The organism is Pseudomonas abyssi (assembly GCF_002307495.1).
GTDB classification, from domain to species: Bacteria; Pseudomonadota; Gammaproteobacteria; order Pseudomonadales; family Pseudomonadaceae; genus Halopseudomonas; species Halopseudomonas abyssi.
In genome coordinates, this window is the sequence record NZ_NTMR01000011.1 from 112,663 (window position 1) to 169,019 (window position 56,357).

The window sequence follows — 56,357 nt, forward strand, 5'->3', positions numbered from 1 at the left end:
CCGGCGAGCATAAAGCGTTTCTTGATCCTTTCCAGCCAGAGAAGCCGGAGGAGAAGGCGTTCTGGCAGCAGGTGCTCAATACCACCCATCAGCAATTCATTGATAGCGTGAAGGCGGGGCGTGGTGATCGCCTGAAGGAAAATCCGGATCTGTTCAGTGGTCTGGTGTGGTCGGGTGAGCAGGCGCTGGAGCTTGGCCTGATTGACGGGTTGTCCAGCACCTCTGCGGTTGCGCGTGACGTGATTGGTGCAGAGGAGTTGGTGGACTTTACCCGTCAGGAGTCGCCGCTGCAGCGTTTCACTCGTCAGCTGGGCGCCAGTATGGGGGCTGAATTGGCTACCCGTGCCGGTCTGGGTGGTCCGCAGCTGCGCTGATCAGGGGAGCTGAACGCCTTCTTTTGCCAGCATGGCGCGCAGGCGGATAAGCGGCAGGCCGATCAGGCTGTTGGGGTCGTCGCCCTGCATGCGTTCGATCAGGGTGATGCCCAGGCCTTCGGACTTGAAGCTGCCGGCGCAGTCGTAGGGCTGCTCACTGCGCAGGTAGCGTTCGATTTCGTCGCCGGTCAGTGAGCGAAAGGTGACATGGTAGGGCTCGACGGTGCCCTGGCCTTGTTTGCTGGCGCTGTTGTAGAGATACAGTGCAGTAGAAAAGGTCAGGGTGCATCCGCTGCTGCGGTTGAGCTGATCAACTGCGCCGGCGTGGTCGAGTGGCTTGCTGACGGGCTCTCCGTCCAGCAGGACAACCTGGTCGGAGCCTATGATCAGATGGGCGGGGTAACGCTCGGCCAGGGCTTGTGCCTTGCTGCGGGCCAGGCGCTCGGTCAGGCTGGCTACGCATTCGAAGGGGTGTGCTGTCTCGTCAATGTCCGGCGCTGCGCACTCGAAGGGGAGTTGCAGGCGTTCGAGCAGGGCTCTGCGGTAGACTGAGCTCGAGGCGAGGACAAGTGGCAGCATGGTGACTCTCCGGTGGGTTGGGCGCTCATGGTGGCGGCATCTGTGGGCGGTTTGCGAGCCGCCGAACGGCACGACGATCGAGTCTAAATAGTTTTGACAGGCGGGGCATGTGCCCCTAGAATTGCGCGCTTATGTCTGGAACCATACCCCCGCACATCGAGCCGCTCCGGCTGGTAGACCGCAGAATCACGCTGAAAGGCGTGGTGAAGACGTCCAGCCTTGGGCGTTTGGCTGCGCTGCTGGATGCACCGACGGGCGATGTACAGGTCGAACTGTACTTCTCTCGCGACGAACAGGGTATCGCCACCATGCATGGCCGTTATCAGGTAGATGCACCGCTGGTGTGTCAGCGTTGCCTGGAGCAGGTCGTGGTGCCGATTGACAGTGAATGTGATGTGGGGTTTGTAAAAAGCGACGAGGCCGCCAAGCAGCTGCCGCGTCGGTATGAACCGGTTTTTGTGGGTGAGGAGCCTCTCGATCTGTTTGCGCTGATCGAAGACGAGCTGCTGTTGGCGCTGCCAGCAGTGCCGATGCATCCGCCACAAACATGTCAGCATCCGCCAGGGTATCGCCCTGAGACGGCGGAGCTGGAGGAAAAGTCTGAGAAGCCTAATCCTTTCAGCGTGCTGGCCAATTTAAAACGCGATACCTGAGCTTAGGAGCTTATTAGTCATGGCTGTTCAGCAGAACAAAAAGTCCCGTTCCGCACGCGGCATGCGTCGTTCCCACGATGCGCTGTCCTCCGCTGCCTTGTCTGTCGACAAGACCACTGGTGAAACTCATCTTCGTCACCACGTTTCTCCTGACGGTTTCTACCGTGGTCGTCAGGTAGTGAACAAGGACAACGACGAATAAGTTTTGTCCGCGTCAATCCGCATAGCGATTGATGTGATGGGCGGGGACCGCGGTCCCCGCTGCATTGTCTCCGCTGCCCGGCGCAGCCTCTCTCTGTATCCCTCCCTGCATATCACTCTGGTTGGCGCTGCTGATTGCGTTGAACCGTTGCTGACACCTGCCGATCTCGCCTCCGGGCGGATTGTCTTGCGGCCTGCCCGTGAACAGATTCTTGCTGATGATCCGCCTGCCAGCGTACTGCGTGGCAAGCGTGATGCGTCCATGCGTGTCGCCTTGCAGCTGGTGCGCGATGCCGAGGTGGACGGCTGTCTGAGCGCCGGTAATACCGGGGCGCTGATGGTACTGGCGCGCTCGGTGCTGGGTACACTCGATGGTGTGCGGCGGCCGGCAATCATGGCGGCCCTGCCGGTGTCCGGTAAGCTCTGCCACGTACTGGATCTGGGCGCTAATGTCGACTGTCCGGCCGAGCAACTATTCGAGTTTGCGCTTATGGGCTCGGCTGCCGCTGCGCAGTTGAGCGGTAATCCGGCGCCGCGGGTGGCCTTGCTCAATATCGGCAGTGAAACCCACAAGGGCAACCGTCAGGTGCGTGATGCTGCCGCCTTGCTGGCGTCCTGTGCCCAGCTGAATTACATCGGGCACATAGAGGGTGACGGGCTGTTTCGGGGTGAGGCTGATGTGGTGGTGTGTGACGGTTTTGTCGGTAATGTGCTGCTGAAGGCCAGCGAGGGTCTGGCTGGCTATCTGCAGGCCGAGTTGCGCGCGGCAGTGGCGGGTAGTCGTCTGCTACGCTGGCTGGCACCGCTGGTATTGCATGCGACGCGTGCCGTGCGCGAGCGCCACGATCCGGCGCGCTACAACGGGGCCAGCTTGCTCGGGTTGCGCGGTGTTGTGATGAAGAGCCATGGCGCGGCAGACGAGGCGGCCATGGTGGCGGCCATTGGACACACCATGCGCGCCTGCGAGGTGCGGCTGCCGGAGCGCATTGCCGGGTGTGTGCAGGAATATCGGGCTGGGCTGTGACCTTGGTCGGGAGCGGCGCATCCAAAAAAACAGTTGGGGTCTGTTGCTGTTTTGTGCACCTGCTTGTTGCAGTCTGCAAGATCGCCCGTCAGGCGACAAAAAAACGCAGCGTGGTCCAGCCCCTTAGCTCTGCAATCTTTTGATAACAGGATGATGATATGACGTATTCCCTCGGCTTTGTTTTTCCCGGTCAGGGGTCGCAGTCGGTTGGCATGCTTGGTGAGCTGGCTGAACAGCACGCCGTCATCAAGGATACCTTTGCCGAAGCCTCTGATGCATTGGGCTATGATCTGTGGGCGCTGAGCCAGAATGGTCCCGAAGCTGATTTGAATCGCACTGACCGCACGCAGCCGGCTATCCTGAGTGCATCGGTAGCGCTCTGGCGCCTATGGTGTGAGCAGTCTGCTGCACGCCCTGACTTTGTTGCGGGCCACAGCCTGGGTGAGTATTCGGCGCTGGTTGCCGCCGGTGTACTGCCGTTTGCCGAGGCTGTTCGCCTGGTTGAGCGTCGTGGCCAGCTGATGCAGCAGGCCGTCCCCGAAGGGCAGGGCAGCATGGCGGCGATTCTGGGCCTGGAAGATCAGCAGATCATTGATCTCTGCGCTGCAGCCTCTCAGGGTGAGGTGGTTAGCGCGGTGAACTTTAATGCGCCGGGGCAGGTCGTTATTGCCGGCCAGGTGGCGGCGGTTGAGCGTGCCATTGAAGGTTGCAAGGCCGCTGGTGCCAAGCGCGCGCTGCCACTGCCGGTCAGTGTGCCCTCGCACTGCGCACTGATGCAGCCAGCCGCCGAGCAGTTGGCGGACGACTTTGCTGCGCTGACCTGGCAGGCACCTGAAATTACCCTGGTGCAGAACGTGACGGCGCGTCCGGCGGCCGATCAGGCGGCGCTGCGTCAACTGCTGGTTGAGCAGCTCTACAGCCCGGTGCGCTGGGTTGAATCGGTGGTATATATGGCTGATCAGGGTGTGACTGATCTGGTCGAATGCGGTCCGGGCAAGGTGCTCGGTGGGCTGAACAAGCGTTGCGCCAAAGGCGTCAACAATCACAGCCTGGAAAGTGCTGCGGGTTTTGAGGCCTGTCGCGCACGGTTTGCTTGAGGAGCAGGACATGAGTCTGGAAGGAAAGGTAGCGCTGGTCACCGGCGCGAGCAGAGGCATTGGGCAGGCGATTGCTCACGCGCTGGCAGCGCAGGGTGCCGTCGTTGTAGGGACAGCAACCAGTGATCAGGGCGCCCAGGCAATTGGCGAAAAGCTGGCGGCTGCAGGCTACAAGGGCACCGGCATGAAGCTGGATGTACGTGACCCTGAGTCGATTGCAGCCGTGCTGGCTGCGATCACGGAGAGCTACGGTGCGCCGGCGATCCTGGTCAACAACGCGGGTATTACTGCCGATAACCTGTTGATGCGCATGAAAGATGATGAGTGGGATGACGTCATCGGCACCAACCTGAGCTCGGTCTACCGTTTGTCCAAGGCTGTCCTGCGGGGCATGACCAAGGGCCGCTGGGGGCGTATCATCAACATCAGTTCGGTAGTCGGTGGCATGGGTAATGCCGGTCAGTCCAACTACGCGGCAGCCAAGGCGGGTATGGAAGGTTTTACCCGTGCACTGGCCCGTGAAGTCGGATCCCGCGCCATTACTGTGAACGCGGTTGCGCCTGGCTTTATTGACACCGACATGACGCGTGCGCTTAATGACAGCCAGCGTTCGGTCATGCTGGAGCAGATTCCACTGGCGCGCCTGGGGCAGGCTGAGGAAATCGCAGCAGCAGTTGCTTTCCTGGCGAGCGAAAGTGCGGGCTACATTACCGGTGCTACACTGCCGGTCAACGGTGGCATGTATATGTAACTGGCTGCCGCCGGTGGCACAGCTGTCGGCGGTGACGAGTTTCAATAGGTGGAAGCCGCAGGCTTTGACCTCATTTGCGTCAGATACGATTCACGCTTGAAACCAAGAGAATTGTTTCTATAAACTACCCGCAGTCCGGCTTCTCGGAACTGCAAATAGGAGTGAGAACAAGGTATGAGTACCATCGAAGAACGCGTCAAGAAAATCGTTGCCGAGCAGCTCGGTGTCAAAGAAGAAGAAGTCACCAACAGCGCTTCTTTCGTTGAAGATCTTGGCGCTGACTCCCTGGACACCGTTGAGCTGGTGATGGCTCTCGAAGAAGAATTCGAGACCGAGATTCCGGATGAAGAAGCCGAGAAGATCACCACCGTTCAGGAAGCCATCGACTACGTGAATGCTCACCAGAAGTAATCACGTCGCTTGCTGACATAAAAAGCCGCAGTGCCTCACGGACCTGCGGCTTTTTTGTGTCTGCGTGTTTTGGCCGGGCGCAGCAGAGCCGGCCGGCTTGTTGATGGGCGCCGGCCTGTCTTGCCGCTGTCGTCGTTTGCGTCGACAATAGGGCAGTTTCGCGGCCGGTGCCGGCTGTCGTGATGTTCAAGCGTTTAATAAGGAGTGTGCCGTGTCGCGCAGACGCGTGGTAGTAACTGGTCTGGGAATGTTGTCTCCCCTGGGTAATACGGTCGAAAGCAGTTGGCAGGCCGCGCTGGCGGGCAAGAGTGGTATCGGCCCGATCGAGCATATGGATGTCAGTGCCTTTTCTACCCGTATTGGCGGCTCAGTACGCGACTTCGAGGTTGAGCTGTACATGGCGGCCAAGGAAGCGCGTAAGCTGGATCTGTTCATTCAGTACGGTCTGGCGGCCTGTATCCAGGCCATCAAGGATTCCGGTCTGGAAATCTCCGACCAGAACCGTGATCGCATCGGCGTGGTGATGGGCTCGGGTATTGGCGGTTTGACCAATATCGAGAAGAACCACGAGCAGTTGCTGAGCAGCGGCCCGCGCCGGATTTCGCCTTTCTTTGTGCCAGGGTCGATCATCAACATGGTCGCGGGTTACCTCTCCATCCAGTATGGTTTGCAGGGACCCAACTATGCACTGACCACGGCATGCACTACGGGTACGCACAGCATCGGCATGGCTGCGCGCAATATCGCCTACGGCGAAGCCGACATGATGGTCGCTGGCGGTTCTGAAATGGCCACCACCGGCCTGGGTCTGGGCGGCTTCAGCGCGGCGCGTGCCATGTCCACCCGCAATGATGACCCGCAGGGTGCCAGTCGCCCCTGGGATCGTGACCGCGATGGCTTTGTCCTGTCCGACGGTGCCGGCGCCATGCTGCTGGAAGAGTATGAGCACGCCAAGGCGCGCGGTGCGACCATTTACGCCGAGCTGGTCGGCTTCGGCATGAGCGGCGATGCCTATCACATGACCGCACCACCGGAAGACGGTCGTGGCGGCGCCAAGTGTATGGACAACGCTCTCAAGGACGCTGGCCTGAATCCGGACGAGGTGGATTACATCAACGCCCACGGGACGTCGACTCCCGCCGGCGATGTTGCCGAGACGCGTGCAGTCAAGAGCGTATTCGGTGCCCATGCCAGCGAACTGGCGATCAGTTCGACCAAGTCCATGACCGGTCATCTGCTCGGTGCTGCCGGCGCCGTCGAGGCCGTGTTCAGTGTGCTGGCGCTGCGTGATCAGGTTGCTCCGCCGACCATCAACCTGGACAACCCCGACGAGGATTGCGATCTGAACTATGTTCCGCATCAGGCGCAGCAGCGCGAGCTGAATGTGGTGCTGTCCAACTCCTTCGGTTTTGGTGGCACCAACGGCAGCCTGGTATTCCGTCGCTGCGAATGACGGGGGTCGGCAAAGTAGCGGGCTGGACCCAGGTCAATGGCGAGCTGGCTGACAGCTTGCCCCTGAGTGACCGGGGGCTGGCCTACGGTGACGGCCTGTTCGAGACGTTGCGGGTGGTTGGCGGGCGCATGCCGTTGTTGACGCGTCACCTGCAGCGTCTGCAACGTGGCTGCGCGGCCTTGTCGCTGTCTGTTGATCTGGCGTTGATCGAGGCAGAACTGGTGGCTGCGGCCGCAAGGCTGGGTGAGGGCGTGTTGAAGCTGACACTGACACGTGGTTCCGGCCCGCGCGGTTACGCACCGCCAGCGCAGTCGACGCCCAGTCGCATTCTCTCCGCTGCGCCGCTAGCGGCTACCGATCCCCGTCGTCGCGATGGTATCGCACTCTTTCCCTGCCGCACCCGATTGTCCGAGCAGCCGTTGCTGGCGGGGCTCAAACACCTCAATCGGCTGGACCAGGTATTGGCGCGCGGCGAGTGGCAGAGCACGGAGTTTGCCGAAGGGCTGGTCTGTGACCAGCAGGGACGGCCGGTCGAGTGCACCATGAGCAATCTGCTGGTCTGGCGCGATGGCGGCTGGATTACGCCGTCGTTGGACCATTGCGGTGTGCGCGGTGTCATGCGTGACTATCTGCTCGATACGCTGACGGCGCAGGGCGTGCCGGCTGAAGAGCGGGTTATGGATATGGATATGCTGTACAGTGCGCAGGAAGTCTGCTGCTGCAACAGCCTGATTGGAGTCTGGCCGGTGGTGCGGCTGGGCGAGCGGAGCTGGCCGGTAGGGCCACAGACCCGCCTCCTGCAAACCCTGGCAGAACAGGTTTATCAGTGAAAAGTATTGGCAAATTTTTAGTCGTAGCGCTGTTTCTGGGCGTGGTTACAGCGCTGTGTGGTGGTGTCTGGGGGTTTGTCACCCTGCAGCGAGCGCTGCATCAGCCGCTGCAGCTGAGCGATCCCGAAACGCTGGTGGTTCAGCCGGGCAGCAGCCCGGCGCGGGTGTTCAGCGAACTTCAGCAGCAGGGTGTGCTGCATGATGCCGCCTGGTTGCGGCGCTATTGGCAGTGGCAGATGGAAGGCGCGGTGCTGCACGTTGGTGAGTACCAGTTGCAGCCGGAAATGACTGCGGCAGAGTTGCTGCACATGATGGAGCGGGGCGAGGTGTTGCAGCGCTCGGTGACGCTGGTCGAAGGCTGGAATTTCCATCAGGTGCGTGCCGCACTGCGTGCTGCCGACAAGCTGAAGCAGAGCCTTGATGCTGATCTGAGCGATGCCGAGGTGATGGCGTCCCTGGGTTTTGAGGGTGAGCATCCGGAAGGTCGCTTTTTCCCCGACACCTATCAGTACACCCTGGGTATGAGCGATCAGGATATTCTGCGTCGTGCCCATGAGCGCATGGCCTCGGTGCTTGCCGAGGTCTGGGATACGCGCGCCGACAACCTGCCGATCAAGTCCCCCTACGAGGCGCTGATTCTGGCCTCCATTGTTGAAAAGGAAACCGGCGTGCCCTCTGAGCGTGGCCAGATTGCAGGCGTCTTTACTCGTCGTCTGCAGATAGGTATGCGTCTGCAGACCGACCCCACGGTGATCTACGGTATGGGGGCTGACTATCAGGGCAATATCCGTCGCCGTCATCTGCAGCAGGCCACGCCCTATAACACCTACGTCATTGACGGGCTGCCGCCAACGCCGATTGCCATGCCCGGACGCGAGGCGCTGGAAGCTGCGGTCAAGCCGGAGCCCGGAAAGAGCCTCTATTTTGTCGCCAAGGGCGATGGCTCCCATGTGTTCTCCAATTCGCTGAGCGAACACAATCGGGCGGTGCGTGCCTATCAGCTGCAGCGGCGCAGCGACTACCGCTCCAGCCCGGCACCGGAGGCAGCGCCATGACTGGCGTCTTTGTCACCCTGGAAGGCCCTGAAGGCGCCGGCAAGTCGACCAACCTCGCTTATATTGCCGCTGCGCTGCGCGCGGCGGGCTGTGAGCCGTTGCTGACCCGCGAGCCAGGCGGCACGCCTATCGCCGAACAAATACGCGGGCTGTTGCTGGCGCACCATGAAGAGCCGATGGACGATGATGCCGAGCTGCTACTGGTGTTCGCCGCTCGCGCGCAGCATCTGAATCGGGTCATTCGGCCGGCCCTGGCGACTGGTCGAGTGGTCATCAGCGACCGCTTTACCGACGCCACCTATGCCTATCAGGGCGGTGGCCGGGGTATTGACCTGACGCGCATCGCCGCACTGGAGCATTGGACCCAGGGTGACCTGCGACCCGACCTGACCCTGGTGCTGGACGTACCGGTCGAGGTCGGTATGACCAGAGCGCGCGCACGCAGTGCGCTGGACCGCTTCGAAAGTGAGCAGCAGTCGTTCTTCGAGGCGGTGCGCAGTAGCTATTTGAGTCGGGCGGAGCTGGCGCCCGAGCGCTATGTGATCGTCGATGCCAGCGCTGATCTGGATCAGGTCCAGCAGCGTCTGCAGCCGTTCATCGACCAGGTTCTGGAGCGTTGGCGTGGCTGATGTGACCACCGCGATGCCCTGGCACCAGGGGCACTGGCAGGCGCTGGTGGGGCAGCAGCACTTTGCTCACGCCTATCTGTTTACCGGGCCGTCGGGTGCAGGCAAGCGCGCTTTTGCTTCCGCGTTCGCGGCCTGGCTGATGTGCGAGCAGCCAACTGGCGGCCACGCCTGTCAGCAGTGCCGGAGCTGTCTGTTACGTCAGGCCGGCAGCCATCCCGATCTGCTTAGCATCGCGCCCGAAGAGCAGGGCAAGGCGATTCGCGTTGATGCCATTCGCCAGTTGGTCGACTTTATTGCCCAGACTGCCCAGCAGGGAGGCCGCAAGGTGGTGTTGCTGCAACCGGCCGAGGCAATGAACCAGAATGCTGCCAACGCATTGCTCAAATCCTTGGAAGAACCAACGGCTGATACTTATCTGCTATTGATCAGTGATCAGCCCAGCCGCCTGCTGCCGACCATTCGCAGCCGTTGCCGGGTGCAGCCACTGGGCGCTCCGGGTCAGCAGCAGGCGTTGTCCTGGCTCGCCGCTGAGTTGCCTGACAGCACTGCCGAGCAGCAAGGCTTGCTGCTGCAGATGGCGGGTGGGGCACCTTTGCGTGCGCTGGCGCTGCAGCAGATGGACGCCTTGGCCCTGCGTGACAAGGTTGTTGAGGGCGTCAAGGCGCTGCTTAAGGGGCAGATATCGGCGCCGCGCCTGTGCGAGCAGTGGAACGCGGTGCCGGTAGAGCTGTTGCTTGACTGGTTTGCCGACTGGACGCTGGATTTGCTCAAGCTGCAGCAGCGGGCCCAGGAAACGGCCAGCAACGCGGACATGGACAAGGTGCTGGGTTACATGGCGCAACGTGTGCAGCCGCTGGCGCTGCTACACTGGCAAGAGTGGTTGCTGGCACATCGCCGCCAATTCGATAACAAAGCGAACCTTAATCGCCAACTGTTTCTGGAAAAGCTGCTCGCAGAGTGGAAAACGCTGGCTGAAAGGCGTTAACCTTCCAGCCATTGCCTGATACCAAAAAGGAATAACAGATGACCACCCCTGCTGCTCCGGGTCCGCGTAACGGCATTCTGTCGCTGACCATCAAGGACAAGTCTGTGCTGTACGCGGCGTACATGCCGTTCGTCAAGCACGGTGGGTTGTTCATCCCGACCAACAAAAGCTACCGCCTGGGTGATGAAGTCTTCATGTTGCTTAACCTGATGGAAGAGCCAGAGAAGATTCCGGTTGCCGGCAAGGTCATCTGGGTGACCCCCAAGGGCGCTCAAGGTAACCGCGCTGCGGGCATCGGCGTGCAGTTCAGTGACCAGGACAATACCGCCCGCAGCAAGATCGAAACCTATCTGGCCGGCGCGCTGCAGTCGGACCGCCCGACCCACACCATGTAGTTGTTATGCTGATTGACTCGCACTGCCATCTTGATCGCCTTGATCTGACTCCCTACGACGGTTCCCTTGATGCCCTGCTGGATGCTGCCCGTACGCGCGGCGTCGGCAAGTTTCTGTGCATTGGCGTGGACGCCAACAATGCCGCCACCGTTCAGCAACTGGCTGATGCACACGCCGATGTCTTCTGCAGCGTCGGCGTGCATCCGCTCGACCTGAAGGATGGACGAGCAACAGACCTGGCCTGGCTGCTGGACCAGTTAACGCACCCGCGTACCGTGGCCATCGGTGAGACCGGGCTGGATTATCACTATGAGTCGGAGCTGGCTGAACAGCAGAAGGCGTCTTTTGCCATTCATCTGCAGGCGGCTCGGGAAACCGGCAAGCCCGTGGTGATCCACACCCGCGCTGCCCGTCAGGACACCCTGGACATGCTGCGCGAAGCCGATCTGGCCAATGCCGGTGTGTTGCATTGCTTTACCGAAGACTGGCCCATGGCTCGTGCTGCGCTGGATATGGGCTACTACATCTCGCTCTCGGGTATCGTTACCTTCCGCAATGCCGACGCGCTGCGTGAGGTCGCCCGGCAGGTGCCGGCTGACCGCCTGCTGGTCGAAACCGACTCACCTTATCTCGCCCCTGTACCGCATCGTGGCAAGCCCAATGAGCCGCAGTACGTTTGCGAGGTGGCGGCGTTTCTCGCCGAGCTGCGCGGCGAACCCCTGGAGCAGTTGCAGCAGCAGACCACGGATAACTTTCATCGACTGTTTCCGCTGGCTGCTGGTTGATCACAACCGGGTCCATGCTCGTCGCGTTCACCTATCCTTTCGACAGCACAAAAAAAACCCGAATTCTGGGGGATGAATTCGGGCCAAGACCATTAGGAGTGATACAGAGGCAGGACAGAGCCCGCCCGTTCAGGAATGACACTTGGGGGGTATGTCATTCCTGATAGCTTCAGTATTGTCGAAATTGTCCGGCTTTCCACCGCGCTTTGCCGCTTTTATAAACTGATTTGGAATACGCTCGACCCAGCTTATCGTGAAGGGTTGTTATTGCTTGTTTGGTTGATCAATTCGGCCAGTCGTGCCAGTGCGCTTTCCAGTGTCGACTGCGGTGTGTAGAAGTGCGGCGACCAGCGAATGCCGCCACCGCGCAGCGCACAGACAACCCCCCGATCCATCAATGCCTTGTGCAGTGCCTTGTGGTCTTGGCCGGCTACTGAAAAGGTGATGATGCCCGAGCGGCGCCCAGGGCGCATGTCGCTCAGTACCTGGACTCCAGGCAAGGCTTGCAGGCGCTCAGCCAGCAAGCAGATACGCGCGTCCAGCTGTGCGGCAACCCACGGCATGTCGGCTTCGAGCAACAGCGACAGGCTGGCCGACATGGCCTGCTGGGCCAGGGTATTCGGACTGCCAGCCTCGAACCGGCGGGCTGAGCGGGCAGGGTGCCAGTCGCTGCGGTCGTAGTCGCCGATGGCCTCGACCATATGCCAGCCGTGCTGGGTTAGCTGCAACTGGTCGCGGACTCTGGCATGGCAGAAGAACACGCCCAGCCCCTCCGGCGCCAGTAGCCACTTGTGCCCGTCGGCCATAGCGAAATCGCAATCGATCTGCTGAACGTCAAATGGCTGCGCGCCGAGGGTCTGGATGGCATCGACGCAGAACAGCACGCCGCGCGCGCGGCAGGCGGTGCCCAACTGTTGCAGATCCAGCCGCAGGCCGGTGCCGTACTGTACCGAGCTGATGCTCAGTAGCCGGGTGCGAGGCCCCATGGCGTCGATCAGCGCCTGCTCGGGCTCGCTTCCCAGGTCAACGGCAATGACCTCTACTCCCCGACCGGCAAGGGCTTCCCAGGGCAGGCGGTTGGACGGGAATTCCTGATTGCTGATGATGACCTGGTCGCCGGGCTGCCAGTCCACGCCTTGGGCAACGAATGAAAGTGCCTCGGAGGTATTCTTGACCAGGGCAATATCGTCACTGTGCGGTGCATTCAGCAGGGTGCGCAGCTGATCGCGCAGCTGGCGTTCGCCGCGGCTCCAGCGAGGGTAATCCTGCGCGCCCTGTTGCAGGTTCTCGCTGGCGAAGGCGCTGACGGCCTCGGCAGCGCGTTTGGGCCAGGGCGCGACAGCCGCGTGGTTGAGATAGCAGAGGCCGTTTGCCTGCGGAAATTCCGCTTGCCAGCGGTGGTCATCAATCATACGAGGCTCCCGGTGTCATTTCTGCCAATGTCCGGACTCCTGGTACCAAAGGGCTCCCCAGGTCCGCCAAATGGCCTTGCAAAGCCTATTTAGACACAGTTGAACTGGATAGTCAGCTTGTAAGCAAATATGGGCACAGGGTCATCACTTTGGCATAATGATGCACTTTGCCAAATTGAATCCGGGTAGCTTAATGCAGAAAGAGTCACGAAAAGTCCGCGAATTTCGTCGTCGCGAACAGGAAATTCTGGATAGTGCCCTGCGCCTTTTCCTTGAGCAGGGCGAGGACAGCGTCACGGTGGAGATGATCGCCGATGAAGTCGGGATTGGCAAAGGCACCATCTACAAGCACTTCAAGTCCAAGGCCGAGATTTATCTGCGCTTGATGCTTGATTACGAGCGCGACCTTGCCGAAATGATGCATTCCGAAGCGATCGAGCGTGATAACGCTGCCTTGCCGCGGGACTACTTCGAGTTTCGCATGAGCGATCCGGAGCGCTATCGCCTGTTCGACCGGTTGGAAGAGAAGGTGGTCAAGTCCAACCAGCTGCCGTCTATGGTCGAAGAGCTGCATCAGATCCGCACCTCCAACTTCAATCATGTAACCGGCATGATTCAGTCGCGTATTGATGACGGCAAGCTCGAAGATGTTCCGGCGTACTTTCACTATTGTGCCGCCTGGGCGCTGGTGCACGGCGCTATGGCCATGTACCACTCGCCGTTCTGGCAGGATGTGATCAAGGATCAGGAAGGGTATATGCAGTTCCTGATGGATGTGGGTGTGCGCATGGGCAACCGCTTCAAGCGGCGCAAGGAAACCGAGGCGGCTGACCCCTCCTGAACTCCCGGTCCAGGCGACAGTCTGAGCTTTCGGAGCCCACGACAGGAGTCGCCCCGTGCCCTTTATTCGCAGTTTCTTGACCGGCGCTGTTTGCGCCGGTTTGCTGTTCTCGACGTCGCTGTCTGCGCGCGAGTACAGCTACAGTGACGCCCATCTGCATTTTGTTGATTTCTTCCAGGAGAGTGCCGGGCTGGACAGCCTGATCGAGGCCATGGATGAGGCCAACGTCGAGCATGTGATGTTGTCCGGTATTCCGGTGGCCAAGCAATGGCATGAGAACGAGCCCAAGCGGCCGCGTTACTATGCCGGTGATGACGGCAGTGCCTACTGGTTCAGCGCCACTGATCTGCTGATTGCCAAGGCGCTGGAGCAGGTGCCGGCTGATCAGCGCCACCGGTTCCATCCTTTTCTTTCCGGCTTCAACCCAAACGACAAGAATGCCGATGCGCACATACGCCGTATGCTGGAGTTGTATCCGGGCGTGTGGCAGGGGCTGGGGGAGGTCTTTACGCGCCATGACACCTTGACCGCGCTGATCCACGGCGAGGCGCCGCGTGCCAATAGCGAAGCGATGAACCGGGTATATGATCTGGCCGAGGAGTTTGATCTGCCGGTGATGGTGCACAGCAACATTACCTCCTGGCGCGAGCGAAATCCGCTGTATCTGCAGGAAATTGAAGAGCCACTGCGTAATCACCCAGGCGTCCGGATCATCTGGGCCCATGCCGGTACCAGCATGGAGATTCACCGCCATCAGGATCGTCTGGAGTTCTTGCTGCCCACGCTGCGGCGCATGCTGACGGCCTACCCCAACCTGTATATCGACATGTCCTGGACGATGCGCGAACCTTATCTGCTGAATGCAGAGGGCGAGCCTGACCCGGAGTGGGTGCGGTTGGTGGAAGACTTTCCCAGCCGCTTTATGCTCGGCTCCGACGTAGTCGGTCGCTTCGACAGCCTGGGTAAGTATATGAGCGGGTTTGATCCCTTTCTGGATGCCTTGAGCGAGGATGTTGCCCGCGCTGTTGCGCTGGACAACTTCCTGGCGGTATTGCCCCGCGCGCCAAGCGAAGATTGAACGGCCCCGCTGGTGGCGGGGCCGTTGCTGGGGTTACCGCGCTGCCGGCAACGTCAGTGGCGGCGCCTGCCAGTAGGCGCAGTTGTGGTAGCCCAGGAAGGTAAGGGCGCTACTGCTGGCGGCATTGGGTACATCCAGTACCTGCAGGTTGCCGGTGGCGGCCTGGGCCCAGCTGGCAGCAACGCCGTCGGTGGTGTTGGGGTCGCCGGTCTTGGCGAACTGTGTCCAGTAGTCGACCATTTCCTCGGACAGGCTCAACAGATCAGCCGTGTCACCAGAGTAGCGTGTCTGCATTACGCTATCCGGGTAGAGCACGTACGGAATCTCGCCGGCATGGGTGGCGCCCAGCGGGAAACTGACGGCCACCGGCGGTACCAGTGTCCAGGGCGCGTCCTCATCGCGGAACCAGTACTGAAAGGTGTTCATGCTGGCACCCGCGAAGGTGCTGGCATGCACGTAGGCGTTGCAGGCAAACATGAAGTCGGTCCAGATCGCCGATAGCGCCGCTTCAAAGGGCTTGGCACTGCCGGCTACCCGCGCCAGGTAGTCGGTCGCAATCTGATCGGCGTCGTAGGGAACGCTGGCCTGATAGGGCTGAAAGAAGGCGTCGACACGGCTGCGGTATTCGGCCTCGTCGTCGATCGGGTTGCCGCCAACCTCATCCAGCGCCACGAACAGCGTGCCTTCGTTCTGGTTACTGCCGATCAGCACATCCAGGCTGTCATTGAAGCTGCCTTCGTTCAGTGCCTGCATGATCGACTTGGGTAGCAGGTCGGAGTCTGGGTCGACAGTCGGCATGGATTGCGACCCTTGAGCGGCCAGCAGGCTCGACACCGGCAGGGCGCGCAGACAGTCGGCGGCGGTGTCTAGGTCGGTACAGCCCAGGGCGTTGGCGACGCCCACACCGCCGGCCTGTGCCGCAGCCTTGGGCACCTGGAAGGGAGCGTATGAGCCGCTCTGCACGATGGCGCGCTGGAACAGGCCCTCGGTTTCTGCCCGTGGCGAGACGATGTGGCTCATGACACTGTGGCCGCCGGCGGACTCACCAAAAATGGTGACGTTATCGGCATCTCCGCCGAAGGCTTCGATATTCTGTTGCACCCAGCGCAGGGCCTGCTGCTGGTCCATCAGGCCGAAGTTGCCGCCGTTGGACGCGAGTGAGGGGTGGGCAAGGAAGCCCAGGTTACCCAGGCGATAGTTGAGGGTAACCACCACCACATCTTCTGCCGCCAGGCGGGTCGGGTCATACTCGCCACCGCCGTTGCCAAAGACAAAGGCGCCGCCGTGAATCCACACCATGACCGGCAGGTCCTTGGCGTCGGTTGGCGTGTACACATTGAGGTACAGGCAGTCTTCGTCGCCGGCTGCGGCGCCGGTGGTGATGTCGCTCTGCGGGCAGCTGTTACCGAAGTCCTGGGAGAGGGTCAGTGTGCCGTTGCGCGCCTCAGGTGGCTCTGGCGGTGCAAAGCGCCGTTCGCCGACCGGGGGCTTGGCGTAGGGAATGGCGCGGAAGATACGCAGGTTGTCTGTCTTGATGCCGAGCACCTGGCCTTCCGTGGTGCTCACGGCCAGCGGGTTGGGCGTGGTGTCGTCGCCACCGCCACCGCTGGACAGGCAGCCGGTTAATGACAGCGCGGCAACCGCCAGGCTGAGGGTCTTGAATAGGGGGAGCCCGTTCGGGCGCGGGAAAGCAGCGTTCATTATTGTTGTCCTGTGCTTGGAAAAGGTCGGGGCAATTGCTCAGGTTGTCTCGTGATGGAGCAAACGCCTCGGCTGGCACGCAGACTATATGTGAAGTGCATCACGCCGGGCTAAACACGTCCGGGTGGTGTGAAAAGATGGGGCAGGTGGTTATGATGTCCGGTTTTTGTCGTTTGCAGTGCCATAAGAAAGAGATGCCCTGATGATGCAAGAAGCCTTTCCTGTCAGTTACATAGAACCGGTTTTTCGTCCGCCAAGCGAGGCGCACTCGCTGATACTGCCGGTAACCAACGGCTGCTCCTGGAATAAGTGCACCTTTTGCGAGATGTACACGGCGCCGCAGAAGAAGTTTCGCGCCCGTGATGAGGCCGAGGTGCTGGAAGAGATTCGCAAGGTGGGTGAACGCTATATTGTTCAGCGCATATTCCTCGCCGACGGCGACGCCATGGTACTGCCGACCCATCGCCTGCTGCGCATCCTGCAGGCTATCGCCGAGCACATTCCCAGTGTCGAGCGAGTGACCTCTTACTGCCTGCCGCGCAACCTTAAGCGCAAGTCGGTAGAGGAATTGCGCGAGTTGCGCGATGCCGGGTTGGCTATGCTCTATGTGGGCGCCGAGTCGGGTGATGATGAGGTGCTGGAGCGGGTCAACAAGGGCGAAAGCTATGCCTCCACAGCCGACGCCCTGAACAAGGCCGGGGAAGCGGGGCTGAAGCGCTCGGTGATGATTCTTAACGGTCTGGGCGGCAGCACCTTGAGTGATCAGCACGCCGACCACTCGGCTCGTCTGGTGAATGAAACCCAGCCCGAGTTCGTCTCCACCCTGGTTGTCAGCTTCCCTCAGGGCATGGAGCGTTTTCAGGCCCGTTATCCGGATTTTGCGCCGCTGACACAGGAGCAGCTGTTCCAGGAACTGCTGCGTTTTGTCGGTGCGCTGGAGCTGGACAACACTACTTTTCGCAGCGACCATGCATCCAATGCGCTGGTGCTCAAGGGCGAGCTGGGCCGGGACAAGGCGCAGTTGTTGGGGCAGATCGAACAGGCGATCGCCCGTCCGCACTCGGCGGGTCTGCGGCCGGAGTGGATGCGCGGTCTCTAGCTGATAACTGAGGGCAGGTCACATGCGCACCTTGTTGATTGTATTGGGAATGCTGTCACTGACTGGCTGCATGAAACCGTCTGACATGCAGCAGCAGGCCGGCTACTACATGGGCGATGCGGGCCTGCTCAATCATTATCGCATCGAGCGCAGCAGTACCTGGGTGCTGCAGTCTGACTCCAAACTGTACATCGCTCAGGGGCATTTTCTGCCGATTGGCGAACCCTACGCCCGCCCTAATGTCGTAGCAGAAGAGGCGTTTGCTGCTGCGGTTGAGGTGTTTCCGGTAGTACGTCGCTCACCCCAGCCGTTAGGGCTGGAGGAAGCGCTGGCCGAAGCCGGCAGCTTTGGCTACGACTACCTGCTCTATACCCGCTTTGCCGCCGCCGACGATGCGGTGGGCAGCCGGGAAGAATGGGAAACCTCGGAGCAGTGGGGCGATGTCGGTCGAGACCGCGGTGTGCTGCAGCTGATGCTGCTTGAAGTGGGCTCGCGCCATCTGGTGGACTACGCCCGCATCGAGACCCGTGGCGGTTTTCTGCAGTTTTATAACGCCTCGCCCGATGACCTGCTGCGGCCACCGCTGCAGGACTACACCCGGCAATTGCTGGGTCGGCACTGACAGGCTGGGCAGGGCATTACGCGCTGCCGGTTCGCAGTTGCCGTCCGGCAGATCCAACAGGAGAGCTCATGTCCCGTCGTGCACCACCCCCGCAATCCCTTCTCGACAGCATTCCTCAGCGTGGCGCGTTGCAACGCCGCGAGCCCGCCCCGGTAGAGCAGTGGGATACACCGTTGAGCGGCGAAATGGACATGCGCATTGCTCGCGACGGCACCTGGTATCACGAAGGTGACGCGATTGAGCGCAAAGCGCTGGCCCAGTTGTTTTCCAGCATTTTGCGGCTGGATGAGGATGGCCGCTACTACCTGGTAACCCCGGTCGAGCGCTGGGGCATCCAGGTCGATGACGCGCCCTTTGTGGCTACCCGCCTGCGTATCGAGGGACAGGGCGAGCAGCAGCGCCTGCACTTCACTACCAACCTGGAAGACGAGGTGACGCTGGACGCCGAACATCCGCTGCGCGTGCAGGTCGACCCCGACACCCAGGAGCCGGCCCCCTACATTCTGGTTCGCGGCAATCTCGAAGCGCTGATCGGACGTAACGTGTTTTACGAGCTGGCCGAGCTGGCTGTCGAGCATGAGCAGCAAGGGACTGCCCGCACCGGCGTCTGGAGCTGTGGTCAGTTCTTTGCCCTGGACGGCAGCCAGACGAACTGAGCGTCTCCTGTACCTGCCTATCAAACTCCCCTATATCCCCCAACAGGGGGGTAAATCCTCTTGGGTGACGTCTTCTAGCATCAGGGTCTGATCAGCCGACCGGAGCATGCGCCCATGGCGTACCTGATGGTGAACGACGTCCGCCTGCATTTCGAGCGTTACCCGCAGCCCGGCAAGCCGGTTCTGGTGCTGAGCCATTCGCTGTTTTTCGATTGGCGGATGTTTGAGCCGCTGATCGAGCAGTTGCACCAGGACTTCGAGATAGTGGTCTACGACCATCGGGGGCAGGGGCTGAGCAGCTGCGCCGGCAACCTGGATATGGATACCCTCACCGACGACGCGCTGGCGCTGATCGACGCGCTGGAGCTCGCGCCCTGCTACTTTGCCGGCAACTCCATGGGCGGCTTTGTCGCCCTGCGGCTGGCGGCACGTTATCCGCAGCGTCTGGCCGGTTGCATCGTGATGGGCAGCAGTGGCGACCTGGAGCGGCAGCTGGCCGAATTCGAGCCATTGGTCGAGCAGCTGGCCCGCGAGGGTGCTGCCGATCAGATCGATACCCTGATGTTCATCATGTTTGGTGACGACACCCTGCGCAGCCCGTCGCAAGCGGCGCTATGCGCTCGCTGGCGGGCGCGCATGCGCGAGCTGGGGCCGCGTATTGGGGAGGCGGCGCGCGGTGTTATCCATCGTCGCTCTGTATTGCCAGAGCTGATCGGCCTGCGCGTGCCGTTGCTGGTGCTTGCCGGCGAACAGGACCATGCCTACAGCGTCGCGCAGTCGCGGCAGATCATCGAGCACAGCGGCCACGGCGACTGCCAGGTGGTTGCTGGCGCAGGGCACTCGGTTGCCCTGGAACAACCCGGCCAGGTGGCCGAAGCCATTCGCCGTTTTGCCGGCAAGACGACCTGATCGCTGCATGCCATCAGGTCTGCACAATAAAAACAATGACAGACGAGTAGCCCATGACACACCTGACCACCCGCGCCCTGCGCAATAGCCTGATCCTTCCCCTGTTTGCCCTTGCTGGCGCCATGCAGGCCGCGCCAGTGGATACTGCAGCCATGCTGGCCAGCGAAACCGACGGCAGCCAATGGCTCAGCTACGACCGCACCTGGGCCCAGCAGCGCTTCAGCCCGCTGACGCAGATCAGCACCGAGAATGTCCAGCAACTGGGCCTGGCCTGGTCAATCGACCTGGACAACAGCCGGGGGCTGGAGGCCACGCCCCTGTATCACGAAGGTGTGCTCTATACCTCGCTGTCCTGGAGCCGGGTGATGGCGGTGGACGCCGACAGCGGCGAGATTCTCTGGAGCTTTGACCCGGGCGTAGACAAGGCGAAGGGGCGTTCAGCCTGTTGCGATGCGGTTAACCGCGGTGTTGCGCTTTGGCAAGGCAAGGTCTATGTCGGCACCCTGGATGGCCGCCTGATCGCGCTGGATGCCAAGACCGGTAAGCCGCTGTGGACCCAGCAAACCACCGATGACAGCCAGCCTTACACCATTACCGGAGCGCCTCGGGTGCTCAAGGATCTGGTGCTGATTGGCAATGGCGGCGCCGAGTTCGGCGTGCGCGGATATTTTTCTGCCTACGACGCGGCGACAGGGGCGTTGCGCTGGCGCTTTTACACCGTACCGGCGAACCCGGCCGATGGTCCGCAGGACAGCCCGGCGCTGGAGGCAGCGCTCAAGACCTGGAGTGACCAGACGCGCTGGGATCTGGGCGGGGGCGGCACCGCGTGGGACAGCATGGCCTATGACGCCGAGCTGAATCTGTTGTACGTCGGCACCGGCAATGGCTCGCCATGGAATCGCGAAGTGCGCAGCCCGGGTGGCGGCGACAACCTGTATCTGTCGTCCATTCTCGCCCTGCGACCGGAAACCGGCGAGCTGGTCTGGCACTACCAGACGACCCCTGGAGACAGCTGGGACTACACCGCCACGCAGCAGTTGACCCTGGCGGAGCTGGAGATCGACGGCAAGCCGCGTCAGGTCATCATGCAGGCCCCCAAGAACGGCTTTTTTTACGTGCTGGACCGGGCGACCGGCGAGCTGCTGTCGGCTGAAAAATTCGGCAAGGTAACCTGGGCAGAGCGTATCGACATGGCGACCGGGCGCCCGGTTGAAGCGCCCAATGCGCGCTATGAGAATGAGCCGGCGCTTATTTGGCCAAGCCCGTTCGGTGCGCACAACTGGCACTCAATGTCCTATAGCCCGCTGACCGGGCTGGTCTACCTGCCGTATCAGGAAATCCCCGCGACCTACGCCAACGAGGGCGGCAACTTTGTTGTGCGCAATGCCTTCAACACCGGCGCTGGCTTGGAGAACCGCTCGCTGCCAAGAGAATATGCCACTGGCGCGCTGATCGCCTGGGACCCAGAAAAGCAGACGCCGGCCTGGCGTGTAGAGCGACCCAATCACTGGAACGGCGGCACTCTGGTGACGGCTGGTAACCTGGTGTTTCAAGGTACCTCGGCTGGGCAGCTGGAGGCTTATACCGCAGACAAAGGTGACCTGCTCTGGCAGTTCCCGACCCAGACCGGGGTCATCGCCGCGCCTATGACCTATCAGCACAATGGTCAGCAGTACATTGCCCTGATGGCGGGGTGGGGCGGTGCGGCGGCGCTGTTCGGCGGTGATGCTGCGGTCGCGACGGGTACACGCAATATCAGTCGGATGCTGGTGTTCAAATTGGATGGCAAGGCGCAGCTGTCATCGCCGCCGCAGCAGCAAGCAATCGACCGGGTGCCACAGCCGGTGGTTGCTGCCGCCAGCGATATTGAGCAGGGCGCGTTGAACTACGGTATTTACTGCACCGTCTGCCATGGCGTGGGTGCGGTCGGCGGGGGAACCATCCCCGACCTGCGCTATTCCAGTGATGCGGTGCGTGACGCCTGGGAAGCCATCGTGCTGCAAGGCGCCTTCCGTGGAAAAGGGATGGCCTCCTTTGCTGACAGTCTCTCGTCAGAGCAGGCTCAGCAAATCAAGTTGTACATCATGCAACGCGAATACGAGAGCTGGGCCGAGGTGCAGCAAAAGAATGCCCAATAAGCCACCGGTGGTCAGACCGTGACCGTTTGCGCCAATTGAGTATTTACTCTAAATGATGGCGTTCGTATGATGGGGTGACCGTGCCGGCAGGTCACCCCCGGATCGCCCAGTGTTCCTGCCGCGCTAGTGAAAATAACAATAAAAAGGCTGCCGCAGGCAGCCCGTGCTCGGCATGGACGGACTTCATGAACAGGAATCGCGTAGCCTGGATTGCGCCGCAATCCACCCCCGGGCAGAACGGGGGAAACGAACTGCCTTTGCTGTTGGCCACCAAGATATCTCCGCCACGCCGTGGTCGAGGCATTCTGCCCCGTCCCCGCCTTGAACTCTACGCAGATCAGCTGCTGGAGCGTCGCCTCGCGGTGCTGGAGGCGCCGCCGGGTTTCGGCAAAACTACCCTCGCAACCATCTGGGCAGAACGTCTGAGCGCGCTGGGTCAGACTGTCGCCTGGCTATCGCTGGACGCCGAGGATGACAGCGCCCAGCGGCTGCTGTACTACATCTGCGCTGCCATCAACAAAGTGCTGCCAGAGGCCGGTCGGCGCTGCCTCGACTTGGGCGCCGAGCTCGGTTTTTTCAGTGCCGAGGCGCTGAGCAGCCTGTTGATCGATGATCTCGCCAGGCAGCCGACGCCATTGACCCTGTTTCTGGATGACTATCACTGCATAGACGACGAGGTGCTGGTCGAGGCGTTGCGCGTGTTTGTGCAGCGCGCGCCGGAGCATGTGCATCTTGTGCTGGTCGGCCGCAAGGACGTGCCGGAGCCGATTGTTGAACACCTGTATGCCGATGATCGTCTGGAGATCGACAGCACCATGCTGCGCTTTGAGCTGGAGGAAACCCGCGACCTGTTTCGCAAGGGCGGCGTTCAGCCGGAGTTTGGTGGTGATGTCTGCAGCATTCAGCAGGCATCGGACGGCTGGATTGCTGCTCTGCGGGCCTACCTTCTGACCCCTGCGCAGGGTGCGGGGCGCCATCTGCCACGCAGCATCAGCAACCTGTTTGATGACATTCTGGCGCAGCTGCCTGAGGCCATGGCGCGCTGCCTGTGTGCGGTCGGCGTGCTCGACAAGTTCAGCGCCGGCCTGCTGCAGGAGCTGCTCGGCGAAGCACAGGCCGATGAACTGCTGCTGCTCATGCGACGACGCCAGCTGTTCCTCAGCGTGCTGGATGAACACGACACCTGGTTCAGCTTGCATCCGCTGTTCCGTGAGCACCTGCGCGCTGCCTGCCTGCGGCAGGATGAGGTGGCCGCACGCAAGCTGATGCTGCAGGCCGCCCGCTGGTTTGCCCAACGCCAACTCTGGTTTGATGCTATCAGGTTGGGCATGGACAGTGGTGATGTCGCGCAACTGCGCGAATGGATTCAAGATTGCGCCACCACGCTGATCGAACAGGGCGATTTCAGCACCCTGGTCGTGCTGGAAAAGCGCTGGCAGATGCAGGCGAGCGACAGCCCGCTGCCGCTCAAGGTCACCCGCGCCTGGGCCATGGGGCTGGCGCTGGAGCATGGGCCTGCGATGCGGCTGACCTGTGAGCTGGAGGCGGAGATTGAGCAGCATACACCCAGCGAGGAGTCCAGCGCCATCTACTGGGAAGTGCAGGCGATCAAGGCCATGCTTTGGGCGCTGGATGATCGCTATGCGCTGGCGGCCCCGCTGGCCCGCGAATGCGTCGAGTCAGGCTACTGCACCCAGTGGGCGGCCAACGTGTTGCTGAATGTCATCTGTGGCGCGCACATGCGTGCCTGCGAGTGGGATCAGCTCTACGCCTTGCCTCCAACCCAGCGCCGCAGTCAGGGCAATCGGGGGTACTTCCTGCATGAGTGCTATCGGCAGTCTTTGTATGGCCTGGCCGAGATGTATCAGGGTCGTATCGTGCAGGGAATCGCAGCGCTGGACGAGCTGCAGCAGCAGGCGGCTAACCAGAGCGCCGCTGACATGCGTCGACCCAACCCGGTCTTGACGGCCTTACCCAAAGGCCTCGGTGCATATGGACATTACCTGCGCGGAGACTATGCCGAGGCAGAGAACCTGCTGCAGGAGTGTCTGCCCTACATCAAGATGGGCAGCTTTATCGAATGCGCGGCCTTTGCCTATACCGCGCAGGTTCGTCTGCTGGCGCAGCAGGGGCGCTTTGCCCAGGCCCGACGACTATTGGATGACCTGGAGTCGCTCGCGCTGGCACGGGATTGGCCGCGCCTGCAGGCGCGCGCGCTGCTTGAGCGGGTACGCTTGCATCTGCTGGAGCGCAAGCCACGCGAGGCGCAGGTGTGCAGCAATCTGCTGCAGCAACTGGCCAGCCTGGAGTGGCCGGATCAGTGGGTCGACCGGGAGTACTTTGCGCTGCTGGCACGCCTTTGGCTGGCGCTGGATGAGGACTGCTGCGAGCCGGGCCTGCTGGAGCAGGCATCAGCGCTGCTGGAGCGTTTTAAAGCGTCCGGGCTCTGGCTGTACTACCTGGAGTTGGGCGTTGTTGGCGGCTTGCTGATCAGCCGCGATCAAGGCGCCAAGGCTGCGCTGCCGTTACTGTCGGCGGAGCTGGACCTGCTAGAGCAGAGCGGCGCCATCAGTCTGCTGACGGATCTGCCGACGCAGGATACCTGTGCGCTTCTGGCGCGCCTGTGCCCGTCCGCGTTGCAGCAGCGGGCCGCCAACCTGCTGGGCATTGATGCGACTGCTCAGAGCGAGCACTGCAGCCAGGCGTTGCTGGCGCTGACAGTCAAGGAGCGGCAGGTCGTTCAACTGGTAGCCGAGGGCAAGTCGAACAAGCAGATTGCCCGGGATCTGAACGTGACCCCGGAGACCATCAAGTCGCATATGAAGAGCATCTTCGCCAAACTCAAGGTGGATAATCGCGCGCAGGCGGCGGTGATGTTGCAGCAGGCGTAGCGGCCCGCGGCGGCTGCCGCGAGCCGCAAGCCGCAAGCCGCAAGCTTCAAGCGAAAAGCAAAGCAGGGCGGGGGAATGAGTGAGATCGGCTTGCCGCTTAAAGCTTGCAGCTTGCCGCTAAAAGAAAGGCTCCCCCATGCCGCCCGGAGCAGCGGAAACGGCAGGGGGAGAGCAAAGGGGGTTAGCGGATACCCGCGGCGCGCAGCGCGTTGGGAGTAAAGTCCGCAGAGGACGCTTCAAAGCTGAAGTCGTAGTTCTTGCGTTCTTCGTTGGTCATGCCCAGGGCCATGTAGCGGCCGTTCTGCAGGTCGTACAGGGTTTCCAGTGCATAGCCCGGGATCTTCAGGTCAAAGCGTTGCAGGGCAATAGCCTCGGCCACCCGCCACAGGCCGCCGCGGCCATCGTAGTGGTCGATTTCGCCGGCTTGCCAGTTGTCTTCGTCGATAAAGAAGTGGCGCTTGGCATAAACATGCCGTTGACCTTCCCTAAGTGTTGCTTCCACTTCCCACACGCGATGCACTTCGTAGCGCACCAGGTCCTGATTGATGTGGCCCTGCTGGATGATGTCGTCGTACTTCAGCTCGCGTGAGGCGATGGCGAAGTTGTTGTAGGGAATCAGCAGCTCGCGTTTGCCGACCAGTTTCCAGTCGTAGCGGTCAGGTGAGCCGTTGTACAGATCGTAGTTGTCCGACACGCGGGTACCGTCGGCGCTGAACGCCGGGCCGTCATAGGCAACCTGTGGGGCGCGGCGTACGCGGCGCTGGCCTGCGTTGTACATCCACGCGGCGCGCGGCTCCTTCAACTGGTTGATGTTTTCGTGCACCAGCAACACGTCACCGGCCAGACGCGATGGCGACAGGATGCGCTGGGTGAAGTAGAACATCAGGTTGTCGGAGATCTTCGGGCCGTAGTCAGTCAGCGCGGTGGCGAAGCTGAAGGCATCCTGCAGGATCACCATGGTATTGGAACCGTTGGCCTGCGGTGTGGCCTGGGCAATCACCCGCTCGAAGCTGCCACCGCGGTAGCGAGTGATATGGTTCCAGATGACCTCGACGCCACTCTGCGGGATCGGGAAGGGGTAGGCGGTATCAAAGTTCTCCAGGCCGTTGCCCCCTTCGACCAACCGGGTGTTGACCGCGTTGCGCGCTACCGCATCGAATACTTCCTGCGGTACGGTGGCGCTGCGATTGGTCTGGAAGACGCGCAGCTTATAGGTGTCCGGGTAGCGCTGCAGCATGGCCTTCTGCCCCGCTGTCAGCAGCTCGGCGTACTGGTCCATATTAGCGGCTGTCACGGTATACAGCGGCTGTTCGCCCGCGAAGGGGTCGGCAGAAAAGCCATCACTGTCAACGGCGGCAGCGTCGGTGGCCATGCCGCCGGTCCATTCCGGAATGGTCCCGCTGGCGTTGCCGGCGCGCTCGGCGCCCATCGGCGTCAAGGTGGTTTGCAGTGTGGCGGCCTCCTCGGGGGAGACGGCGGCACTGACAGACAGCGCCAGGGTGCTGAGCAGGGCACCGCCAAGCAGGTGCAGGGATTGTTTATGCATCATTTTCATCGCTTGCTCCGTTTCTTATTAGAAGTTCACGCCGACGCTGACGGCGACGAAATCGCGGTCGGTGTTGGGGTTGTAGTCGCCGCCGAAAAAGTTGGTGTAGTTGATGCTGGCGTTGTACTTGTTGTTGTACACGCCGGTCAGACCAACGCTGGCGGCCATGGAGCCTTCAACAAAGTTCGGGCCAGTGCCGTCGACATCATGAGAGAACGCGAAATTGGGTTTGAGCGCGACGCCAGCGAAACCTTCGTACTCCATATTGACCACGGCGCGGTAGCCCCAGGAGCTGCTGGTGTAGAAGCCGTCGTAGGTACACTCGGACGGGTCGGCTGCGTTCAAACCTTCACAGACGCCGGGAACTGCCAGCGGGCCGGAACCGTAGAGCGAGTCGCGACCGTAGCGCAGTTCGTTGATGCCTTTTTTGACCCCGCTAATATGGTTGTAGCCGACTTCTCCAATGACAGTCATGCTGCGCGCACCCAGGATGTTGTCGAAGATTCGGATCGCAGTGACCTGAGCCTGAGTGACCGGCAGGCGCTTATAGCCCTGGATGACGGTGCCGGCAGGGATAGGGACACCCAGCGTCGCGCCAGGTACATGGCCGCTGGTGGTGAGCGGGGTGGCGCTATTGCCCAAGGCGGCACCGGTCAGGTCGTTTGAGCTGATCTGTACGGGCTGGTTGGGGCGGTAGCTCACCTCGCCAGATAGCGCAGTGCCCCCCAGGTTGGTCTGGAAGCTCATGCCGTAAATGCGGATGTCTTCCGGATAGGCGAGGAAATAGTTGCCCAGCATCGGCACATCGACCTGGCCAGTTTGCGAGTTCAGCTCAGCGTCACCCAGCTGCGGGAACTGTCCGCCTCCTGAGATCGTGTTGTACGTCGGCAGACGACTGTGGATGTTCATGAAATACAGGCCAAACTCGGTCTGGTGCAGCTGCTCGGCGTAGTAACGGAAGGAGACGCCAAACTGACCTTCGTCTTTGGCATCAACGTCACCGGCTCGTGGTACGTAGACAAAGGTCGGGTCACCGTTGGCACCGTTTTGACTGCCGCCAACGCCCACCTGATAGCAACCGTCAGCCAGGGTGTCGCTGGGTGAGAAAAAGGTACCGCAGTTGTCGATGACGGTCTGATCCCACTCCAGCTGATAAAACGCCTCCATACCCAGGTTGTCGGTCAGGCTTTGGGACAGATAGATCATGTTTACCGGGATCAGGCCTTCCTTGATCTCGGCACCGGGACGGCGGAAGGCGGCAACGTCGATGGGGTTGATGCTGTTGATGCCATTCTGAATAAAGGTACTTTCACCCCAGCTGACCACCTGCTTACCGATGCGCACCGAGCCCGGCATGTCGCCAATCGCGTAGTTGTGGTAGAGGAAGGCATCAAGTAGCTGAATGCCGGATGCCTTGGCGGCGGTCTTGCGGTTGTCGTCGCTGATGTCGTAAAGGTCCTGATGGCCGTCCTTCAGCTCGAAGTCATACCAGTACTTGCCGCGCAGAAATACGCCGGTGTCACCGTATTGCAGTGACAGATCGTGAATACCCTTGAAGATCGTCGAGAACGCGTCGCCCTTGTCGAAGTTGAGTCGGTTGTCGTCGGTATTGGCAGCGTTGGCGTTGCCACCGCTGTTGGCCCAGATGAAGTCCTTGTCGGGGCTGGCAGTGGCCCAGCTTGAGCCTATTGAAATACTGGAATCGAACTGCCCCTCAATATCGCCGATATCAAATCGCACGGCGTGGGCGGGTAGGGCGGTGGCCATCGCAACGGCGACGACCATGGGTTTGAGACTGGCGTGCGCTATGGTTTTTGTTCTTATGCTTTTCATGTCTGTCCTCGCGTCGAGCGCTTGTTGTTATTGAGGAACCTTGCGGGCTGACAGGCGGTTTTTGCCGTCTATCAGGCATCGCTGTCATCGACTCTATGCGGATGTTTTGGTGGTTTATCCCCCCCTAATGGGGGAGCGCCGGGGCGTATGTCGAGTGACTGTGCAGTCAGCGGATTGCCCGGGCGCGCTTGCGCTACCAGCGGCCTGGTACATAATGCGTGCGGAGCAGGTATCCGGGTCTAAAGGAGAGTGGCTGATGACGATTCCCCCGTTGTTTATTGGTGCCAATGCCAGTACTGGCGTTGCTATTGCGCCGCGCATGGCCAATCGCCATGGTTTGATTTCCGGCGCTACGGGTACTGGCAAGACCATTACGCTGCAGGTACTGGCGCAGGCCTTTTCGGCCCAGGGGGTGCCGGTGCTGGTGCCGGACATCAAGGGGGATTTTTCCGGCATCGCCAAACCGGGCGTGGTGTCGGAAAAGCTGCAGCAGCGTGCTCAACGCGTCGGCATTGAGACGCTGAAGCCCAAGGCTGCGCCGGCGGTGTTCTGGGATGTGTATGGCGAGAAGGGGCATCCGCTGCGTCTGACCATCTCCGAGCTGGGGCCGCAACTGCTGTCGCGGTTGTTGGGGCTGAATGAAACCCAGAGTGGCATCATCGATATTCTGTTCCGGGTTGCCGACGATCTCGGCTGGCTGCTGCTCGATATGAAAGACCTGCGCGCGATGCTTAATCACGTATACGAGCAGCGTGCTGAACTGGGGCCGCGTTACGGCAATATTTCACCGGCCAGCGTCGGCGCCATCCAGCGGTCACTGCTGCGGCTGGAGCAGCAGGGTGGCGAGCAGCTATTCGGTGAGCCCGCCGTCTCGCTGGATGACTTTCTGCAGGTGGATGCGCATGGGCAAGGCGTGGTCAATATCCTGCATGCCGAGCGCCTGTACCGCGAAAGCCCGCTGGGGTACGCCTGTATTCTGCTCTGGTTGCTGTCTGAGCTGTTTGAGCAGTTGCCGGAGGTCGGTGATGCCGACAAACCGCGTTTCGTCCTGTTCTTTGATGAAGCGCACCTGCTGTTCAACGACACGCCCAAAGCGTTGCTCGACCGGATCGAACAGGTCGTGCGGCTGATTCGCTCCAAAGGCGTGGGTGTCTACTTTGTCACGCAAAGCCCGCTGGACTTGCCCGACACCGTGCTGGCCCAGCTCGGCAACCGCGTGCAGCACGCGCTGCGTGCGTTTACTCCACGTGACCAGAAGGCCGTGCGTGCGGCGGCTCAGACCTTCCGCGCCAACCCGGCACTGGATACCGAAGCGGTGATTACCGCGCTGGGCGTGGGTGAGGCGCTGGTGTCGGTGCTGGACGAGAAGGGTTCGCCGTCCATCGTGCAACAGATCTGGGTGCGGCCGCCGGACAGCCAGATGGGGCCGATCACTGATGCGGAGCGTGCCGCGATGATCGACGCCTCTGCACTCAAGGGGGCGTACGACGAGCCTGTCGACCGTGAATCTGCCTATGAACTACTGCAACAGCAGGCCGAGCGCTCGCTGTCCGAGGACAAGCCGCAGACACGCACCCAAGGCAGCGCAAGAGCACGCAAGGAGAAGAGCATGACCGATGAGGTAACTGACATGATCACCTCCTTCGGACGCAGCGCCATGCGCTCCATCGGCACTCAGCTTGGCCGGCAGATAGTACGCGGATTGCTGGGTTCACTGCGCAGTCGCTGAGGGCGGTTACATTCAGCGCTGAGCACAGGGATAATGGCCGCAGCTTAAAAGGAGAACTGAATGCCCGCGCTTGACTTGACCCTGCTGTTACCCGTGCTTTCACTCGCGCTGTTGGCTGGCTGGGGCGTGACCGCCTGGTTGATGGTCCGCCGCAGCAGCCTTTTGCAGGAGCAACTGAGCGAGACCCAGGCGCGTTTGGCCGAGACGCAGACGCTAGCGCAGCAGGCGCAGCTCGAGCTGCATCAGCAGGGCAGCGAGCGAGTGGCGCAGTTGACTCGCATTGAACATCTGCAGGAGTCACTGGCCGAGCTGCGTGAGCAGCAACAAACCTTGCAATCCCGGCTCAGCGAGCAGCAGGCCCAACAGCAGCATTGGCAACTACAGGCCGAGCGCGCGCAAACGCTCGGCACAGAGCAGGGGCGTCAGCTCGACGAATTGCGCAGCGAACGCCAGCGGCTGCAGGGTCGTCTGGATGCAGTGCAGCATGAGCATGAAGCACTCAAGGTGCGTTACTCCACGTTGGAAAGCTCGGTGGAGCAGCGCCAGCAGCACTTTGCCGAGCAACAGCAGCTGCTCAAGGACAGTCGCGACCAGCTGAAGATGGAGTTCGAGCAGCTGGCGGGCAAGATCTTTGAAGCCAAGGGGCAGGCCTTTTCGCAGACCAGTCAACAGTCGCTGGATGCGCTGCTGAAACCCTTCCGTGAGCAGATCGACCAGTTCCGCGCCAAGGTTGAGGATATCCACCACAAGGATACCCAGCAGCAGGCGACCTTGGCGGCGGAGCTGAATCACCTGAAAGAACTGAACCGCCAGATTACGCAAGAGGCGCATGACCTGAGCACTGCGCTGCGCGGCCAGAAGAAGACCCAGGGCAACTGGGGCGAACTGATTCTGGAGAACGTGCTGGAGCGCTCGGGCCTGCGTGCAGGCACTGATTTCCAGCGCGAGGTCAGCTTCAACAATGCCGAGGGCAAGCGTCAGCGCCCGGACGTGCTGGTCTATCTGCCGCAGGACAAGCACCTGATCATCGACGCCAAGGTGTCGCTCAACGCCTACACCCGCTATATCAACAGCGAAGATGAAGCGGAGCGACGCATTGCTCTGAGCGAGCATGTGCAGTCGGTCAGTGATCGTATTCGTGAATTGTCGGACCGTAACTACTTCGAGCTGCCGGGGCTGAACGCGCCGGAGATGGTGTTTATGTTCATCCCCATCGAATCGGCCTTTGTTGAGGCGTTGAAGGCTGACGAAAGCTTGTTCCAAAAGGCCATCGAGCAGAATGTGCTGGTGGCAACGCCGACCACCCTGCTGACCAGCTTGAATATCGTGCGCCAGCTGTGGCGCTTTGAAGACCAGAACCGCCATACCGCCGAGCTGGCTGAGCGCGCCGGCAAGATCCACGACAAGCTGCGCACCTTTCTGGCTAGCATGGATGGTATTGAAAGCAGTCTGGACAAGGCCTCGCAGGCCTATCGCAAGGCGCGGGACCAACTGGTGGACGGACGCGGTAACCTGGTCAAGCAGGTCAACGAGTTCAAGGAGCTGGGGGTGTCGGTGAAGGCGGAACTGAGCGAGGAGTGGACCGAGCGAGCCGCGCTGGAGCTGTCCCACGAGCGCGGCGAAGAGTTGCCCTGATTCGGTGCGTTGCCCCGCTCAGGGGGGGCGTTACTCAGAGGTGAAAATCACCGTTGGCTTCCGGCTGATAGACCACGTCGATGATCTTCAGTCGCAGGGGGCGACCGGCCGGACCCTGCCAGTTGATGCTCTGACCAACCTTCAAGCCAATTAGCGCCATGCCGACCGGTGCCAGCACGGAAATGGTGCCGGGGCGGCCTGCCTGATCCGGATAGACCAGGGTCAGCACCAACTCCCGGTCATTGGCCTCATCCACAAACCGCACCGTTGAGTTCATCGTGACCACATCGCTGGCAATTTGCTTGTGGCTGATGACCCGTGCGCGCAGCATCTCGTCCTCCAGCGCTTCGAGCATTTCCAGAGGGGCTGGTATCTCAGCCATTACCTTTTCCAGACGTTGAACATCCAGACGTGTCATGACGATTGCAGGGGATTTGTTCATGGCGAACGGCATTACTCCTTGAGCAGAGTTGGGTAAAAAATAAAATAGGAAAACGTCGGCAGAACACCGACCTCCAGACCCTACCAGATTGGCGCTTACTTACAAGATCGTGAGTGTGTCTAATTGTGCGCCAAGGTGGTGCAGTGAAAAGCTGTCCGAATGGTCGGTGCTTCAAAGTGGTGCGCCTTGGCGTGCGCTGTCCTCGTGCGTCTCCCGGAACTCGGGAGCGCTTAAGTGGCATGGCACTTGCTCTATAATCCGCGTTTATTGGCTGGAAATGAGTACGCATGACACACGCCTGGCACCTTGAGCAGCACGACAGCGCATTAAACTGGCAGGCAGGGCTGCGGCTCGGTTTTGTCCGCGCTGGCACGCGCACCCAGCTGGCGCATACCAGCCACCGCGGCCCGTTGCGCGTGCAGCGTCCGTTCACCCCGGAAGGGGTCGATTGCCCGCACCTTTACATCCTGCATCCACCCGGAGGCATGGTCAGTGGCGATAATCTGCGCTTGCAGGCCGACATGCAGGAGAAGGCGTGTGCTGTCCTGACTACGCCATCCTCCGGCAAGTTCTACCGTGCCCGTGATAACGGCACCCTGCAGGTACAGCACAACCGCTTTACCTTGGCTGCGGGCAGCAGTCTGGAGTATCTGCCGCAGGACACCATCGCCTTCGAGGGCTGCAACGCGCGCATGATCACCCGCATCGATCTGGCCGTGGATGCTCGCTGCGTGGCCTGGGATTTGCTCTGCCTTGGGCGCCCGGCAGCAGGTGAGGGCTTCAGCTATGGTCAGGTAGACCAGCGGCTGGATGTCTGGCGCGATGGCCGGCCGATCTACATCGAACGCAACCAGTTCATCGGTGGCGACCCTCTGCTGGCGGCTCGCTGGGGCCTTGGCGGTTGTGGCGTCAGCGGCACCTGGCTGGCGACCGTACAACTGGATCGTCAGCAGATGGACGACCTGCGCGAGAGTCTGACCGATTGCCCCGAGCTGGCGCTGACCCAGCGTAACGGGCTGCTGATCGGCCGTTATCTTGGCCTGCATGCCGAGCATGCCCGTAATACGTTTATTCGCCTGTGGCAGCAGTTGCGTCCGTTGATCAACGGACGTGAACCCTGTGCACCACGCATCTGGAACACTTGAGACGGAGCCCTCTTCATGGAGCTGACACCCCGCGAGAAAGACAAGTTGCTGCTGTTCACCGCTGCGCTGCTGGCCGAGCGCCGGCTGGCCCGCGGCGTGAAGCTGAATTACCCCGAGTCGATGGCCTATATCAGCGCCGCCATCATGGAAGGTGCCCGTGATGGTCGCAGCGTTGCCGACATGATGAATTACGGGCGCACACTGCTGACCCGCGAGCAGGTCATGCCCGGCGTGCCGGAGCTGCTGGCCGAGGTGCAGATCGAAGCCACCTTCCCGGACGGCACCAAGCTGGTGACCGTTCACAACCCGATTCCGTGAGGAGCGCAGCATGATTCCAGGAGAAGTGCAGACCCGCCCCGGCGTGCTGCAACTGAACGAAGGACGCGAAACAGTGGTGATCAGCGTTGCCAACACCGGCGACCGTCCGGTACAGGTCGGCTCCCACTACCACTTTGCCGAGACCAATCCGGCGCTGCAGTTCGACCGTGACGCGGCCCGTGGCTTTCGCCTCAATATCGCCGCCGGCACCGCGGTGCGCTTTGAGCCGGGGCAGAGCCGCGAGGTAGAACTGGTGGCGCTGGCGGGTGAGCGCAAGGTCTATGGCTTCCGTGGCGACGTCATGGGCAGTCTCTGAGCAGATCTGGGAGAAGCGAACAATGGAAATCAGCAGACAGGCCTATGCCGAAATGTATGGCCCAACCACCGGCGACCGCGTCCGGCTGGGCGATACCGAACTGTGGATCAGCGTCGAGAAGGACCTGACCCGCTACGGCGAGGAAGTGAAATTCGGTGGCGGCAAGGTCATCCGTGATGGCATGGGGCAGAGTCAGCGTACCCGCGCCGAGACGCCGGATACGGTCATCACCAACGCCCTGATCGTCGACTGGTGGGGCATCATCAAGGCCGACGTGGCGCTCAAGGATGGCAACATCCAGGCCATCGGCAAAGCCGGTAATCCGGATATCCAGCCCGGCATCGACATCATCGTCGGGCCAAGCACCGAGGTGATTGCCGGTGAGGGCATGATTCTCACCGCTGGCGGCATCGACGCGCACATTCACTTCATCTGCCCACAGCAGATTGATGAGGCGCTGATGTCGGGCGTCACCACCATGATCGGTGGCGGCACCGGCCCGGCCACCGGCACCAACGCGACCACCTGTACGCCGGGCGCCTGGCATATCGGCAAGATGCTGCAGTCGGCCGAATGTTTCCCGATGAATCTGGGTTTTCTCGGCAAGGGCAACGCCAGCCTGCCGGACCCGCTGGAAGAGCAGATTCAGGCCGGTGCCATGGGCATGAAACTGCACGAAGACTGGGGCACCACCCCCGCGGCCATCGACTGCTGCCTGAGCGTGGCCGATGCCTTCGACGTGCAGGTGGCGATCCACACAGACACCCTGAACGAATCAGGCTTTGTGGAAGACACCCTGGCGGCCATCAACGGCCGGGTGATTCACACCTACCACACCGAAGGGGCCGGTGGCGGTCACGCGCCGGACATCATCAAGGCCTGCGGCGAATCCAACGTGCTGCCGTCCTCGACCAACCCGACGCGGCCTTACACCATCAACACCGTCGACGAACACCTCGACATGCTGATGGTCTGTCACCACCTTGATCCGGCTATCGCCGAAGACGTTGCCTTTGCCGACTCGCGCATTCGCCGTGAGACCATCGCCGCCGAAGACATCCTGCATGACCTGGGCGCTTTCTGCATGATCTCCTCCGACTCGCAGGCCATGGGCCGCGTCGGTGAGGTGATTACCCGCACTTGGCAAACCGCGCACAAGATGAAAGTCCAACGCGGCCCGCTGGAAGGTGATGACGACTGGTCCGATAACGCGCGGGTCAAGCGCTACATCGCCAAGTACACCATCAACCCGGCTATCACCATGGGCGTCGGTCACGTGGTCGGCTCGATTGAAGTCGGCAAGCTGGCGGATCTGGTGCTGTGGAAGCCTGCCTTCTTCGGCACCAAGCCGAGCCTGATTCTCAAGGGCGGGGCCATTGCAGCGGCGCCCATGGGTGATCCGAATGCCTCCATCCCGACGCCGCAACCGGTCCACTACCGGCCAATGTTTGGCGCCTTCGGCCGGGGCATGGATACCACCTGCCTGACCTTTGTCTCGCAGGCTGCGATTGATGGCGGCGTGGCGGAAAAGCTGGGCCTGAAGCGTCGTCTTGAGGCCGTGCGCAACACCCGCAATATCAGCAAGGCCGACATGAAGCTGAACGATTATCAGCCGGACATCAGCGTGGATCCGCAGACCTACGTGGTCAAGGCCGACGGCGTTGAGCTGCTCTGCGAGCCGGCTGACGAGCTGCCATTGGCGCAGCGTTACTACCTGTTTTAAGGAGAGCACGATGCTGGAATGTCATGCCTGGCTGGAGGACGAGTCTGGCCCCCATGACCACGTACTGGAGCTGACCTACGAGTTGCGCACCCGCAGCCGTCTGCGTGCCAAGACGGTTGCCGGCGACGAAGTCGGTCTGTTTCTGCCCCGTGGCCGCGTGCTGGCGCAGGGTGATCGGTTGCAGTGCCTCGATGGCAGCGTGCTGATGATTGCTGCTGCGCCGGAAAAACTCTCGCGCGTCGTCTGTGACGACACCCTGAAACTGGCGCGCGCTGCCTATCACATGGGCAACCGCCACGTGGCGCTGGAGGTGCATGCGACCGAGCTGCGCTACCAGTGCGATCACGTGCTGGACGCCATGCTGGTGGGCTTCGGGCTGGAGGTCGAGCAGATCACCGCACCGTTCAACCCGGAGAAGGGCGCCTATCACAACCACGGTCACAGCGTAGCGACGCCGGCCGCGCCGCTGCTGCGCCTCGCAGGGCATGCCCATGACTGAGCTGAACCCGGTCGCTGATCTGGCCCTGCTACGCGTCCTGCAGCTGGCCAGCCCGGCGCTGCCGATTGGTGCCTACGCCTACTCGCAAGGGCTGGAGTACGCCATCGAGCAGAATTGGGTGAGCGACATCGACAGTGCCGCCCACTGGCTGGGCGGTTTGCTTGGTCACTCGCTGGCGAAGCTGGATATTCCGTTGCTGCTGCGCCAGTACGATGCGCTGGAGCGCGATGACGAAGGCGCGCTGTTTTCCTGGAACGACTGGCTGCTGGCCAACCGGGAAACGGCGGAGTTGTACCTTGAAGACAGCCAGCAGGGCGGTGCGTTGCTGCGCCTGCTCAAATCGCTGGCGGTGCCGGCGGCGATGGAATGGCCGCAGGGCGAGCCGATTGCGCTGATGACCGCACTGGCAATGGCCGGCCAGCATTGGCAGACCGGCGCGCGCGCGTTGGCGCTGGGTGCGCTCTGGAGCTGGCTGGAAAACCAGACCGGCGCCGCTACCAAGCTGATTCCGCTCGGGCAGACCGACGCCCAGCGGTTGCTGGATCGCATGCTGCCCGATTTGCCTGCGGTGGTGGATACCGCCGCCACACTGTCCGCCGATGATCTCGGCGCAGGATTACCGGGCCTGGCCTTTGCCAGCGCCCGCCATGAACATCAATACACCCGATTGTTTCGATCATAAGGAGCACTGACACATGACTTCCAGACCTGCACTGCGGGTAGGCATCGGCGGACCGGTCGGGTCCGGCAAGACCGCGCTGGTTCGCACCCTTTGCGAGCGCCTGTATCCGCACTACAACCTGGGCGTGATTACCAACGACATCTATACCCGCGAAGACGCCGACTTTTTGCTGCGCCATCAGGCGCTGCCGGAAGATCGCATTCTGGGGGTAGAAACCGGCGGCTGCCCGCACACCGCGATTCGCGAAGATGCGTCCATGAACCTAGCCGCGGTGGCCGAACTGCAGGAACGCTTTCCGGACATGGAACTGGTGCTGGTGGAGAGCGGCGGTGACAACCTGGCTGCAACCTTCAGCCCCGAGCTGTCGGACCTGACCCTCTACGTGATCGACGTGTCTGCCGGCGACAAGATTCCGCGCAAGGGCGGCCCGGGCATCACCCGTTCCGACCTGCTGATCATCAACAAGACCGACCTGGCCCCGCTGGTTGGTGCCGATCTGGATGTGATGGACCGTGACGCCAAGAAGATGCGCGGCGAGCGTCCGTTCGTATTCTCCAACCTCAAAAGCGGTCAGGGCGTGGAGCAGATCATCGAGTTCATCGCCGCCCAGGGCATGCTAAAGGCCCCGCCGAGCGAAGCTGTCGGTCAGTAGGGTTTTTAAAGCGCTGATCAGCTCCAGGCGTCAATGGCTTGTGGGGATCAGCGCTTTTTTGTGCGCGTACTTATCCACGTTTTCCGGAAACTCGTTTCTCTCGGCCTGCAAGCGCCGCGTACACTATCGGCTGAATGCAGTGTGGATGGCGAAACGGAGTAGACATGAAAAAAGTACTGGTACTGACTGCTATGGTCGGCCTGCTGGCAGGTTGCTCGGATAACAACGAGGTCGGGGATGTATCGCTCGGGGTATTCACCCTCAAGGATATCAAGCTGCACTCGCTGATAGACCCCGAGGTGCCTGGCGTGACCTGCCATATTGCCTCTATCGAAGCAAACCTCAGCTTTTCAGACCCCAGCGACAGTGCTATTTCCTGCCGCCAGACCGGCGAAATAACGCCGCAGATGATCGCGCAGATCGACCAAAGCGACTCGGGCGAGATTGTCTTCAGGCAGTCCAAGAGTATTTTCTTCAAGACCATGAAGGTGCGGCGTATCTACGATCCGCAACACCAGACGCTGATGTATCTGTCCTACTCCACCAAGGAAACCACCGGCAGCTTCAAGCACAGCCTGTCTACTGTGCCGTTGTGGGGCACGGCTGCCTATCAGGCTCCCGGGGCTGTTTTCGAGTAGCCTGCGGCGGGGGGCAGGCGCAAGCCCGTCCAGTGCTGTAGAGCGCTGATCGGCGCCTTGCGCGCGGGAAGCGATTAGACTGTCAGGACGATTCGTTTCTGGAGTGGCAGGATGCAGAACCTGAAACAGCTAGGACTCTTTGTTCGTACCAACCTGTGGATCATCCCGCTGGCGCTGCTGCTGGTGTGGCTGCTGTTTCGCTTTCTTGATCCAGCGCCGCCCAAGGTGCTGGTGATGACAACCGGCAGTGAAGGCGGCAGTTATCACCGGTTTGGCCTGGCCATGCAGCGCGAGCTGGCAAAGCAGAACCTGGAATTGCAGCTGCGCCCCAGTCGAGGCTCGCTGGATAACCTGCAACGCCTTACCGACGGCTCCGGCGAGGTGCAGCTTGGGTTGATCCAGAGTGGTACGGAGCTGCTGCTGGAGCCGGCACAGCGTAGCCAACTGATTGGCCTGTCGGCGCTGTACCATGAGCCGCTTTGGCTGTTTCAGCGTCAGGGCGTCAACATTACCCGCCTGTCGGACCTGCAAGGCAAACGTGTGGCGGTGGGCAGTGAAGGCAGCGGCACCTGGGCGGTACTCACGGGGTTGTTTGAGCAACGTCAGGACAGCACACGACTGGAGCTGCTGGATAACGGCATGTGGCGCAAAATGGGCAGCGCTGCGGCGACCGATGCTCTGCTGGCCGGTGAGCTTGACGCAGCCTTTCTGGTGTTGCCGGCCGACAATCGCCTGGTTACCCGCCTGGCAGCTCATCCGGATATGTCTCTGGTTAACCTGTCTCAGGCTGATGCCTACGCCGCGCGGCTGCACTTTCTGGAAGCGCTGGAGGTGCCCAGGGGGCTGCTGAATATTGCTGCCAGCATGCCGTCGAATGACACCAAAGTGCTGTCTCCGGTGGCCATGCTGGTGTGCAATCAGCACTTTCATCCCGCACTGACGGCGGTGGTGCTGGAGGCCGCGCGCAAGGTGCTGCGCGAGGGTAACCTGCTCGACAAGCCGGGGCGCTTTCCGGCCGGTGAGCCCATGGGCCTCGAGCTGAGCAAGGAGGCGGACTACTACCACCGTCAGGGCATGCCGTTTTTGCAGCGCTATCTGCCATTTCAGGTGGCGTCGGCGATTGACCGTTATGTGGTGCTGATCATCCCCTTTATCGCCATTATGTTTCCGCTACTCAAAACCATGGGGCCGCTGTATCGCTGGCGCGTGCGGGCGCGGGTGTATCGCTGGTACGAACACCTGCGGCGCATCGACAAGCTGATCTACAGCGGCAAGATCAAACAGCAATACGCCGAGCAGATTCAGGGGCTGAAAGCGCTGGAGTCCGAGTTGAATCACGTTGATGTTCCGCTCTCCTACGCCCACGAGCTGTACAGCCTGCACTTGCACGTACGCTACATGATCTACCGGCTGGAGACGCTGCAGGCTGAGGAGGAGGGCGGCGAGAAGTCCTCGCTGGCGTGATCGGTAACAAAGCAGGTTATCTGGTCAATGACCGGCGCCCATTGCTGAAACGGGGCGGCCAGGGTGAGCAGGATCTTGATATGCCCGAGATCCGCCAGTACCTCACTCTGAACGGCAACGGCCTGTGATCGCAGCGCCTCGGTTAACTGCTCGGTATTGCGCTGTGGATCAACCAGGTCGTCGTCGGCGCCGGCCAGCAGCAGCGCGGGCGGGCTGCTCGCGCTGGCATGCACCAGCGGCTGCGAGTCGACCGGCGTTTGCGGGTGATAGAACACCGGCTGCACGTCGGGGTTGATGATCGGCAGAAAATCATAGGGGCCGGCCAGGCCGATCCAGCCGGTGATCGCTTCGGGAGAGAGGCCCTCCTTAGCCAGCCAGCGGTCGTCCAGCGCGAGCATGGCGGCGTTGTAGGCTCCGGCGCTGTGGCCCATGACAAACAGTGGTCCTTGCGCGCTCTGCCATTCGCCCCGGTGTGCCTGCGTCCACGCCAGCGCCTTGGCACTGTCGCGCAGAAACTCCGGATAGCGTACCTCGGGATAGAGTCGGTAGTCGGGGATCACGGCGATCATGCCGCGACTGGCCAGCGCCTGACCGACAAAGCGGTAGTCAGCGCGCTCGCCGTTGCGCCAACTGCCGCCGTAGTAAAACACCACCACGGGGGCATTCGGTTTCAGCTCTGCTGGCAGGTAAACGTCCAGTCGCTGGCGCGGCAGCTCACCATAGCTGAGACCTTCGAGCGCATCATAGCCGCTGCTCGGCACCAGCCGGTTGACTGGTGCCAGGGCTGAGCAACCGCTCAGGAACGTCGTGATCAGCAATGACAGCATGCGTAGTAGCGGCATGGAACCCCCTCAGAGTCGGGTGATGAACAACGTGCAGGCTGTTACAAGCTATTGCATTTGTCTTTCGCCCAGCAGCGCTTGCACCTACCATGGCATGGTAGCCCGGAGAAGAGGTGAGCATGAAGGATGCGTTAAGCGCGGCGCAGGACGCGATAGACAAGGTACTGCTGGGCAAGTCCCAATCAATCAAGCTGGCACTGGCGTGCATTCTGGCCAAGGGGCATCTGCTGATCGAGGATCTGCCGGGCATGGGCAAGACCACGCTGTCACAAGCACTGGCCCGGGTGCTGGGCATGAGCTATCAGCGCATTCAGTTCACCAGCGACCTGTTGCCCGGGGATATCCTCGGCACCTCTGTGTTTGACCGCAACAGCGCGCAGTTTGTCTTTCATCCAGGCCCGATCTTTGCCGAGCTGATTCTCGCTGACGAGATCAACCGCGCTACCCCCAAAAGCCAAAGCGCGCTGCTGGAGGCCATGGAGGAAGGGCAGGTAACGGTGGATGGAGCAACCCGTCAACTACCCGATCCCTTCTTTGTGATTGCCACACAGAACCCGGTATCGCAGTCCGGCACCTTTGCGTTGCCTGAATCCCAGCTCGACCGCTTTCTCATGCGTCTGTCGCTTGGCTATCCGAGCGAGGCTGCTGAAAAAAATCTGCTGATGGGGGCCGAGCGCCGTACTCGTCTGGACGCGGTGGAGCCGCTATTGGGGCATGAGCAGTTGCGTGCGCTGCAGGCGCAGGTGCCGCAGGTGACCGCAAGCGAAGCGCTGATCGATTACATCCTGCGGCTGGTCAACCACACCCGTAACAGTGACAGCTGCGCCTGGGGGCTGTCTCCGCGCGCCAGTCTGGGGTTGCTGGCGGCGGCAAGGGCCTGGGCCATGCTGGAACAGCGCCATTACGTGATCCCTGAAGACGTGCAGGCGGTGCTGCCCGCCGTTGTCAGCCACCGCTTGCGCGCGACCAATGACCCGACAGGACATGGTGGCGACAGCCTGGCACGCTGGCTGCTCAACGAGGTCTCGCCGGTGTGACCGCCGCTCTGCGTGCCAAGGCAAGGCGCTGGCATCAGGGTTGGCTACGTCGCAGGATCCCGCCAGCTCGCTCGCTTCGGCTGGATCACCGGCGGATCTTTATCCTGCCCAGTCGCGCCGGTATGGCCTTTCTGCTGTTGCTGCTGATCATGCTGATCGGTGCCATCAACTACCAGAACAGCTTGGTCTACGGGCTCACTTTTACCTTGCTCAGCCTGTTCTGGGTTGCCTTGCATCACACCTATCGCAATCTTGCCGCAGTGCAGTTGCGCGCGACCGGCGGGCGAGCGGTATTTGCCGGCGAGCAGGTGCCGCTGGGGCTGACACTGCGCTCAGAGCGCCGCGAGCATCAGGCGCTGAAGATGCGCTGGCCCGGGCTGGACGCCGTGTCGGTGGATGTGCCCGCAGGTGACGAGCAGGCGCTGACCCTGTTTCATCCCACCGAACGGCGCGGCTGGCTGGCATTGAAGCGTCTGCGCATTGAAACCCGTTACCCGCTCGGCTGGTTTGTTGCCTGGAGTCTGGTTGATCTGGACTGGCAGGTACTGGTGTACCCCAAGCCGGTCAGCGCTCCGCTGCCGGTCGGCGCAGCACCCGATGGCGAGGAAGGCGACCAGCCCCACGCCCTGCAGGAAGGTGTGGCCGACTTTCAGGGGCTGCGCCCCTACCGCCCGGGTGACTCGCGCAGGCGCCTCGACTGGCGCGCCTGGTCACGCGGACAGGGACTGCACAGCAAGGTGTTTGCCGAGCCACAGCAGCAAAGTCTGTGGCTGGAATTGTCGGCGGCTGCCGGACGCGATCTGGACGAGCGTTTGGGCATCCTGACGGGCTGGGTACTGGAAATGGAGCGTGAACTGCGCCCTTATGGCTTGAGCCTGCCCGGTGTGCGCATCGAGCCGGCGCAGGGCGACACTCATCGCGAGGCCTGCCTGCGGGTATTGGCACTCTATGGCCTGGAGCCGGAGTCATGAGTGCGGCGTTGATCCCGCGTAATGCGCTGGCCTGGCTGTTGAGCGCTCAAGTGGTAGTGCTGCTTCCGCATCTGACGCGCCTGCCCTGGTGGGTAGCCGTTCTGTGGCTCGGCTGCGCCGCCTGGCGTGTGCAGATTCAACGCATGCGCTGGGGTTACCCCGGACGTATCCTGCGAACAGCCGGGCTGCTGCTGACTGGTGTGGCGGTGTTCTTTAGCCAGGGTACGCTGATCGGCCTCGACGCCACCGTGATGCTGCTGTTATTGCTATTCATGCTCAAGCTGCTGGAGATGCGTAACCCGCGAGATGCCTTGGTGGTTATCTATCTTGGCTTCTTTATCCTGGCCACTGCCTTCCTGTTTGACCAAGGCATTCCGCTGACGCTCTATCAGTGCGTTGGCGCGGTGGTACTGGTGGCGGCGCTGATCGGCCTGCAACAAAGCCCGGCGCGCAATGATCCGTGGCGGGCACTGCGCAGCGCGGCAGCCATGTTGCTGCAAGCGCTGCCGCTGATGCTGCTGATGTTTCTGTTTTTCCCCCGCCTGGCACCGCTGTGGACGATCAACCTGCCCAGCACCGAGAGTCGCACGGGGCTGTCCGACACCATGGGCCCGGCGGATATCGCCAACCTGGCACAGTCCCCCGAGCTCGCATTTCGGGCCAGCTTTGAGGGTGATATCCCGCCACCCAGCAGACTCTATTGGCGCGCCCTGACCCTCAGTCGCTTCGATGGCAGAGTGTGGTCGCAGGACCGTCTGCTGGAGCGGCGTCAGCCGTTGGCGGTGGAGCGCAGTGGCGCTACGCTGGATTACCAGGTGATAGCGCAGCCTACTGGCCGTAACTGGCTTTACAGCCTGCCCGGCAGCGTCTCCGACAGTCCGGAACTACGAGCGCTGCGCGATGATACCCTGCGTGCCAAGCGCCCGCTGAGCAGTACCTTTGGCTATACCGCTACTGCCTTTGAGCGCGTTCAGCGCCAGCGTGACGGCCTGACCGAGGACGAGCGTCAGCGCCTGTTGCAACTGCCAGAGGACAGCGATCCGCGCAGCCGCGCCTGGGCGGAGGAGTTGCGCCAGCGCCATGCCTCTGACGCAGAGCTGGTGAACGCATTGCTACGGCATTTCAACCAGCAGCCGTTCCATTACACCCTGCGTCCGCCCACCCTGGGCAGGCACAGCAATGACGAGTTTCTGTTTGATACTCGGCGCGGCTTTTGTGAACACTATGCCGGTGCCATGACCTTTGTGCTGCGCGCCGCCGGGATTCCCGCCAGGGTCGTGACCGGCTATCAGGGCGGCGAATTGAACCCGCGCGGTGGCTATCTGCTGGTTCATCAGTTTGATGCCCACGCCTGGATTGAGGCGTGGCTGCCGGGACAGGGCTGGCAGTCCTTTGATCCGACTTTTCAGGTGGCCCCGAGCCGTATCGAGCGCGGGTTGGAGGAGGCGATGCGCGAGGAGGGGAGTTTCCTGGCTGATGCGCCATTGGCCGGCTCGCGCTACCGTGATATCGGCTGGGTCAACAACCTGCGTCTGACCTGGGACGACATCAACTATCAGTGGCAGTTGCGGGTGCTCAACTTTCAGTCAGAGGAGCAACTGGCGCTGTTCAAACGCTGGTTGGGCACCGCCGACTGGCGGCGCATTGGCGTGTTGGTGCTGTCCCTGGTTGGCCTGGTCATGGTGGTGCAGGCGCTGATCTGGCTGCGGCCCCGGCGCTTGTCCGGCTCGCCGGCGCAGCTGGCCTGGCAGCAGCTGGATCAGCGCCTATGCAAGCTAGGTCTTGGCGTGCGTGCCGGTGAGGGGCCACGGGATTGGCAGCAACGCCTGCGACAGGCATTGCCGCAGCAGCGCGCGGCCATCGATGGCTTTTTTGACCGCTTTGTGGAGCAAAGTTACGCGCAGCGTCAGCCAGGCGAGGCGCAGGCGCAACTGAAGCCCGCGCTGCAGACGCTGTTACGCTCCTTGCCCAGGCGACGCCCGCCCGCACCAAGCCAGGCACTGGATTAGCGCTGTTGCCTGGCCGCGGCGGCGCCCTATAATCAGACCCACCTCGGGACCATTTTGCAGCGGAGTTTGCATGCATCCATTCAATGCGACACAGCCCCCCAAACTGGCTTTTGCACTGGGCCTGGCGGGTCTTGTGCCTTTTGTCTCCGGGGCATTGGGGCTGTGGGTGACGCCCGAGGCCTGGCGCGAGCGCGTATTGGAGGAGTTGTTGAGTTACGCGGCCATAACGCTCGCTTTTCTCGGTGCCATCCACTGGGGACTGGCGATGCGCGCGGAAGAGAACAGTGACAAGGCGCCAGTGCAACTGGGGCTTTCGGTCATCCCGCCGCTGCTGGGCTGGTTTGCTCTGGCGCTACCTAACGATCTGGGTTTGCCGGTTATTCTGCTGGCCTTTGCCGCCCTGTATTTTGCCGATCTCTGGGCCGTTGACCATGGTGTCGCGCCCGTCTGGTACCCAGCCCTGCGCAAGCCGCTGAGCCTCACGGCGGTGTGCTCGTTGCTGGTTGCCTGGTTCGCTACCTGGCAGTAGCTCTGCACCGATTGCGCGACAAAATGCGCACTGCATCGCCTTTTGCCGGTTTATCACCTGCCAAGCTCGCCCCCGATACGTAACCTCGGCTCACGCATTTGCAGCCGAGGAACAACGGATGTTCTCCCCCGCCAATCAGGCGCACTTTATTCTTGAAATCGACGGCGCCGAACACGACTTCAAGGTGCTTGAGTTCACTGCCCGTGAAGCGCTCAATCAGCCCTACGAGGTGCTGCTGACTTTGGTCAGCGAGCGTCCGGATGTTGACCTGCAAAGCCTCCTACACCTGCCAGCCTGGCTGGATACCGGCGCAGGCAGCGGCTTTCACGGCTTTATCGATCAGCTCACTCAGGGCGAGTCAGGCCGCCGGCTGACGCGCTATCAACTGCGCCTGCAGCCGCAGCTGGGGTACCTGCAGCACCGCATCAACCAGCGGATTTTTCAGCACCGCAGCGCCGCCGAGATTATGGCCGCTGTGCTGCAGGAGCACGGCATCCACAGCGATGCCTATCGCTTCAGCCTGAACACGCCGCTGCCCGCGCGTCGCTACTGTACCCAGTACGATGAGAGTGATCTGCGCTTTATCCAGCGCCTGTGTGAGGAGGAGGGGCTGCACTTTCACTTTGAGCACCAGCGTGACGGCCATATCCTGGTGTTTGGTGATGATCAGACCTGCTTTGCGCGTCTGCCCGAGATCGGCTACAGCCAGGGCACTGGTCTGGTCGCTGATCAACCGGTGGTCAAGCGCTTCAGCCTGACCGCCGCCACCCGACCAGACCAGGTGACACGCCGAGATTATGAATTTCTGAAACCGCGCCTGCACATGGAAGCCGAAGCCAGACTGGAAGACGGCCCGCCCCAGCCGGCACTGGAAGACTATGACTACCCGGGGCGCTTTGGCGACCGCGAACGCGGCAAGCAACTCAGCCGCATCCATCTGCAGCGCCACCGCAGCCATCAATTGCAGGCCAACGGTGAGAGCGATCAGCCGGGCCTGCGCAGCGGGTATTTTCTGCCGCTGTCCGGCCACCTGCGTGATGACTGGAACGACCTCTGGCTGCTGACCAGCATTGAGCATCAGGGCAAGCAACCGCAGGTGCTGGAAGAAGCGGTGACCAGCGATACTAGCGCCGGCGACGGTTTTACCCAGGGCTACCGTAATCGCTTTGTTGCCACACCCTGGCAGGCCATCTGGCGCCCCGCACTGGAGCACCCCAAACCGCGCATCGCCGGCAGCCAGAGCGCCGTCGTCACCGGGCCGGAGGGCGAAGAGATTCACTGCGATCCGCACGGGCGAGTGAAGGTCCAGTTTCACTGGGATCGTGAAGGCCAGGCGGACGACACCACCAGCTGCTGGCTGCGGGTGGCCAGCGGCTGGGCTGGCGACCGCTATGGTGCTCTGACCATTCCCAGGGTTGGCATGGAAGTGCTGGTGAGCTTTCTCGAAGGTGACCCGGACCAGCCGCTGATCACCGGCTGCCTTTACCACGCCGAACACGTGCCGCCGGTTGATCTGCCTGCCCACAAAACCCGTAGCACCTTCAAAAGCCTCAGCTCCCCCGGCGGCGAGGGCTATAACGAGCTACGCATCGAAGACAAGAAAGGTGCCGAGCAAATCTACCTGCATGCCCAGCGCGACTGGGACCAGCGCATCGAGCACGATCAACGCCTGCACGTTGGCAATGAACGTCACGATCACATCGTCGCCAACCATTACAGCCAGCACCTGGCCGAAGTGCACCGCACCGTCCACGCCAACCGTCTGACAGACCTCAAGGCCAATGATCATCTGACGATTGCCCAGAGCCAGCACACGCGCATCGGCCAACGCCAGCTCACTGAAGCCGGACAGGAAATTCACCTGGCCAGCGGCCGCAAGATCGTGATCGACGCCGGTATGGAAATCACCCTCAAGGCCGGCGGCAGCTTTATCAAGATCGACCCCAGCGGCGTCACCGTCACCGGTGCCAATATCCGCCTGAACTCCGGCGGCAGCCCGGCGCAGGGCACACCGGCTGAGCCGGTGTTGCCAGCTTTGCCTGCGCACGCCGCATTGGATAGCGCAGGGGAAACTACCGGAGGGGCCACGCCTAACGCGCCGCCTGCCGAGTCGAATCAGAAGTCCGGGCTGGAGCAACTGATAGTAGACGTGTGGGGAGATCCGGCGTTTGGCGGGCAGGTCCAGCTGCTAGACCCGGAGGATAAGCAGTGAGCGAACTCAAGGACGAGTCAATTGAGCAAGGCACGCGCAAGCGGGCCCAGTACGACAGTGCCCAGCGAGCCAACCTGGCATTGAACCTAGAGCGAGAGGACGGCGGCACCCTGCAGATTCTGGTCGAGCAGGACATGCGCAGCCACGAGGAAGAGCCGGATATTCAGCAAAATACCTTTCTGGCAATTGTACCCATGGCGCGCCTGCCTGCTATCGATGGCGCTGACCAGCAACCTGTTGGTGCATTGATCAGGCCGGGGCGCATCTATGTTTTTCGCAAGGGCAAGCTCTGGCGTGAACAGGTCTGTGATGGCGAAGGGGCGCTTGCCGACGTTGATGTGAGCTACTGGCGCAGTCAGTCGGCGGCGGGCCAACCCTGCGACGACCGTGCTGCCGTAGGCAAACCACTGGCGCTCACGCTGGTGCCCGTATTGCTCCAGGGGCATTACGTGGGCGATCAAGTGGACATGGCCTATAGCGAGATGCCCTGGAGTTGGGAGTACATCAAATGGCTCGAAGCGGACAGTAGCCGGGTCAAGGCACGCTGCCAGAATGTAGCGCCTGCCTGGGCGGCAGCCGTTGTCGGCAAGGAGCACTGGCGAGCGACTCTTGCGATGCCCGCCGTGCTGGTCGACGCCTTGGAGGGCGGCCTGCGCCCTCGAGACCTGCATCTTGAGTGCCTGCTCAGCAGTCCTGACACTTTCACGCCCGCACTGCTGGAGCTAAGCCCTGACGAGCCGCTTGTACGCTTGCACCGCCACCAGCAGGCCCTGGCCGAACACATGTCCGCAGAAGGCCCACAGGCGCTGCCAGATCTGCCGGCTGCCAGTGATGTGCTGGCGGATAAGGCCTTGCGCGGCTATCCCAAGCTGGTCGGCCTGTTGCTGAATGATCCGCTATTCGAATTTCGCCATGCTGTTGAGCAGTCCCGTTTGGCGACTGAAACCCTGCAAACCTGCAACGCGCTGATTCCCTATCAGCCCCATGGCCGGTATGCCGAGCTACTGCATCAGTGGGCCATGTCGACCGATGCGCCCTTGGCGAGCTTGCGCGCGCAGGTCGACACCCAGGCACTGGACAAGTCGATGATGGAGCAGGAGCGGCGCATGGCGCGCGACTGTCTGCACCGGCAACTCGATCGCACCATGTCGCTGTGCCACGGCGGTCTGTCGGTCGTCTGGAACGACTGGATTTACACCCGGGATGAACGGCTGCTTGAGCCCTACAGCCTCTTGATAGAGCTACTGGAACAGCTTGGCCGCCTGCCGCACGATACCGATGCCCGCAGCACTGCGGCGGACAGCCGCCGGCTGTCGCGCTCGATAGAACGCCTGGTAATCCACCTGGCTGAAGCCAGTCACCCGCTGACGCGCACAGCGCTTGTCGCAGGGGAGGGTGAGCTGCCGGAGCTGGCGAGCCGTTTGGCAGAGCTTGCTGCAGAAGCGCAGCCGGCAGACCCAGAGAATATGGGTATCAGTACCCTCGCGCTGTTTGCAGGAATGGAAAGCCAGGGCGATGCCAACTATCAGTACTCCACCCAAAATCTGGCGCTGGCAGTTGATGAGTGGCTGGCGCATTTGTCGAAAGTGATGCTGATGACGTTGCGAAAGTTGCGAGTTGATCCCTCTACTGTGCAGGTGGAGTTGCCGCGCCTGTTTACACCCACAATGGGGTTGCTGAAGTCGCTTCACTCCAAGGCAAAGTCGCTTCAGTTTCTACCCCAAGGTCAGGCGCTGGCGCAGGATATGGTGGTGCTGGGCGTACATGGCGCTGGCCTGAGTTTTGGACTGACACCCAGTGAACGAGCCACGCTGACTCGAGAAAACTACCTTTACAGCAACCTGCAGGGCCGTTCCGGAGACGTGCTCGGCACCTCCAGCGGCAAGCTCGCGAAGGCGAACCACTTTGCGAGCAAAGACCTGGGCCGCCTGATGGTTGTCGCTGCCCCGGCAAACGACCCGCTGGTGCAGGAGCTTAATAGCTGGCGGGTGGGCGTCTCTAATGTTGGACGGGCTGCGCAACTAGCCAAGTCGCCCGCGTTGCCGCTGTTGGCGACGGTGATGGCTGCTTATAACTTGCACCTAAATACAACAGGGGCGACGGGGCTGCTGGAAGACGATCAAAGTGTGCGCTGGGGATTCGGTGGTATTTCTGCCCTTGCGGACTTGTTACTTGCTTCTAACAACGCAGCTTTGAAGGTCTTAGAGAGTTCAGGGATACGGTCGCCTTGGTATGTGTTGTGGGAGCAGGGACGCATTGATGTCTCAAGAATGTCCGCGCGATGGGCGGGAAACTTGCAGAAGCGTACTGGTAGTACTTGGCTTAATGCTTCTCGCGTAGCGGGGGGCGCCGCAATGGGTTTTACAGCCCTGATTTTTGCCTGGGACGCCAAGCGCGCTTTCGATGCTGGCGACAAAGACGTTTCGGTCGCGAACGCTATAGCGGCAGGGGGCGGCGCAATATGGGCATTGTATACGATAGGTATACTGGCAAGTCCCTGGGTGCTGGCGGCGGGTGTGGTGTTGCTCATCGGCGGCGCGTTAGCGGCGGCGCTGATGGCCGACGGTGCGATTGAGCAGGCGATCAAACATGGCCCCTTCGGTATTGAACATCGCTTGCCACATATGAACGACCCTAAAATCGCCTACCAGCAACTGCTGGGGGCGATTGGCGAGCCGCAGGCAAAGATCTCTCGCTGGAGCGTCTGGACAGGGGTAGCGCCGCAAGAGGAACGCCGAAAACTGGAGCTGGCTGCGCGTGCGAGCCAGCGGCAGTTGCACCCCCTCGACTGGGTAGTTGAGCTGCAGTCAGGTTTGCTGGACCAATATCCTAACGACAGCCGGTTCCGGTTAATGGCCTCGGAGCTGCAGTGGGTTAGGGGGCACCAGACAGGCTGGAAGCGTCTGCCAGCTAGGCCGCTTTCTCATTACAAGCTGGGCGCGGTGGTTATGGACGCCAGCCGCGTTGTCTATGTCCTGCCGCATATTGGTAGTCAGGCTCACACTGGCCTGATGCAAATGCAGTACGCCCTTAGAGTGAGAGCGCAGTTTGTGTTGGGGCGGCAAGAGTGCAGGCCGAATGACCCCTTTCCTGCCTTCGATGATCTGGTGCTACCGCAACCCGCCGCCCGTGACTGGGCTGCCTTTGACCCGCAACGATTTCCCGAGGAGCGTGATGTTGATGGCAGCGCCCCCTACTGGCTGATTGCGCTAAGTGAGCGTGATTCCCTATGAAACAAATACTGCCTAGCACTGTGTATGCCGCCAGTGCCTACGATTCGACCCAAATACCCCGGCAGCCTCCTCATAAGTGGCAGCAAGACGAAAACCGTACCAATCTTCGCCGTACTCAGTTGAGCTGGGGGCATTATGCTGGCTTTGACCCTTGGCAGGTGGTTGATATGCAACTGCAGGGTATGGAGCAAATGTGGCTAGAGCGCACTGGTGGTGGCGATATTTATTGCAATCATCAGCGCTGGCGATTTGAGAATTTTAATAAAATAATTTTATTGTTTATTTACTTTAAGTATTTTTCGCTGCTCGTTTTTACTTGGGTGTTTTGGATGTCCTCGGTGATTGCGCTGCTTCCAAATGGTTATTATGCGAGTCACCAGTCTGTCGTTTTGCCAATGGCTATAGTTGTTATCTCTCTGTTTATGATAGGTCTAAGTGGCTGGTTATACTGGGAGAGAAGCTTCAAACTTTACTTGATACACGCAATCTCGGGCCTAGGAGTAAGCGTTGTATGTGTGTCTATTGCGCACTTTGGACTTGACAAGGACGTGGAAATTTTCTGGTTTCCAGTGGTCATGGGACTATCCATATTTATGGCCGCCATCGGTTTTGACCTATTGATCGCTCTTTACCTGCGTCTTTTCAAATACGACGGCAGCGGATTTAACCGTCAGACCGGAATGGTGACCGTTGCACGTCGCTTTCGTAAGCCCTTTGTGGCGCCGTTCTATGAGTTCGATATCACCATGGAATACCGCCCCGGCTCCCACGGCAGCGGTGGTATGGCGCTCTGGCTACACCACAGATACACCACCTGTGAGGTGTTCTTGGGCGGCAAACTGCATCCCTTGGGGCTGTCACCAGAGGAGGCGATGGCGTTCTGGGACTGTCTGCAGCGCTATATGGATACCAGTCAGCCGCTGCCGGATTTGCCGGTGCTGGAGCAATTCCGCCACCTTGATCCGGCCACCGCGCAGTACGATGCTCAACGCGGCAGGCCACCACGCCGCTGGCGCGATACCAATGCCCGCGCCTGGCAACGACGCGGCCAGCATGAATCCATGCGCCGCAACGCAGCCTATCGTTGGCAACAACGGCCTTGCATTCTGCGCGCTCGCATCGACCCAGAGTTGAGCATCGAGACCTACTACCGCGAACAAGAGGCGCGTGGCATTCAGGCTACGCCCAGGGCGGATGAGTATGACAATGTTCATCGCGGCTGAGGAGGGTGTTCCTTGTCTGGTTTACCTCTTTGCCCTCAGTTGCTGAATACCCCTTTATAGCCGCCGGCTGACCGTCATCAGCCGCCCTGTTTGTTGTGCTACCGTCGGCGAATAACAAGTCGAGGTTTCATGCAGGAGGAGTGCAGCGGTGAATTACGATGATGTGGTGTTGGGGCGGCGCAGTATCCGTGCTTTTCGGCAACAGCCGGTGCCGCGCGAGGTGCTTGAGGAGGTCATCAGTCTGGCCACGCGGGCGCCGTCATCAATGAACTCCCAGCCCTGGCACCTGCATGTGCTGACCGGCGAGCCGCTGGACCGCATTCGTGCGGAGAATACCGAGCGTATGGTCACCGGCGTAGCGCCGTCCAAGGAAACCCGTGACTCGGGCAGCTACGAGGGGGTTCACCGCCAGCGCCAGGTGGAGATCGCGGTGCAGCTGTTTGAGGCCATGGGGATTGCCCGAGACGATAAGGAAAAGCGGCAGGACTGGGTCTTACGCGGCTTTCGGCAATTCGATGCGCCGGTCTCGGTGGTGGTGACCTATGATCGCCAGCTGCGTGAGGGCGACATTGCCCAGTTCGACTGTGGGGCTTTGGTCAATGGTCTGGTTAATGCGGCCTGGTCTCGCGGTTTGGGCTGTGTGGTCAACAGCCAGGGCATCATGCATTCACCGGTGGTGCGCGAACACGCGGGTATCCCGGATGATCAGGTGATCATTATCTGCGTGGCGATGGGCTACCCCGATGACAGCTTCCCGGCCAATGCGGTGGTGTCACGGCGCCGTGAGGTGGCAGAGGTGGCCAGTTTTGTGGGCTTTGCCGAGTAGCACGCGCGTTGGCGTGACCTTTTGGGACGCCTTTCGGGCGTTCCCAGCTTGAAGACTGTGAGGGCATAAGCGTGAAAGGTAAAACTCTGGAACTCGCTGCCTTTGATTGGCATCGAGACGTGATCACTCCGCAGACGCCAGTCAATGCGGGGTATCGCAACACCCAGAATGTGCGTCGCTTTATGCGTGAGGCTTGCGGCCCGGCGTTCCGCTTTGACAGGTCCTTTATGGCCTGGATGCGTGACGGCACGCCGAAAACCATGGGGGATGCGGCAGCTGAGTGGCTGAAGCGAAATGCCTGATTATCGGCGCGCGCCAGTGTGTAGGCGACGGCTTGTCTATACAGCAAAGACGTTAAGCGGGTGAAAGCGCTTGCCGAGCTTTTTCTTTCCAGCTGCCAACTGCTCCTCAGTCGTCCCTTCCTTCAAGCATGTTTCTGCGCAGCAGCACGTAGACTGATCCGGTACCGCCATGCCGGGGAATGCAGGAGGTAAAGGCGAGCACCTTGTCGTGCTGCCTGAGCCAGGTGTTGACGTGGCTTTTCATCATCGGTTTGCGACCGTCCAGCCGGCGGGCCTTGCCGTGGGTAACCCGTACGCAGCGGATCTCCTGCTTGACCGCTTCGGCTAGAAAGGCCCAAAGCAGCTCGCGGGCGCGCTCGATCGTCATGCCGTGCAGGTCGATCGAGCCGTCGAAGGGGATCTGCGCTTGCTTGAGTTTGCGTAGCTGCGCGTCTTGCACACCGTTTGCTGCCCAGGCCAGCTCCTGCTCGGGGTCGACATCTATGACGAACTGGTCTGACAGGCCATCGACCACGACGGAGTTGTCCTTGAGGGTCGCACGCTGGCGACTGGCGGCGATGCTGGCGCGGTCGCGCGGGGCTTTGCCGACCTCGGCCCGGTCGTGCTTAAGACGCTTGGCGCCCTGCACGGCTTGACGGAAAAGGTCGAGATCGTCGTCGGGAGAAAAGTCCTGTGTCATGCTGCTGGCCGCTACGCAAAAAAGGCTAGTGTAACAGCTGCAGCTTATCGAAAAGCCTGCCTGGCGCCCGATACCGCCGGTGTTTGTTTTCATTCGCGGCTGGTCGCCGGCGGCCTGGCGGGTAAAATGGCAGCCTGCTTTGAACAAGGACTCTTCCATCATGAGTGAACACGCCGCTTTGCACAGCATTCAGGATCTGGTTCGCTGGGGCGTCAGTCGCTTCCATCAGGCCGAGCTGTTTTTTGGTCATGGCACCGACAATGCCTGGGACGAGTCGCGGCTGTTGGTGCTGCACGCCCTGTACCTGCCCTGGGAAACGCCGCAGGAGTATCTGCATTGTCGCATTACCGACGAGGAGCGTGACGCCGTTGTGGCGTTGTTGGAGGAGCGCATTCGGCTGCGCATGCCTGCCGCCTATCTGACCGGGCATGCACGTTTTGCCGGGCTGGATTTCGTGGTGGATGAACGGGTGCTGGTGCCGCGGTCTCCCATTGCTGAGTTGATTGACGGTCGCTTTGAACCCTGGCTGGAGCGCGAGCCGCTGCGCATTCTGGATCTGTGCACGGGCAGTGGCTGTATTGGCATCGCTTGTGCCTACGCGTTTCCTGAGGCCGAGGTAGTGCTGGCGGACCTGTCTGCCGATGCGCTGGCGGTGGCCGAACAGAATATCGAGATGCACGAACTGGCCGAGCGTGTTGAGGCGCGCTGGTCGGATGGCTTCGACGGGCTAGCCGGTGAGCGCTTTGATCTGATTGTCAGCAATCCGCCCTATGTGGATGCCGAAGACATGAGCTTGCTGCCCGACGAGTATCGACACGAGCCGGAAATGGGACTGGACGCAGGGGAGGACGGCCTGGATCTGGTGCGCCGGATGCTGACTGAAGCGGCGGATTATCTGACCGAGGATGGTGTGCTGGTGATCGAGGTGGGTAACAGCATGGTGCATGTTATGGCCGAGTGGCCAGAGGTGGACTTTGAGTGGGTCAAATTCCGGCAGGGTGGCCACGGTGTGTTTGTGCTGAGCGCAGAGCAGTGCCGTTACTTTCAGTCACTGTTTGCCGAGAGCCTGTAACGCGTTTTAGCGGTTCCTGCGTGGCGTTCGCTGCGCAGGTCGTTGCTGGGTGTTGGCTCAGCGAAGTACTACCCACAGCAGCATCAACGCCTGGAAAATCGAGAAGACAATCAGACAGCCGATGGCGAAGCGGTTGCCCAGGTCGGCGCGCTTGTAACTGGCGATAGCTGACTCGAGCTGGTTGATCTGGGCGCTTTGCTTTTGGTTCAGCCCTTCGTGCTCACGCAGTTGGGCCAACAGGGTATTGATTTGAAGAGGTTGTATGCGCTCGGTATTCCAGCTGCCGATCAGATCGTTGACCCGGTTGGCCTGGGCGAGGGCGGTACCGGCCTCGCTGTCCAGCGGGGTGATGCTGAAGCCGGCGTGGCTGAGGATGGTGTCACGGGCCTTGCGGGCATCTTCGGTGGCGCTGTCGCTGTCGCGCAGAGTGATAGGGGTCACGGCGTAGTCCCCGCAATAACGCTGGCACCAGTGAATCAACTGGGCCAGCATGAAGGTGCCCAGTCCGCGTTGACTGGGCTGGATCTGCACACCGTCAATCGGGCCGAAGCGCACCCGCTTGCGCTTGTGGTCTACCAGCACTTCCATCCGGTTGCCGGACTCGGCGAGCGGTTCGCCTTCAAAGCGCACCTGCAGGCGCAGCAATTCGAGCAGGCCTGCCTGTTCCTGGGTGACGGCGATCTGCGCAAGTTTCTCCGGATGTACCAGCATGCGCGCCTTGAACACCGGTTTGAGTTGCACCCAGTAGGCATCCGACGGTTTGGCGCGGGCGAACGGATCCCGCGGGGCGCTTTGCTCCGGGGGAGTGCGGTCAGCCAGTGCGTCGGTTGAGGTCATGCTGTCATCCTGGGGGACTACGGGTGCTTGTGCACCTCTCCAGCCTGTATCGGCCGAATGACGGTTTTCTGTAATGTCACCACCAGGTGGACGCAGCTTCCCAGATCAGGCGAGCAGCCAGCAAGCTGAGCACCAGGTTAAAAAGTCGTCCAAAGTGCGTGTCACTCATACGCTTGAGCAGATGCAGGCCGAGCCAGGTGCCCAGTGCGCCAGCGGCGATCATGGCTGCCATCAGGGCGAGCCAGTCATAGAAGATAAACCCTGCGGCGCTAAAGGCAAAGGCCTTTGGCAAGTGTTGCAGGCTCATGGCAGCAGCGAAGGTTGCCACGGTCTGCAGGCGCTGATGCGCCTGTTGCTGCTTGATAAACGCGGCCACCAGAGGGCCGGTGGCGCCGACAAACAGGCTGAGAAAACTGGTGATTACCGAGGCGAGCAGGGTGCCGACAGGCCCGGTGGCCACCTTGGGTATTGCCGGCCCCCAGCACAGCAGCAGAATGAACAGCGCGATACTCAGCTGTACCACGGCCAGCGGCAGGCGTACCAGCAGCAGGCTGGCGGCCAGTGCGCCCAGCACCACGCCGGGGAAAAACCAGGCGATGACCCGCATGTTGATATGCCGCCAGGTCATCAGGGCGCGATTGGCATTGGACCCCAGCTGCACCATGCCGTGGACTGGAATGATCGCGGCAGCCGGCATGATCAGCGCCATGATCGCCAGTAGCATGACACCACCGCCGGCGCCCATCGCAGCAGTTACCGCAGAAGTGAGGGCGGCGGCGAGGATCAGTATCAGCGCCCAGTGCGGAGCCAGGTTGTCGGGTAGCAATAACGGCAGCAGCTCGCTCATGAAGGCTCCGGCGTTAAATGAGGAGGGCGTAGCCTACCCGCCGGGCCGCAGACTGTCACCGTTAACGGCCAGCGGGTATACTGCCGCACTGCCCATGTTCAGCTCAGGTTCTTGGTATGTCTGGAAACACGCTCGGTACCCTCTTCACTGTTACCACGGCCGGCGAAAGCCACGGCCCGGCGCTGGTCGCCATTGTTGATGGCTGCCCGCCCGGTCTGCCGTTGTCGAGTGAGGATCTGCAGCGTGATCTGGATCGCCGCAAGCCCGGCACCAGCCGCCACACTACCCAGCGCCAGGAGGCCGATGAGGTCGAGATCCTGTCCGGGGTGTTTGAAGGGGTGACGACCGGCTGCCCGATTGGCTTGCTGATTCGCAACACCGATCAGAAGTCCAAGGACTACTCGGCGATCAAGGACCTGTTCCGCCCGGCCCACGCCGACTACACCTACCACCACAAGTACGGCCTGCGCGACTACCGCGGTGGCGGCCGTTCGTCTGCGCGAGAAACCGCAATGCGTGTTGCTGCCGGTGCGATTGCCAAGAAGTA

General features: G+C 61.3%; 55 protein-coding genes (2 of these 55 only partly in view). 44 read left to right on the forward strand and 11 right to left on the reverse strand.

Features of this window, described 5'->3' with window-relative positions:
* A protein-coding gene (gene sppA, locus CNQ84_RS09640) for a signal peptide peptidase SppA (RefSeq protein ID WP_096004806.1) crosses the window boundary here: on the forward strand, window positions 1–374 show its 3' portion. 595 nt of this gene lie to the left of the window's left edge; 374 of the gene's 969 nt are visible here — the last part of the coding sequence; its start codon lies off the left edge, out of view; its stop codon occupies window positions 372–374.
* Here sppA and CNQ84_RS09645 read toward each other — a convergent pair whose 3' ends face one another.
* Entirely contained in the window at window positions 375–953 is a 579-nt protein-coding gene (locus CNQ84_RS09645) for a Maf family protein (RefSeq protein ID WP_096004668.1), read from the reverse strand.
* A gap of 131 nt (window positions 954–1,084) precedes the next feature.
* Between CNQ84_RS09645 and CNQ84_RS09650 the strand changes: the two genes are divergently transcribed.
* From CNQ84_RS09650 to CNQ84_RS09710, 13 genes are all read left to right on the forward strand, one after another.
* Window positions 1,085–1,606 (forward strand): YceD family protein, encoded by a 522-nt coding sequence (locus CNQ84_RS09650; protein WP_096004669.1) that lies wholly within the window; start codon window positions 1,085–1,087, stop codon window positions 1,604–1,606.
* A 19-nt stretch (window positions 1,607–1,625) separates the two neighbouring features.
* Window positions 1,626–1,808, forward strand: coding sequence for a 50S ribosomal protein L32 (gene rpmF, locus CNQ84_RS09655; RefSeq protein WP_065335934.1), 183 nt, complete (start codon window positions 1,626–1,628; stop codon window positions 1,806–1,808).
* Window positions 1,809–1,811: 3 nt separating this feature from the next.
* Window positions 1,812–2,831, forward strand: a complete 1,020-nt coding sequence (plsX, locus tag CNQ84_RS09660; RefSeq protein ID WP_133065887.1) for a phosphate acyltransferase PlsX — start codon at window positions 1,812–1,814, stop codon at window positions 2,829–2,831.
* A 158-nt stretch (window positions 2,832–2,989) separates the two neighbouring features.
* Window positions 2,990–3,928, forward strand: coding sequence for an ACP S-malonyltransferase (fabD, locus tag CNQ84_RS09665; RefSeq protein WP_096004671.1), 939 nt, complete (start codon window positions 2,990–2,992; stop codon window positions 3,926–3,928).
* Window positions 3,929–3,938: 10 nt separating this feature from the next.
* On the forward strand, window positions 3,939–4,679 hold the full coding sequence (fabG, locus tag CNQ84_RS09670) for a 3-oxoacyl-ACP reductase FabG (RefSeq protein WP_096004672.1): 741 nt from the start codon (window positions 3,939–3,941) through the stop codon (window positions 4,677–4,679).
* Window positions 4,680–4,853: 174 nt separating this feature from the next.
* Entirely contained in the window at window positions 4,854–5,090 is a 237-nt protein-coding gene (acpP, locus tag CNQ84_RS09675) for an acyl carrier protein (RefSeq protein WP_088275384.1), read from the forward strand.
* Between the two features lie 211 nt (window positions 5,091–5,301).
* The gene (fabF, locus tag CNQ84_RS09680) at window positions 5,302–6,543 is read left to right on the forward strand and encodes a beta-ketoacyl-ACP synthase II (RefSeq protein WP_096004673.1); all 1,242 of its coding nucleotides are present in this window, start codon (window positions 5,302–5,304) and stop codon (window positions 6,541–6,543) included.
* Entirely contained in the window at window positions 6,540–7,373 is an 834-nt protein-coding gene (gene pabC / locus CNQ84_RS09685) for an aminodeoxychorismate lyase (RefSeq protein ID WP_096004674.1), read from the forward strand. Before fabF ends, pabC begins: the two co-directional genes overlap by 4 nt.
* Window positions 7,374–7,378: 5 nt before the next feature.
* Window positions 7,379–8,428 carry an endolytic transglycosylase MltG gene (mltG, locus tag CNQ84_RS09690; protein WP_096004808.1) on the forward strand — a complete coding sequence of 350 codons (1,050 nt, stop codon included), beginning with the start codon at window positions 7,379–7,381 and terminating at the stop codon, window positions 8,426–8,428.
* On the forward strand, window positions 8,425–9,057 hold the full coding sequence (gene tmk / locus CNQ84_RS09695) for a dTMP kinase (RefSeq protein ID WP_096004675.1): 633 nt from the start codon (window positions 8,425–8,427) through the stop codon (window positions 9,055–9,057). Before mltG ends, tmk begins: the two co-directional genes overlap by 4 nt.
* Before the next feature lies 1 nt (window position 9,058).
* Window positions 9,059–10,042, forward strand: a complete 984-nt coding sequence (locus CNQ84_RS09700; protein WP_425439962.1) for a DNA polymerase III subunit delta' — start codon at window positions 9,059–9,061, stop codon at window positions 10,040–10,042.
* 38 nt (window positions 10,043–10,080) lie between these two features.
* Window positions 10,081–10,437, forward strand: coding sequence for a PilZ domain-containing protein (locus CNQ84_RS09705; protein ID WP_096004676.1), 357 nt, complete (start codon window positions 10,081–10,083; stop codon window positions 10,435–10,437).
* 5 nt (window positions 10,438–10,442) lie between these two features.
* Window positions 10,443–11,222, forward strand: coding sequence for a TatD family hydrolase (locus CNQ84_RS09710; protein WP_096004677.1), 780 nt, complete (start codon window positions 10,443–10,445; stop codon window positions 11,220–11,222).
* A gap of 248 nt (window positions 11,223–11,470) precedes the next feature.
* Here the strand turns inward: CNQ84_RS09710 and CNQ84_RS09715 are convergent, their stop codons facing one another.
* Window positions 11,471–12,634, reverse strand: coding sequence for an aminotransferase class V-fold PLP-dependent enzyme (locus CNQ84_RS09715; protein ID WP_096004678.1), 1,164 nt, complete (start codon window positions 12,632–12,634; stop codon window positions 11,471–11,473).
* A gap of 193 nt (window positions 12,635–12,827) precedes the next feature.
* Here CNQ84_RS09715 and CNQ84_RS09720 point away from each other — a divergent pair, with 193 nt between their 5' ends.
* Window positions 12,828–13,475, forward strand: a complete 648-nt coding sequence (locus CNQ84_RS09720) for a TetR/AcrR family transcriptional regulator (protein ID WP_096004679.1) — start codon at window positions 12,828–12,830, stop codon at window positions 13,473–13,475.
* A gap of 64 nt (window positions 13,476–13,539) precedes the next feature.
* Entirely contained in the window at window positions 13,540–14,553 is a 1,014-nt protein-coding gene (locus CNQ84_RS09725; protein ID WP_245841322.1) for an amidohydrolase family protein, read from the forward strand.
* 33 nt (window positions 14,554–14,586) lie between these two features.
* Here CNQ84_RS09725 and CNQ84_RS09730 read toward each other — a convergent pair whose 3' ends face one another.
* The gene (locus CNQ84_RS09730) at window positions 14,587–16,254 is read right to left on the reverse strand and encodes a carboxylesterase/lipase family protein (RefSeq protein WP_096004681.1); all 1,668 of its coding nucleotides are present in this window, start codon (window positions 16,252–16,254) and stop codon (window positions 14,587–14,589) included.
* A gap of 202 nt (window positions 16,255–16,456) precedes the next feature.
* Here CNQ84_RS09730 and CNQ84_RS09735 point away from each other — a divergent pair, with 202 nt between their 5' ends.
* From CNQ84_RS09735 to CNQ84_RS09760, 6 genes are all read left to right on the forward strand, one after another.
* Window positions 16,457–17,353: a radical SAM protein gene (locus CNQ84_RS09735; RefSeq protein WP_425220647.1), complete on the forward strand. Its 897-nt coding sequence runs from the start codon at window positions 16,457–16,459 to the stop codon at window positions 17,351–17,353.
* Between the two features lie 22 nt (window positions 17,354–17,375).
* Complete coding sequence (locus CNQ84_RS09740) at window positions 17,376–17,975, forward strand: DUF4823 domain-containing protein (RefSeq protein ID WP_096004682.1); 600 nt, start codon at window positions 17,376–17,378, stop codon at window positions 17,973–17,975.
* Window positions 17,976–18,043: 68 nt separating this feature from the next.
* Window positions 18,044–18,631 (forward strand): DUF1285 domain-containing protein, encoded by a 588-nt coding sequence (locus CNQ84_RS09745; RefSeq protein WP_096004683.1) that lies wholly within the window; start codon window positions 18,044–18,046, stop codon window positions 18,629–18,631.
* A 114-nt stretch (window positions 18,632–18,745) separates the two neighbouring features.
* Window positions 18,746–19,540 carry an alpha/beta fold hydrolase gene (locus CNQ84_RS09750; protein ID WP_096004684.1) on the forward strand — a complete coding sequence of 265 codons (795 nt, stop codon included), beginning with the start codon at window positions 18,746–18,748 and terminating at the stop codon, window positions 19,538–19,540.
* 53 nt (window positions 19,541–19,593) lie between these two features.
* Window positions 19,594–21,678, forward strand: coding sequence for a PQQ-dependent dehydrogenase, methanol/ethanol family (locus CNQ84_RS09755; protein ID WP_174704251.1), 2,085 nt, complete (start codon window positions 19,594–19,596; stop codon window positions 21,676–21,678).
* A 185-nt stretch (window positions 21,679–21,863) separates the two neighbouring features.
* The gene (locus CNQ84_RS09760; RefSeq protein WP_096004685.1) at window positions 21,864–24,569 is read left to right on the forward strand and encodes a LuxR C-terminal-related transcriptional regulator; all 2,706 of its coding nucleotides are present in this window, start codon (window positions 21,864–21,866) and stop codon (window positions 24,567–24,569) included.
* A 181-nt stretch (window positions 24,570–24,750) separates the two neighbouring features.
* On the opposite strand, the gene CNQ84_RS09765 is transcribed toward CNQ84_RS09760, so the two are convergent.
* Both CNQ84_RS09765 and CNQ84_RS09770 read right to left on the reverse strand, forming a co-directional pair.
* Window positions 24,751–26,124, reverse strand: a complete 1,374-nt coding sequence (locus CNQ84_RS09765) for a DUF1329 domain-containing protein (protein WP_425439958.1) — start codon at window positions 26,122–26,124, stop codon at window positions 24,751–24,753.
* An 18-nt stretch (window positions 26,125–26,142) separates the two neighbouring features.
* Window positions 26,143–27,948: a DUF1302 domain-containing protein gene (locus CNQ84_RS09770; protein ID WP_096004686.1), complete on the reverse strand. Its 1,806-nt coding sequence runs from the start codon at window positions 27,946–27,948 to the stop codon at window positions 26,143–26,145.
* A 256-nt stretch (window positions 27,949–28,204) separates the two neighbouring features.
* Between CNQ84_RS09770 and CNQ84_RS09775 the strand changes: the two genes are divergently transcribed.
* Together CNQ84_RS09775 and CNQ84_RS09780 are read left to right on the forward strand one after the other, a co-directional pair.
* Window positions 28,205–29,677 (forward strand): helicase HerA-like domain-containing protein, encoded by a 1,473-nt coding sequence (locus tag CNQ84_RS09775; RefSeq protein WP_096004687.1) that lies wholly within the window; start codon window positions 28,205–28,207, stop codon window positions 29,675–29,677.
* A gap of 60 nt (window positions 29,678–29,737) precedes the next feature.
* A complete protein-coding gene (locus CNQ84_RS09780; RefSeq protein ID WP_096004688.1) occupies window positions 29,738–31,312 on the forward strand; it encodes a DNA recombination protein RmuC in 1,575 nt (524 codons plus the stop codon).
* A 34-nt stretch (window positions 31,313–31,346) separates the two neighbouring features.
* Here CNQ84_RS09780 and rnk read toward each other — a convergent pair whose 3' ends face one another.
* Entirely contained in the window at window positions 31,347–31,754 is a 408-nt protein-coding gene (gene rnk / locus CNQ84_RS09785) for a nucleoside diphosphate kinase regulator (RefSeq protein ID WP_096004812.1), read from the reverse strand.
* Between the two features lie 287 nt (window positions 31,755–32,041).
* Between rnk and CNQ84_RS09790 the strand changes: the two genes are divergently transcribed.
* The 9 genes from CNQ84_RS09790 to CNQ84_RS09830 all read left to right on the forward strand — a co-directional run bounded on the left by CNQ84_RS09790 (window position 32,042) and on the right by CNQ84_RS09830 (window position 39,191).
* Complete coding sequence (locus tag CNQ84_RS09790; RefSeq protein ID WP_096004689.1) at window positions 32,042–32,899, forward strand: urease accessory protein UreD; 858 nt, start codon at window positions 32,042–32,044, stop codon at window positions 32,897–32,899.
* A gap of 15 nt (window positions 32,900–32,914) precedes the next feature.
* Window positions 32,915–33,217 carry an urease subunit gamma gene (gene ureA, locus CNQ84_RS09795; protein WP_096004690.1) on the forward strand — a complete coding sequence of 101 codons (303 nt, stop codon included), beginning with the start codon at window positions 32,915–32,917 and terminating at the stop codon, window positions 33,215–33,217.
* A gap of 10 nt (window positions 33,218–33,227) precedes the next feature.
* A complete protein-coding gene (locus CNQ84_RS09800; RefSeq protein ID WP_096004691.1) occupies window positions 33,228–33,533 on the forward strand; it encodes an urease subunit beta in 306 nt (101 codons plus the stop codon).
* A 22-nt stretch (window positions 33,534–33,555) separates the two neighbouring features.
* Window positions 33,556–35,256 (forward strand): urease subunit alpha, encoded by a 1,701-nt coding sequence (ureC, locus tag CNQ84_RS09805; protein ID WP_096004692.1) that lies wholly within the window; start codon window positions 33,556–33,558, stop codon window positions 35,254–35,256.
* A gap of 10 nt (window positions 35,257–35,266) precedes the next feature.
* A complete protein-coding gene (gene ureE, locus CNQ84_RS09810; RefSeq protein ID WP_096004813.1) occupies window positions 35,267–35,755 on the forward strand; it encodes an urease accessory protein UreE in 489 nt (162 codons plus the stop codon).
* Window positions 35,748–36,437 carry an urease accessory protein UreF gene (locus CNQ84_RS09815; protein ID WP_245841307.1) on the forward strand — a complete coding sequence of 230 codons (690 nt, stop codon included), beginning with the start codon at window positions 35,748–35,750 and terminating at the stop codon, window positions 36,435–36,437. The genes ureE and CNQ84_RS09815 overlap by 8 nt, the downstream gene beginning before the upstream one ends.
* Before the next feature lie 13 nt (window positions 36,438–36,450).
* Complete coding sequence (ureG, locus tag CNQ84_RS09820; protein WP_083725868.1) at window positions 36,451–37,089, forward strand: urease accessory protein UreG; 639 nt, start codon at window positions 36,451–36,453, stop codon at window positions 37,087–37,089.
* Between the two features lie 164 nt (window positions 37,090–37,253).
* Window positions 37,254–37,727 (forward strand): CreA family protein, encoded by a 474-nt coding sequence (locus tag CNQ84_RS09825; RefSeq protein WP_096004694.1) that lies wholly within the window; start codon window positions 37,254–37,256, stop codon window positions 37,725–37,727.
* A 111-nt stretch (window positions 37,728–37,838) separates the two neighbouring features.
* On the forward strand, window positions 37,839–39,191 hold the full coding sequence (locus CNQ84_RS09830) for a TAXI family TRAP transporter solute-binding subunit (RefSeq protein WP_096004695.1): 1,353 nt from the start codon (window positions 37,839–37,841) through the stop codon (window positions 39,189–39,191).
* Here the strand turns inward: CNQ84_RS09830 and CNQ84_RS09835 are convergent.
* Window positions 39,131–40,033: an alpha/beta hydrolase gene (locus CNQ84_RS09835; RefSeq protein ID WP_096004696.1), complete on the reverse strand. Its 903-nt coding sequence runs from the start codon at window positions 40,031–40,033 to the stop codon at window positions 39,131–39,133. The genes CNQ84_RS09830 and CNQ84_RS09835 overlap by 61 nt on opposite strands.
* A 119-nt stretch (window positions 40,034–40,152) precedes the next feature.
* Here CNQ84_RS09835 and CNQ84_RS09840 point away from each other — a divergent pair, with 119 nt between their 5' ends.
* The 5 genes from CNQ84_RS09840 (at window position 40,153) to CNQ84_RS09860 (ending at window position 46,791) form a co-directional block, all read left to right on the forward strand.
* Entirely contained in the window at window positions 40,153–41,070 is a 918-nt protein-coding gene (locus CNQ84_RS09840) for an AAA family ATPase (RefSeq protein ID WP_096004697.1), read from the forward strand.
* A complete protein-coding gene (locus tag CNQ84_RS09845) occupies window positions 41,067–42,041 on the forward strand; it encodes a DUF58 domain-containing protein (protein WP_245841308.1) in 975 nt (324 codons plus the stop codon). Before CNQ84_RS09840 ends, CNQ84_RS09845 begins: the two co-directional genes overlap by 4 nt.
* Window positions 42,038–44,050, forward strand: coding sequence for a transglutaminase TgpA family protein (locus CNQ84_RS09850; RefSeq protein WP_096004699.1), 2,013 nt, complete (start codon window positions 42,038–42,040; stop codon window positions 44,048–44,050). The genes CNQ84_RS09845 and CNQ84_RS09850 overlap by 4 nt, the downstream gene beginning before the upstream one ends.
* Before the next feature lie 70 nt (window positions 44,051–44,120).
* Window positions 44,121–44,579, forward strand: coding sequence for a DUF3429 domain-containing protein (locus CNQ84_RS09855; protein ID WP_096004700.1), 459 nt, complete (start codon window positions 44,121–44,123; stop codon window positions 44,577–44,579).
* Between the two features lie 118 nt (window positions 44,580–44,697).
* A complete protein-coding gene (locus CNQ84_RS09860) occupies window positions 44,698–46,791 on the forward strand; it encodes a type VI secretion system Vgr family protein (RefSeq protein ID WP_096004701.1) in 2,094 nt (697 codons plus the stop codon).
* 86 nt (window positions 46,792–46,877) lie between these two features.
* Here the strand turns inward: CNQ84_RS09860 and CNQ84_RS20385 are convergent, their stop codons facing one another.
* On the reverse strand, window positions 46,878–47,237 hold the full coding sequence (locus CNQ84_RS20385) for a hypothetical protein (RefSeq protein WP_133065888.1): 360 nt from the start codon (window positions 47,235–47,237) through the stop codon (window positions 46,878–46,880).
* A 168-nt stretch (window positions 47,238–47,405) separates the two neighbouring features.
* Here CNQ84_RS20385 and CNQ84_RS09865 point away from each other — a divergent pair, with 168 nt between their 5' ends.
* The 4 genes from CNQ84_RS09865 to CNQ84_RS09880 all read left to right on the forward strand — a co-directional run bounded on the left by CNQ84_RS09865 (window position 47,406) and on the right by CNQ84_RS09880 (window position 52,375).
* Window positions 47,406–50,024, forward strand: a complete 2,619-nt coding sequence (locus tag CNQ84_RS09865; protein WP_133065889.1) for a hypothetical protein — start codon at window positions 47,406–47,408, stop codon at window positions 50,022–50,024.
* The gene (locus tag CNQ84_RS20760; RefSeq protein WP_245841309.1) at window positions 50,021–51,247 is read left to right on the forward strand and encodes an A22B family peptidase; all 1,227 of its coding nucleotides are present in this window, start codon (window positions 50,021–50,023) and stop codon (window positions 51,245–51,247) included. Before CNQ84_RS09865 ends, CNQ84_RS20760 begins: the two co-directional genes overlap by 4 nt.
* 148 nt (window positions 51,248–51,395) lie before the next feature.
* Window positions 51,396–52,073 carry a nitroreductase gene (locus tag CNQ84_RS09875; RefSeq protein ID WP_083728191.1) on the forward strand — a complete coding sequence of 226 codons (678 nt, stop codon included), beginning with the start codon at window positions 51,396–51,398 and terminating at the stop codon, window positions 52,071–52,073.
* A gap of 71 nt (window positions 52,074–52,144) precedes the next feature.
* Window positions 52,145–52,375: a DUF6434 domain-containing protein gene (locus tag CNQ84_RS09880; RefSeq protein ID WP_235827222.1), complete on the forward strand. Its 231-nt coding sequence runs from the start codon at window positions 52,145–52,147 to the stop codon at window positions 52,373–52,375.
* Between the two features lie 106 nt (window positions 52,376–52,481).
* Here the strand turns inward: CNQ84_RS09880 and CNQ84_RS09885 are convergent, their stop codons facing one another.
* Complete coding sequence (locus tag CNQ84_RS09885; RefSeq protein WP_096004816.1) at window positions 52,482–53,054, reverse strand: Smr/MutS family protein; 573 nt, start codon at window positions 53,052–53,054, stop codon at window positions 52,482–52,484.
* Between the two features lie 160 nt (window positions 53,055–53,214).
* Between CNQ84_RS09885 and prmB the strand changes: the two genes are divergently transcribed.
* Window positions 53,215–54,126 (forward strand): 50S ribosomal protein L3 N(5)-glutamine methyltransferase, encoded by a 912-nt coding sequence (gene prmB, locus CNQ84_RS09890; protein ID WP_096004703.1) that lies wholly within the window; start codon window positions 53,215–53,217, stop codon window positions 54,124–54,126.
* A gap of 57 nt (window positions 54,127–54,183) precedes the next feature.
* Here prmB and CNQ84_RS09895 read toward each other — a convergent pair whose 3' ends face one another.
* Both CNQ84_RS09895 and CNQ84_RS09900 read right to left on the reverse strand, forming a co-directional pair.
* Window positions 54,184–54,963 carry a hypothetical protein gene (locus CNQ84_RS09895; RefSeq protein WP_096004704.1) on the reverse strand — a complete coding sequence of 260 codons (780 nt, stop codon included), beginning with the start codon at window positions 54,961–54,963 and terminating at the stop codon, window positions 54,184–54,186.
* 76 nt (window positions 54,964–55,039) lie between these two features.
* Complete coding sequence (locus tag CNQ84_RS09900; RefSeq protein ID WP_096004705.1) at window positions 55,040–55,810, reverse strand: sulfite exporter TauE/SafE family protein; 771 nt, start codon at window positions 55,808–55,810, stop codon at window positions 55,040–55,042.
* A gap of 116 nt (window positions 55,811–55,926) precedes the next feature.
* Here CNQ84_RS09900 and aroC point away from each other — a divergent pair, with 116 nt between their 5' ends.
* Window positions 55,927–56,357: the 5' end (the start) of a chorismate synthase gene (gene aroC, locus CNQ84_RS09905; protein ID WP_096004706.1), read on the forward strand. Its footprint extends 661 nt past the window's final position; 431 of the gene's 1,092 nt are visible here — the first part of the coding sequence; the start codon lies at window positions 55,927–55,929; its stop codon lies beyond the right edge, outside the window.

Bases quoted from the DNA above. Each gene is read 5' to 3' on its own strand.
- CNQ84_RS09855 (WP_096004700.1), top strand. From the start codon at position 44,121: ATGCATCCATTCAATGCGACACAGCCCCCCAAACTGGCTTTTGCACTG.
- CNQ84_RS09750 (WP_096004684.1), top strand. From the start codon at position 18,746: ATGGCGTACCTGATGGTGAACGACGTCCGCCTGCATTTCGAGCGTTAC.
- CNQ84_RS09650 (WP_096004669.1), top strand. From the start codon at position 1,085: ATGTCTGGAACCATACCCCCGCACATCGAGCCGCTCCGGCTGGTAGAC.
- CNQ84_RS09745 (WP_096004683.1), top strand. From the start codon at position 18,044: ATGTCCCGTCGTGCACCACCCCCGCAATCCCTTCTCGACAGCATTCCT.
- acpP (WP_088275384.1), top strand. From the start codon at position 4,854: ATGAGTACCATCGAAGAACGCGTCAAGAAAATCGTTGCCGAGCAGCTC.
- CNQ84_RS09850 (WP_096004699.1), top strand. From the start codon at position 42,038: ATGAGTGCGGCGTTGATCCCGCGTAATGCGCTGGCCTGGCTGTTGAGC.
- CNQ84_RS09865 (WP_133065889.1), top strand. From the start codon at position 47,406: ATGCCCGCCGTGCTGGTCGACGCCTTGGAGGGCGGCCTGCGCCCTCGA.
- rnk (WP_096004812.1), bottom strand. From the start codon at position 31,754: ATGAACAAATCCCCTGCAATCGTCATGACACGTCTGGATGTTCAACGT.
- pabC (WP_096004674.1), top strand. From the start codon at position 6,540: ATGACGGGGGTCGGCAAAGTAGCGGGCTGGACCCAGGTCAATGGCGAG.
- CNQ84_RS09885 (WP_096004816.1), bottom strand. From the start codon at position 53,054: ATGACACAGGACTTTTCTCCCGACGACGATCTCGACCTTTTCCGTCAA.
- CNQ84_RS09715 (WP_096004678.1), bottom strand. From the start codon at position 12,634: ATGATTGATGACCACCGCTGGCAAGCGGAATTTCCGCAGGCAAACGGC.
- CNQ84_RS09740 (WP_096004682.1), top strand. From the start codon at position 17,376: ATGCGCACCTTGTTGATTGTATTGGGAATGCTGTCACTGACTGGCTGC.
- CNQ84_RS09835 (WP_096004696.1), bottom strand. From the start codon at position 40,033: ATGCCGCTACTACGCATGCTGTCATTGCTGATCACGACGTTCCTGAGC.
- ureE (WP_096004813.1), top strand. From the start codon at position 35,267: ATGCTGGAATGTCATGCCTGGCTGGAGGACGAGTCTGGCCCCCATGAC.
- CNQ84_RS09895 (WP_096004704.1), bottom strand. From the start codon at position 54,963: ATGACCTCAACCGACGCACTGGCTGACCGCACTCCCCCGGAGCAAAGC.
- CNQ84_RS09900 (WP_096004705.1), bottom strand. From the start codon at position 55,810: ATGAGCGAGCTGCTGCCGTTATTGCTACCCGACAACCTGGCTCCGCAC.
- CNQ84_RS09760 (WP_096004685.1), top strand. From the start codon at position 21,864: ATGAACAGGAATCGCGTAGCCTGGATTGCGCCGCAATCCACCCCCGGG.
- CNQ84_RS09720 (WP_096004679.1), top strand. From the start codon at position 12,828: ATGCAGAAAGAGTCACGAAAAGTCCGCGAATTTCGTCGTCGCGAACAG.
- CNQ84_RS09790 (WP_096004689.1), top strand. From the start codon at position 32,042: ATGACACACGCCTGGCACCTTGAGCAGCACGACAGCGCATTAAACTGG.
- CNQ84_RS09735 (WP_425220647.1), top strand. From the start codon at position 16,457: ATGATGCAAGAAGCCTTTCCTGTCAGTTACATAGAACCGGTTTTTCGT.
- ureG (WP_083725868.1), top strand. From the start codon at position 36,451: ATGACTTCCAGACCTGCACTGCGGGTAGGCATCGGCGGACCGGTCGGG.
- CNQ84_RS09825 (WP_096004694.1), top strand. From the start codon at position 37,254: ATGAAAAAAGTACTGGTACTGACTGCTATGGTCGGCCTGCTGGCAGGT.
- CNQ84_RS09730 (WP_096004681.1), bottom strand. From the start codon at position 16,254: ATGAACGCTGCTTTCCCGCGCCCGAACGGGCTCCCCCTATTCAAGACC.
- CNQ84_RS09815 (WP_245841307.1), top strand. From the start codon at position 35,748: ATGACTGAGCTGAACCCGGTCGCTGATCTGGCCCTGCTACGCGTCCTG.
- CNQ84_RS09710 (WP_096004677.1), top strand. From the start codon at position 10,443: ATGCTGATTGACTCGCACTGCCATCTTGATCGCCTTGATCTGACTCCC.
- ureC (WP_096004692.1), top strand. From the start codon at position 33,556: ATGGAAATCAGCAGACAGGCCTATGCCGAAATGTATGGCCCAACCACC.
- CNQ84_RS09645 (WP_096004668.1), bottom strand. From the start codon at position 953: ATGCTGCCACTTGTCCTCGCCTCGAGCTCAGTCTACCGCAGAGCCCTG.
- CNQ84_RS09755 (WP_174704251.1), top strand. From the start codon at position 19,594: ATGACACACCTGACCACCCGCGCCCTGCGCAATAGCCTGATCCTTCCC.
- CNQ84_RS09705 (WP_096004676.1), top strand. From the start codon at position 10,081: ATGACCACCCCTGCTGCTCCGGGTCCGCGTAACGGCATTCTGTCGCTG.
- rpmF (WP_065335934.1), top strand. From the start codon at position 1,626: ATGGCTGTTCAGCAGAACAAAAAGTCCCGTTCCGCACGCGGCATGCGT.
- CNQ84_RS09775 (WP_096004687.1), top strand. From the start codon at position 28,205: ATGACGATTCCCCCGTTGTTTATTGGTGCCAATGCCAGTACTGGCGTT.
- ureA (WP_096004690.1), top strand. From the start codon at position 32,915: ATGGAGCTGACACCCCGCGAGAAAGACAAGTTGCTGCTGTTCACCGCT.
- CNQ84_RS09840 (WP_096004697.1), top strand. From the start codon at position 40,153: ATGAAGGATGCGTTAAGCGCGGCGCAGGACGCGATAGACAAGGTACTG.
- fabD (WP_096004671.1), top strand. From the start codon at position 2,990: ATGACGTATTCCCTCGGCTTTGTTTTTCCCGGTCAGGGGTCGCAGTCG.
- CNQ84_RS20385 (WP_133065888.1), bottom strand. From the start codon at position 47,237: ATGCCCCTGGAGCAATACGGGCACCAGCGTGAGCGCCAGTGGTTTGCC.
- fabG (WP_096004672.1), top strand. From the start codon at position 3,939: ATGAGTCTGGAAGGAAAGGTAGCGCTGGTCACCGGCGCGAGCAGAGGC.
- CNQ84_RS09780 (WP_096004688.1), top strand. From the start codon at position 29,738: ATGCCCGCGCTTGACTTGACCCTGCTGTTACCCGTGCTTTCACTCGCG.
- tmk (WP_096004675.1), top strand. From the start codon at position 8,425: ATGACTGGCGTCTTTGTCACCCTGGAAGGCCCTGAAGGCGCCGGCAAG.
- CNQ84_RS20760 (WP_245841309.1), top strand. From the start codon at position 50,021: ATGAAACAAATACTGCCTAGCACTGTGTATGCCGCCAGTGCCTACGAT.
- prmB (WP_096004703.1), top strand. From the start codon at position 53,215: ATGAGTGAACACGCCGCTTTGCACAGCATTCAGGATCTGGTTCGCTGG.
- CNQ84_RS09765 (WP_425439958.1), bottom strand. From the start codon at position 26,124: ATGAAAATGATGCATAAACAATCCCTGCACCTGCTTGGCGGTGCCCTG.
- CNQ84_RS09830 (WP_096004695.1), top strand. From the start codon at position 37,839: ATGCAGAACCTGAAACAGCTAGGACTCTTTGTTCGTACCAACCTGTGG.
- CNQ84_RS09770 (WP_096004686.1), bottom strand. From the start codon at position 27,948: ATGAAAAGCATAAGAACAAAAACCATAGCGCACGCCAGTCTCAAACCC.
- CNQ84_RS09860 (WP_096004701.1), top strand. From the start codon at position 44,698: ATGTTCTCCCCCGCCAATCAGGCGCACTTTATTCTTGAAATCGACGGC.
- CNQ84_RS09800 (WP_096004691.1), top strand. From the start codon at position 33,228: ATGATTCCAGGAGAAGTGCAGACCCGCCCCGGCGTGCTGCAACTGAAC.